Source organism: Nonomuraea sp. NPDC052129 (assembly GCF_040680095.1).
GTDB lineage: Bacteria > Actinomycetota > Actinomycetes > Streptosporangiales > Streptosporangiaceae > Nonomuraea.
Map to the genome: position 1 here is coordinate 1 of NZ_JBFAVX010000015.1, position 57,671 is coordinate 57,671.

Here is a 57,671-nt window from a genome sequence, read left to right on the forward strand (position 1 = left end):
TACACCTCGCAGGCGTGTCCGGAGTGCGGGTGGGTGTCCAGGGCGAACCGGCCGGCGCGGACTTCTTGAAGGCGTCCTTGACCTTCTTGCCGGCGTCCTTGACTTTCTCGCCGGCCTGTCTGAGGCCCCCTTCGGCCTGTTCTGTACGCCCTTCGGCCCTCAGGTCCTCGTCGTCGGTGGCCTTTCCCAGGGTCTCCTTCGCCCGGCCCTTGAGCTCCTGCGCCTTGTTGCGGATCTTGTCATCGGCGCCCATGTCCATGCCTTTCTCATCGGTTCCCGGAAACTCCCACTTTCCGAACAGGCCGACCAGAAACATGGGGACCGGTCAGGGCAAGGCCCCGCCCCGGGTTAGTTGACGCAGTCCTGCTTGTGGAGCCCCAGCGCCATCTCGTACACCTTGCCCTTGTTGAGGAGGAAGGAGTAGTAAGCATGTGACTTGCCGGGGATGTCGACGTACGGGTAGCCGCTGGCGGCCGTCTTCAGCTTGGGATAGGCCTTCTTGATCTGCTTGTACGTGGAGCCCAGTCCGATGCCCTCAGGGGTCTTGGCGCCCTTGGGCGCGAAGATCACCGCGACGCCGTGCTTCTTGGAGATGTAGAGGCTGACGGAGTCGCGGCCTACCGGTACAGGCTTCAGGTTCCAGCCGGTGCAGGCAGGGGAGACGCCGGTCCCGTCGACGGGCGTGATCTTGCCGGTGGCCTCGGCCGCCCTCGCGCTCATCCCCAGCGTGATGCCCCTATATCCGGAAGGGCCGAAAGCGGCGGGCGCGGTCGCGGCGTGCGCCGCTGGCGCGAGGCCGCCCAGCACCAGCCCTGCGGCCAGGGTCGTGCCCAATACGGTACGGGTCATCGTGTGTGTGGTCATGCACGGTTGGATGGACGAATGAGCCGCGAAGTTCGCACGAGACGAGGTTCTGACAACTGCTCCCGCTCGAAGTAGCCTCGAGATCGGGCCGTGGACCGTACGCGACACCGGGACCGAAGACCGCACGGTCTACGTGAGATGATCAGCTTCCTGCACGCCGTCCGGATCCTGAGCGACCATCTGGGCGAGCTCGCGGCCAAGGTGCCGAAGCTGGAGCTCGCCGACGAGCAGGTCAGGGCCGCGGCGCGGACGAATCCCGAGTTACGGGCGATGGTCGACCAGCTGGGCCGCATCCCGGTCGTCCACGCGGACAAGGCTCGTGAGGTCCTCGGCTGGCAGCCGCGCGCCCCGGAGGCCGCCATCGCCGACACCGCGGACAGCCTCATCCGCCTCGGCCTGGTGGCGAGCCGACCCTCGGCCACCGGTCGTTCGGCGACGTTCGGCAACCGATCGAGATCATGAACCCGAGGGCGGGGCGTGCTCGCGATAACAGAGCACTCGCTCCATAATGGTGTATCGTCGTTTCCGGCGCTGTGAGGTGTGCGGCGGCCTGTCGCCAGGCCGATACTCACCCGACCCGATCTTCCGCGGATCTTTGAGGAAGTAGTTCTGGGCTGATAATCAGGAGTTTTGATGTTGGCAAATCTCTCTCGGTCTTGCTCGCTGACCTTGTCGAAAGCTTTCGGCGGGTTGATCGGACAAGACGAGAAGTTCGCTTTGGAAGCGTCGCCGCAGCATGCTCCTGTCCACGGCAGAGGTATCCGAGTCTGGGGTCGCGGTTGCATCATGGGCGCCGAGGCCGAGATTTTAATGGGCGCCCATTGAGCACTGCGTCATGGGCCGATGGAATATTCGTAATCGACGACTCAAGCGCGATTTAGGAGCGTGAGCATGGCGCCAGAATCGATACCACCCAAGGCCCTGGAGGACAACTGGCCGGGTCTGGAAGCGGAACGAGATGGCGTCACCTACAACGAAAAGGCGATCAGGGAAAGTGCCAAAGCGCTGAGAGAGGTGCTGGGGCGCTTCACCGGCGAAGGGGGCAGCGCCAAGGGGAGCAGCCTGGCCGCCGGCCAGGGCTCCATCGATGATCTGACCAAGTACGCCGGGCTCGAGGAACTGAGGACCCAGTTGCAGAGCGTTGCCCGGTGGGAGGGCGGTCGCGCGTTCGCCGAAATGCTGGAGACCTGCCACCAGGAGTTCACCACGATCTATCGAGAGGTCCAGAAGAACTTCGATATCGCGATCGCGCTGCTCGACGCCGGTGCGGGCGAATACAAGGACGTCAGCGACGCGAACACGGACGGAGCCTAGCCACCCATGGCCCAGAAGACCGACAAGAAGACACACTGGCTCAAGCCCTCCCGCGGTGAAGATTGGACAATCTATAACGACGACCGCAGATTTGAGGAGGTCAGGGACTTCATCAAGGGCATCAGCGTCAAGGAGATTCAGGATGCCGGCGCCTCCTACGTGGACGCGTGTTCGGTCGTCGCCAACGCCCAATGGGTGCTCGGGCAGGAAGCCGAGGCTCTCGCCAAGGTCTGGGAGGGCAAGGCCTCCGTAACGGCACAGCGGGCCCTGAGAACTCTTTACATAGCGCTCGGCGAACTCTCTGACAAGCTGCTGGCGATGGGCCGTCCGCTCGAGACCCTGGCCGGAGTGGTACGCCAATACCAGGAGTCCATCGACGACGTACTTCCGGAGGCGGAGCGCGAAACCTCTTTCGGCTTCAGGCCCGATGGTCACGGCGACTACATTTTTAACGGAGTCCTGCAGTCGGGCAAGCATGGCGTGGATTTCTTCGGCAAGAATGTCCTGGGTAAGCTGGCAGGATTGCGGCTGGAAGCGTTCAGCAAGGACCTCGAGGCGATCTACGGCACCCTTCCCAAGACGGTGGAGATGGAACTGCCCGCCATCGCCTATCCGGTGGCGCCGCATGAGAAGCCCGAAACGGTCGACTACAGGTTCGGCGAGAGGCCGTCCGGCGGAGCCTCCGACCGCTCCTCCTCCCATATAAGCCCCATTGACACTGACCGCTCAGGCGGCGGCCCCGCGTTACCTGCCGGCGTGGACTCTTCCGCACCGCATGGCGAGCGCGCCCACTTCCCTGGTGATTCCGAGGACCGGAGCAAGGACCTCGGTCAAGGGCCGGACGGTCCATCGTCCGACGCCGCCCCGGGCGGCACGAACGCACCCCGTTGGCCCGTCCTCGACGCGAACGGCAACGACGCATCGCCTGGCGACCCCACCCGCGGCTCGAACGATCCCACGAGCGATCGGTCCACCGACCCGCATACCAAGCTGGCGGACTTCCAGCGCCCCATCGACTCGGACAGCGGCCCGATCCACTCCACCCCCAAGAGCCCGAACCACTCCGCGGCCACGGACCCCGGCAATCCCGGCACCGGCATGGGCGGCGGATCGGGAGCCCCGCCGACGATCAACGGCATTCGGGCCACCGCCACGAACGGGACAAGCTCCCCCTTCATGCCGATGAGCGGGATGGGCGGTGCGAGCGGCCAGGAGGAAAAGGAACGCGAATCCGCCACCTGGCTCCACGAGGACGACGACGTCTGGGGCGGCGACATGGACGGTGTGGTCCACGACAGAATCGGCTGATCGCCTGCCAAGCGCCACAGCAAGGCCCGTGTCGTGCGTCCGATCGCCATCACCGGCTGAGAACGTGCCGCCTAGGACGGCCGGCGACGACGGCGTGTGGTTCGCCGTCGCCGCCGTTGCTCCGCGGTTATCGGTAGGCGCTGGCTTGGAGGGTGTAGAGGTCGGCGTACAGGCCGTCCAGGGACATGAGGGTGTCGTGGGTGCCCTGCTCGGTCACCTTGCCGTGCTCCAGGACGTAGATGCGGTCGGCGTAGCGGACGCTGGCCAGCCGGTGAGTGATGAGCAGGACGGTGCGGCCGTCGGAGTGGCCGCGGATGCGTTCGAACAGGGCGTGCTCGGCGCGGGCGTCGAGGGCGGCGGTCGGCTCGTCGCAGATGAGCAGCGCCGCGTCGCGGTGGAAGCCCCGGGCCACCGCGATGCGCTGCCACTGGCCGCCGGACAGCTCGTGGCCGTCTTTGAAGCGCCGGTCGAGCAGCGTGCGGTAGCCGTGGGGGAGGTCGCCGATGACCACGTCGGCCCCGGCCACCTCGGCGGCCGAGTGCAGGGCCGCCTCGCCCTTGTCGGTGCCCATGGTGATGTTGTAACGGGCCGTGAGCGGCCAGCGGGTGTGGTCCTGCGCGATGACCGCGGTGCGCAGCCGGAGGTCGTCGGGGTTGACGTCTTTCAGGTCGATCTCGTCCCAGGCGACGGTGCCACTGTCGGGTTCATAGAGGCCGGAGAGGATCTTGGCGAGGGTGGTCTTGCCCGAGCCGTTCTCGCCGACGAAGGCGACGATCTCGCCGCGCTTGATCTCGATGGACACGTCGCAGAGCGCGGGCTCGTCGGCGCCCGGATAGGTGAAGGACACCTTGTCGGCGACGATGCACTGGAAGGACTCGGGCGCCGTGAGCGCGCGGGGGCCGGGCAGCCGGCGTTCGGCGTCGGCGCAGAACTCCAGGAAGTCGGTGAAGTAGAGGCCCTGCTCGTAGAGGCGGTTGGTGGCGTACATGAGGCTGCTCAGGGACTGCTGACCGGATCTGATCGCCAGGACGGCGGTGCCCGCCACGGCGAGCGGGATCGCGGCGATGGCCAGCAGGATGCCCAGCGCGACGTAGACCACGCCGGTGCCCAGGCCGCCGAAGGCCTCGCCCACGAGCCGGGCCACCGTCTGCCGTCTGGCCAGCAGCAGGAGCACCTCCTGCTCGGCCTTGGCCACCGCGTCGTAGAGGCGCAGCAGGAAGCCGCGCATCGTGAACGAGCGGACCTCGGCCGCGGACTCGCGCTCGGCCAGCAGCGAGGCGATGATCCACTTGCGACGGTGGGCCGGGATGAGGGAGTACATGGTCGTGTAGCGCATCCGCGCGCTGCGGACCGCGGCCCAGGCGTCGGGCAGCACCGCCAGCAGGAGCAGCGGCAGCATGAGCGGGTGGAGGACGCCGAGCACCCCGGCCACGGCCGTGATGCCGACCACGGCCGTCACCACGTCGATGGCCGAGGACACCACCGAGTCGGCCACGGCCACGCCCCGCATGCTGGCGCGCTCGAGGGAGTCGTGGAAGTCGGGGTCGTCGTAGGCGACCAGGTCGACGCGGCTGGTCAGGCCGTAGAGCCGCTCCTCGGTGTGCAGGGAGATCTGGGGGGTGAGGCGGGACTGCGCCCAGCCCGCGCCCGCCTGCATGACGGTGCGCAGGGCGGCGGCGGTGGCGACGAGGGCGAGGCTGGGCAGCGCGGCCATCACGCGGTCGGGGGTGGCACCCTGGCTGAACAGGGCGGCGAGCACGCCGGTCGTGGCCAGCAGCCCGAAGGCGGTGAACACCCCGCCGAGCAGGTTGAGCGCGACGGTGGCCAGGGTGTCGCGTGGGCTGGCTCCCCAGGCCATGCGCAGCGCCTGGCGCACGAGGGAAGGGAGCCGGCGGGCGATGGTCAGGAAGCTGACTTCCGCCATCTTGTCGGTGTGGGCATGCCAGTCGGAGATGGAGATCTCGCCGAGTTCGAGAGGCTCATCAGACATACGCTCAGTGTGCACTCGGGCACCGACAGTTTCATCAGGTCATCTTCTCCGGGGCCGCCGCCGATGCTCGGCGCCGTTCCGGACCGCCTGTTCGTCCGCTGTCCGGCCGATTCTGTGACGCCTCGGTGAAGACGTAGACATAGGGGTGGTGCGGCCGTACCGAACCGTCGGCGGCGGCCCGCGCCAGGGCGAGCGCGCCGTCGGCGGAGTTGCCTCGGGGCGGTTCGAAGCGAGCCTCGGGAAGTAGCGTACGGACGGTGCTCTGGAAGGGCTCCATCAGCAGGTCCGCGGCGTCGAACAGCCGGCCGCCCCAGGAGAAGACCGGGTCGAGCCCGGACGCGGCGGCCAGCGCGGTCTGGCCGAGCTGCCGGCCGGCCTCGGTCCAGATCTGCCGGGCCACCGGGTCCCCGTCACGGGCCGCCTCGCCGACGGCCGGTGCGAACGAGGCGAAGTGGTGGGCCGCCGACCCCGCCGCGTACACCAGCGCCACCAGCTCCGATGGGGGCCCGAAGTGAGCCGTCAGGCGCTCGAGAAGCGCGGGCGACCCGCCGGCCCGGCCGTCATGCGCGCGCAGAGCGGCGTGCAGGCCGTGCATCCCGATCCAGGCGCCGCCGCCGTGGTCGCCGAGCAGGTATCCCCACCCGTCGGACTGGTTCCAGACGCCGTCCAGGTCGGTGCCGAGGGTGATGACGCCCGTGCCCGCGGCGACGACGACTCCGGGCCGGAACCCGAGCGCGCCGACGTGCGTGGTCACCATGTCGCCGGTGACCACGAGCGTGCCCAGGCCGAACCGTCCGCGCAGGGCGTGCCAGAGCGTGCTCGGGTCCGGGACCAGGCCCGGCAATCCGGTCGTGCCGATCGCCATGCCGGCGAACCGGTCGAGCTCCCGGCCGCCCACGGCGTTCTGGATGACCCGGATGATTCGCTCCGCGAGCCGATCGAGGTCGACCCTGCCCTGCGCACGCGGCACCGGGGACGCGTCGTCCCCGGACACGATCGACCCGCCCGCCTCGATCCGCACCCTGATCCCGCCACCGCCGACGTCCACGCCCGCCAGGTTCATCTGCCGCCCGTCAGCGCCGACGTTCATGTTCGCCAGATGAGTCTGCCGCCCGTCAGCGCCGACGTCCACGCCCGCCAGTCCGCCACCGCCGGCGTTCACGCCTCCCAGTCTCATCCGGCGTCCGCCAGCGCGGCGACGGCCGCACGGACGCCCGGATGCCGCTCCAGCGCGGTCCGCGCCCGCTCTGCCGAGCAGCCGGTGAGCAGCCGTACCAGCGCCTCCGGGATGTTGCCGCCCGCGTCGGCCAGGACCGCGCGGCAGCTCGCCTCTTCCTCACCCGTCGCCTCCACGAGCAGGCTCACCGCGCGCTCGCCGAGCTTGGCGTTGGTGGCGACCAGCCCGACCATGAGGTTGCCGTACGTCCGGCCCGCCTTGATCATGAGAGCCGTCGAGAACGAGTTGAGTATCACCTTCGTCGCCGTGCCGGCCTTGAGCCGGGTCGAGCCGGTCAGCGCCTCCGGCCCGGTGGCGGCGACGACGCTGATCTCGGCCAGCTCGCGGAGCGGAGCGTCCGGGTTGCAGGTGACCAGCACCGTGAGGGCGCCGGCGGAGCGGGCCGCGCGCAGCGCGCCGGCCACGTACGGGGTCGAGCCGGACGCAGTGATCCCGATCGCCACACTGGCCTCGTCGAGGCCGGCGGCGTCGGCGGCGCCCAGCGCCTCGGCGTCCTCCTGGTCGACGGAGGAGTCGGTGACGGCGGCGAGCCCACCGGCGAAGTGGGCGGTGAACAGGCCACGCGCCGCCCCGAAGGTCGGCGTGATCTCCGTGGCGTCCAGCACCGCCAGCCGTCCGGAGGCGCCGGCGCCGAAGTAGTGCACCGTTCCGCCCCGGTTCAGCCGGAGATGTGCTTCGTCCACCGCGCGGGCGAGCTGATCGCCGGCCGCGCCGACTGCCTCGACCGCCCGGGCGTCCTCCTCTCGCAGCAACCGGAGGACCTCACGGGACTCCAGGGTGTCGATGTCGGCGGTGCGCGGGTTCCGGCGCTCGGTCGGAGGTACCACCTGGGGCATCGTTCTCCTCATCGGTCGTGTCATCGGTCGTGTTCGTGCGGCTGGGCAAGTGAGCCGGTTTGGTCGGCATAGGCGGCGAACAGCCGGCGTGACTCCGTGGCGAGGTCGCCCAGGTCCTGCGGCGGCGCAGCCGGGCCCTCCCGCAGGAAGAGCTCGGCCCGGTCGCGGAGCCGCTCATCCAGGTCCGCATCGGGCCCGTCGCCGGGCGTGGCGAGCGCGTCGTTGAGGCCACGCGCCCACAGCTCCCAGCGATCCCGGTAATAGCCGCCGACGAGCCCGCTCCAGTGCCGCCCCGCGTAATCGTCGAGCAGGGGGCTGGAGGAGGTGCCCCAGACCGTGATGATGCGGCGGGCGTTGTCCCGCAGGACGTCGCGTTCGGCCGGGTCGGTCGCCCACGACAGGGCCTTGGACTCCCAGTGCTGGAAGGTGTACTCGGGGCGAGCGGCCAGCATCCGGTCCAGGTCATCGAAGACGCGCAGGAACCGGTCGACATGGGGCCGGCTGGCCGCACCGAGCGCGGCCGACCGCTCCACGGCGTCGAGGTAGTAGCGGTCGGCGACCCTGACCATGAACGCGATGCCCACCTCGACGAGGTCATGCCCCAGCGGGCCGGCCAGCAGGTCAGGGTGCTGCTCGGCCACCTCGATCATCCGTTCCCAGGCCGCGGCCAGCTCCGCCGGTTCGTACCAGAGGGTGCCGGTGACGTTGGCGCGCGCCTCGGCCATCCCCGCGTAGGAGGGTTTGGCGGTGAGGATGCCGTTGAACTGTGCGGGGTAGATCCGCAGGCCCCGGGTGTCGTAGACGGTGTGCAGGAGGCCGCGCCAGGCGGTACGCAGCGCAGCCGCGCTCCTGTCGTAGCGCTGGGTGACGAAGGCGTCGAGCCAGGCGTCGAGGTCGGTGACCCGGTTCCAGATCTGGTCGGTCACGAGCTCGAAGAAGACGGGGTTGTTGCGGGTGGCCTCCATGGACAGGCCGAGGCCCGTGGGCGGGTTCGGCGCCGCCAGGGCGGTGTCGATCGCGGCCGGCACCGCCCGCAGGTCGGCGACCGGGTCGGTGCGGCCACCGAAGTTGAGCAGCGCGCACCAGAGCCAGGGCTTGCCGGAGAACTCCTCGAAGCGCTCCCACAGCGGGTCGTACTCCGCCCACAAGTCCGCGACGAGCATCCGGTCATTCGGGATCGCGTCGAGGAAGGCGGTGACGCGGTCCTCGGTCCAGAACTCCCGCTGGTAGGAGAAGGGCCAGGCCTGCATGAGCCAGACCGCGTCCGGGTCGGCGGCCCGCAGCCCGGCCAGCGTCGCCGTCGCCACGGCCCCGGGGAAGGAGGGGTCGGCGTCGACCGGGATCATCTCGATGAACGGATCGGCGGCGTACAGGTGATCGGTGCCGAAGAGCTTGATCTGGGCGCGGGCGATCTCGGTGCTCAGCCGCTCGTAGAGCGGGTCGGCCGGGTCGAGGACCCAGGTCTCGAACCCCTGCCAGTTGCGGCGCGCGGCCCGCGACGACGCGGCGATCTGGTGCGGGACGTGTCCGGTGAAGGCCGGAAGGACGGGCGTCATGCCGAAGGCGCGCTCGCGGTCGAGGATGCGCGCCCCGAGCTCGCGATGACTGTCGATCCAGGACGCGGGGAGCGGACCGGCGAAGCCATCCATGCACCCCATGAACTGGAACGGAAGGTAGCCTGGCCCGCCAAGGAAGCTACGGATGGTGTGATCGTCGAGACCGAGGAGGGAGTAGGCGGCGTGCAGCGCGGCCTCGTGGCCGGTGATGGCGAGCGGCATGGTGATGCCGTGCAGCGCCATCCAGTCGATCTCGCGCTCCCAGTCGGCCCAGTCCCAGTACGGCATGGTGTAGCTGAACGTACAGAAGTTGAAGTAGTAGCCGTCCTGGACCCGCGCCGAGCCCTGCCGGGGCGGGCTGTCCGCGAGGGACGTCAGCCGCAACGGCAGCACGGTGTCCCAGCCCACGGACAGCTCGCAGCATTCCCGCAGATAGTGATGGAGAGCGACCGCGGCGCTCACGCCGTCCGTGGCGGCGACGGTGAGCGATCCGTCCCTCGCCTCGTACTCATAGCCCCGCCCCGCGCCTTCGCGCGTGACGAAGCGGATCGACTCGGCCACCGGCCCGAGAACGCGGTGGGCGAGACCGCTGACGGTGTCCGCCCACGGCGGGGGCTGCTCGTCGTCACCGGATGACATCGCAGGTCACGCCCCTCGACGAATTAGTTCCGTACGGTCCATAATTATTATGCTAGCGTACCCGCAAGTCGAGACCAGGGAGAGGTCATGGAGCAGGTGGTCGCTGTTGGCACGCAGTTCATGCGTGAGGTCAACGCGGGTGCCATCCTGCGGCGGCTACGGACCGAGACCAGCATGAGCGTGTCCGCGCTGGCCAAGGCGGTCGGGCTTTCCCGGCAGGCGGTCACCCGTTCGCTCAACGCGCTGGCCGCGGAGGGACTCGTCGAGTTCGGCTCCCTCGATCGGGACTCCAGCAGGGCCGGACGGCCCGCGCAGCTCGTCCGCTTCCGGGCGGAGGCGGGCTACGTGCTCGGCCTGTCGATCAGCCCGCAGGAGCTGCGGGTCGCGGTCTCGGACCTGGCCGGTACGGTCGCCGCCGCCGACGCGGTGCAACTCTGCGGCGGTTCCCATGGTCAGCAGGTGGTGGAGACACTCCTGCCCGCGGTGGCACGCACGCTGGAGGCGGCGGGCATCACGACCGGCGACCTGTGGTTCGCCTCGGTGGGCACGCCCGGCATAGTCGACCCGGCGACCGGGATCATCCGGCTCATCCCGAGCATGCCCGGCCTGACCGGCGATCTCCTCCATCGCCGGATGAAGGACGCCCTCGGCTGCCCGGTCTACCTGGACAACGACGTCAAGCTGGCCACCCAGGGCGAACGGTGGCGGGATTCCGAACGCCGCGAGGACTCGCTGGTGATGGTTCACTGGGGCGAACGCGTCGGCGCCGGCATCGTGCTGAACGGCGAGCTCTACCGCGGTGCCTCCAACGACGCCGGTGACGTCGGCTTTCTCGACCTGTTCGCGGCCACTCCTCCCGAGCCCCGCCATCCGCACGGCCTCGGCCCGTTCGAGGATTGGGTGGGCGGCGAGGAGATCGTCCGGCTGGCGAAGGCGGCGGCCGAGCGCGACGGCGACGACGCCCTCCGAGCCCGGCTCGAAGCGGCGGGGGAGCGGGCGTTCGACGCCGTGCTGGACGCCGTCGTCGACGGCACACCCTCGGCCCTGGACGCGCTTGACGTGGTCGCCCGCCGCTTCGCCAAAGGCGTCGCGGCGATCCGGGCGATCCTCGACCCGCGGCTCGTGGTCATCGGCGGGCCGCTGGCCAGATGCGGCGAGACATTGCTCGCCGCAGTCCGGCGGCACCTGGCCGAGCAGCCCCTGGACCAGCCGGCCCTGGAGGTCTCGACCCTCCAGGACGATGCCGTCGTCCACGGGGCCCTGCGTCACTCGCTGGAGGAGATCGAGCGAACCAGGTTCGACCTGGTGAGAAGCGGCCGCCAGGAGGTCCGTTGAAGAACCCGCTTGGAGATCAGCGACTTGGAGATTGGCGACTTGGAGATTGGCGACTTGGAGATAGGCGAAAGGTCATGCACATGACAGCACCAGGTCGGTGGCAGGCGCTCGTGGCGCTCGGCACCGCGGCGACACTCACCCTGACGGCCTGCGCGGGCACCGGCGGCACCGGCGCCCCGAGCGGGGACGCGGCGAAGAAGATCGACGTATCGACGACCATCCCCAACGACCCGGTCACGCTGACCTTGGCCTACAGCAATGATCCCCCCACCCAGACCCTCATCGACGGCTTCACCAAGAAGCACCCGAACGTCACCATCAAGCCCCAGATGACGCCGTTCAACGACTACGTCAAGTCGATCAAGCTGTCGATGTCGTCGGACGCGGCGCCGGACATCGCGCAGTACAACCCGGGCGCGATGAACTCCCTGGTCCCGGCCGGCCTCATCCTGGACCTGGGCCCGTGGAACAAGGCGTACGGATGGACCGGCAAGTTCCCGCCCTCCAGCCTCGAGGTTCTCAGCTCCGACAAGGCGGCCAAGCAGTTCGGCACCGGCGGCCTGTACGCCGTGCCGGGCGGGCTGTCGGTGGTCGGCGTCTACTACAACAAGAAGATGGTCAAGGAGGCGCCGAAGACGCTGGCCGAGTTCGAGGCCGCGATGCAGAAGGTGAAGGACGCCGGCCAGACCCCGCTGAGCCTCGGCGCGCTGCAGGTCGGCGGCTTCCACCTGTGGAACGCGCTGCTCAACGTCACCGGCGACGTCGACGCCTACCGGAGCTGGGTCTACGGCAAGCCGGGCGGGACGATCAAGACCGACGCCGCGAAGAAGGCCTCCCAGACGCTGATCGACTGGTCGAAGAAGGGCTTCTTCCCCGCGGGCGCGAGCGCCACGGCGGACCCCGACGCGCTGGCGAACTTCTCCAAGGGCAAGAGCGCGTTCCTGGTGACCGGCAACTGGGGCGCCACCGCCGTGGAGAAGGAGCTGGGCGCCGACGCCGGCTTCTTCCTCATGCCCACGGCATCGGGCGAGCCGGCCAAGGTCGCCTCGGGGGCGAGCGTCGCCTACGCCATCTCGGCCAAGACGAAGCACCCGAACGTCGCCGCGGCGTTCCTCGACTACCTGAGCTCGCCGGAAGCGGCGAAGATCGAGTTCGACGGCGGGTTCATGCCGGTCGACACCAAGGCCGAGCTCGGCGCCCAGGGGCTGCGCGGCGAGATCGCCACCGCATTCACACCAGTGGCGCAGGCCAACGGGATCGTCCCCTTCCCCGACTACGCCTCGCCCGGCATGATCGACAAGCTGACCCCCGGTATCCAGGGGCTCCTCAGCGACAAGATGACCGTCGACGACTTCCTGAGCTCCCTGCAGGAGTCGTGGGACGGACACCATGGCTCGTGATGTGAGCACGTCCATCTCCCCGCCGCGGGCCACCTCGGCCCGCGGCGGGGAGCGGGTGGCCGACAGCGTGCGGGCTCGCCCGCCCCGGCGTGGCGGACGGGCCCGCGGCTGGCTGTACGTGCTGCCCGCGCTCGCCGCCTACCTGGGGTTCGCCATCTGGCCGGCGCTGAACACGGTGCGCCTGTCGCTGCTGAACTGGGACGGCATCCTGCCCGCGACCTTCGCCGGCCTGGACAACTACGTCAAGATTTTTCGTGATTCGGCGTTGTACGAGGCCATCCTGCACAGCCTCATACTGATCGTCTTCTTCTCGTTCATCCCCATCGGGGTCGGGCTGTTCATGACGGCCCTGCTGATGGGCAAGGTACGCCGGGGGATGACGTTCTTCCGGACCGTGTTCTTCCTTCCCCAGGTGCTGCCGCTGGTGGCCGTCGGCATCACCTGGCGATGGCTCTACAGCGAGTCCGGCGTCGTCAACCAGGTCCTCGACCTGGTGGGGCTGGGGGCGATCACCCGCGCCTGGCTGGGCGACTACGGCCTGGCACTGGTCGCGCTCGGGCTCATCGGGACCTGGGTGATGAGCGGGCTGTGCATGATGCTCTTCCTGGCCGGCGCGCAGAAGATCGACCCGTCCCTGTACGAGGCGGCCACGCTCGACGGCGCCGGGGCCTACCGGCAGTTCCTGCACGTCACCCTGCCCGGGGTGCGCAAGGAGATCACGATCGCCGGCGTCATCACCACGATCGCCGCGCTGGCCAGCTTCGACCTCGTCTTCACCACGACGAACGGCGGCCCGGCGGGGCAGACCAATGTGCCCGGCCTGCTGGTCTACCGGCTGGCCTTCAACGAGGGCGACATCGGCGGCGCCAGCGCGCTGGCCGTCGTGCTGACCGTGATCGTGATCGCCGTCGTCGGTGCCGTCCGATACTTCACCAGGGATGAGAGTTGAGCATGCGCGGCGGTGTCGGAATCCGGTACGGAGTGCTCGTCCTGATGGCGGCCATGATCCTGGTGCCGTTCGTCGGCATCGTCCTGGCCGCCCTGCATCCTCCGGGCTCGCAGCTCAGCGGGCTGAGCATCCCGGACCGGTGGTCGTGGGAGAACTTCGCCCTGGCCTGGGAACGGGGCAACTTCACCGCCCTCATGCGCTCCAGCCTGCTGATCGCGGTCTTCGTGGTGCCGATCGCGGTGACACTGGCCACGCTCGCCGGCTATGGGCTGACGGTCCTGAAGGTGTGGGGCAACCGGGCGCTGTCGTTCGGGTTCGTGCTGGGGCTCACGCTGCCGATCGAGGTCATCGTGGTGGCGCTCTACTTCAACCTGCGCGAGGTCGGCCTCACCAACTCCTACGTCGGCATCATCCTCGCCGAGGTGGCGCTGTTCATGCCCTTCGGCGTGTACTGGATGCAGACGCACTTCTCCAACATCCCCGACGAACTCGTCGAGGCGGCCCGCATCGACGGCGCCCGGGACTTCATCGTGCTGGCGCGGGTGCTGCTGCCCATCTCGTGGCCGCAGATCACCACGCTGTCGGTCCTGTACTTCATGTGGTCGTGGAACCAGTTCATGCTGGTCCTGGTCATGATGCAGGACCCGGACCGGCGTACCGCGCCGGGCGGCCTGGGGCTCTTCGTCGGCCAGTACACCACCGACATCCCACTGCTGGCGGCGGCGTGCCTGATCGTCGTCGCGCCGATCGTGATCGTGTACCTCATCTTCCAGCGCAGCTTCGTCAACGGCATCACCCAGGGTGCCATCAAGGGTTGACCAGGATCGCCCCGCCGCCGCCCGTGTTCGAGCACCGGGTGGCTCTTGGCGTTTCAGTGCGCGCACGTCTCGGCTCATTTTAAATCAGTCGCTTGACTTAACGTTGCGACCCCGGTTAACTGACCACGAACCGAAGGAGGTTCTCGCGGAGGGCACCTCCACCACCCGTAGAGGCACAGGAGGGACTCTCGATGAAAGTACGCGTGGACGAGGACAAATGCTGCGGCGCGGGCACGTGCGTGATGCTCGCGCCGGAAGTGTTCGATCAGCGAGAAGAAGACGGGATCGTGATCCTGCTCGACGCCGAACCGGCCGAGCAGTTGCACACCACGGTCCGCGAAGCGGCCAGCATGTGCCCGGCGGCCGCGATCGAGCTGAGCGAGAACGCGTGAGCGCTCCCTCCAGCGTTCTGGTGGTCGGCGCCTCGGCCGCCGGGCTCGCCACCGCGGAGGCGTTGCGGCGCAAGGGCTATCAGGGCGGCCTGACCGTCCTCGGCGCCGAGCCGCACCTGCCCTACGATCGGCCGCCCCTGTCCAAGCAGGTCCTCTCCGGCGCCTGGGACCCCGAACGGGCTCAGCTGCGACCGCAGACCGCGCTGTCCAGCCTGGACGCCGAGTTCGTCCTCGCCGATCCAGCCGTCGGCCTGGACGTGGCCGTACGCACCGTGCACACCGCGGCCGGGCGGGCCCTGCGGGCCGACGCCATCGTCGTGGCCACGGGACTGCGCGCCCGGACGCTGCCCGGCCAGAAGGATCTGGCCGGGGTCCACGTACTACGCACGCTGGACGACGCGCTGGCCCTGCGCGCGGATCTGCTGGCCGCCTCGCGGCTCGTGGTCGTGGGGGAGGGCGTGCTCGGCGCTGAGATCGCCGCCACCGCGCGCGGCCTGGGCCTCGAGGTCACCATGGCCGGCCCTCTGGCGGCGCCGCTGGCCGGCCAGATCGGGCCCTCGGTCGCGGGACTGCTGGCCGAACTGCACACCGAGCGCGGGGTCCGCCTGCGGCTCGGTGCCGGTGTCGACCGGCTCACCGGCCAGGACGGCAAGGTCACGGGCGTGCGCCTGGACACCGGCGAAGTGCTGCCGGCCGACGTGGTCGTGGTGGCGATCGGTTCTGACCCGGCGACCGGCTGGCTGGCCGACAGCGGCCTGCGGGTGGAGAACGGACTGGTGTGCGACTCGCGCTGCCGCGCGGCCGAGGGCGTCTACGCGGTCGGTGACGTGGCCCGCTGGCAGCACGACAGGTTCGGCACCCTGCTGCGGCTGGAGAACCGGACCAACGCCACCGAACAGGCCGGCGCCGTCGCGGCCAACATCCTCGGCGATGACCAGCCCTACTGCCCGGTGCCTTACTTCTGGACCGACCAGTTCGACACCAAGATCCAGGTCCATGGCGTGCTGCCCGTCGACGCCGAGGTGACCGTGGTGGAAGGCGACCGTTCGGCCCGCCGGTTCGTCGCGCTCTACCGCAGCGACGGCAGAGTCACCGGCGTACTCGGCTGGAACATGCCCAAGCAGACCCGCCTGCGGCGCCAAGAGGTCGTCGACGCGCTTCCCGACTTCGTCTCCACCCTCTGACTTTCCTTGGAGAACCCGATGACCAGTACGTTGGACACCCCGGACTACCCGATGACGAGGGCGGCCGGCTGCCCGTTCGATCCGCCTCCGGCGCTGCGGGAGAAGCAGAAGGAGGGCCCGCTCACCAAGGTCCGCCTGTGGGACGGCAGCACGCCGTGGCTGGTGACCCGTTACGCCGACCAGCGGGCGCTACTGGCCGACCCGAGGGTCAGCGCCGACGCCTACCAGCCCGGCTATCCGAGCCCGACCGCCCTCGTCGGCTCGGGATCACCCATCAGCTTCATCATGATGGACGACCCCGAGCATGCCCGGCTGCGGCGGATGGTGACGGCGCCGTTCACGATCAAGCGGGTGGAGGCGATGCGGCCGGCCGTACAGAAGATCGTGGACGATCTGATCGACGACCTGCTGGCCGGTCCGAAGCCGGTCGACCTGGTGGAGGCGTTCGCGCTGCCGGTCCCGTCGCTGGTGATCTGCGAACTGCTCGGCGTACCGTACGCCGACCACGACTTCTTCCAGGACAACAGCAAGACCATCATCAACCGGGACGCCGACCCCGAGCAGCGGGCGGCCGCCCTCGGTCGGCTGGCCGGCTACCTGGATACCCTGCTGGGCGAGAAGCTCGCCAACCCCGGCGACGACCTGCTGTCCGGGCTGACCGAGCGGGTCAAGACCGGGGAGCTGTCCCAGCGGGACGCGGCCGGGATCGGGGTGCTGCTGCTGATCGCCGGGCACGAGACGACCGCGAACATGATCGCGCTCGGCACGCTCGCCCTGCTGGAACACCCCGACCAGCTGGCCCTCCTGCGTGACACGGCGGATCAGAAGCTGGTCACCTCAGCGGTGGAGGAACTGCTGCGCTACCTCCACATCACGCACAACGGGCGGCGCCGGGCGGTGCTGGCGGACATCGAGATCGCCGGACAGGTCATCCGCGCCGGCGAGGGGCTGATCATGGCCAACGACATCGGCAACCGCGACCCCGACGCCTTCCCCGACCCCGACCGGCTGGACCTCCAGCGCGACGCCCGCCACCACGTGGCCTTCGGCTTCGGCATCCACCAGTGCCTGGGCCAGCCGCTGGCCCGGATGGAGCTGCAGGTCGTCTACAGCACCCTCTATCGGCGCATCCCCACCCTGCGGCTGGCCGCGGACCTGGACCAGATCCCGTTCAAGCACGACGGGTCCGTGTACGGGGTCTACGAACTCCCCGTGACCTGGTGACCTTCCCCCACAACGACAATCAAGAGGATCTCATGAAGGTCATCATCGACCAGGACAAGTGCGTCGCTTCCGGGCAGTGTGTGGTCGCCGCGGCGGAGGTGTTCGACCAGCGCGACGAGGACGGCATCGTGGTGCTGCTCAACCCGGACCCGCCGGCAGAGCAGGCCGCCGACGTCAGGCATGCCGCGGTGGTCTGCCCGGCGCTGGCCATCCACATCGAGGACTGACACCCGCACCGGCTACCGCGAGCGGCCGACCCGAACGCTGGACCGGCCGCCGTGGTGCCTGTAGTTCGCTGTTACGCGCTTGGCGTGCGGCTGGGCAGGAGTGGCTCCCACCAGGGGCGATTGTCGCGATACCAGGCGACGGTCTCCGCCAGGCCGGTGTCGAAATCCTTGCGTGGCCGGTAGTCCAGCTCGGTGCGGGCCTTGGTGCAGTCGACCGAGTAGCGGAGGTCGTGGCCCTTGCGGTCTTCGACGTAGGAGACCTGGTCCCAGTCGGCGTCACAGGCTTTGAGGAGCAGACCGGTGAGCTCTCTGTTGGTGAGCTCCGTGCCGCCGCCGATGTTGTAGATCTCGCCGGGACGGCCTTCGGAACGGACCAGTTCGATGCCCCGCACATGGTCGTCGATGTGCAGCCAGTCACGGGTGTTGCCCCCGTCGCCGTACAGCGGCACCCGCCGGCCGTCGAGCAGGTTGGTGATGAACAGGGGGATGATCTTCTCTGGGAAGTGATGGTGGCCGTAGTTGTTGGAGCAGCGGGTCACCCGCACGTCGAGACCGTGGGTGCGGTGGTAGGCCAGGGCGAGCAGGTCGGAGGCCGCCTTCGAGGCGGAGTACGGGGAGCTGGGCCGCAGCGCGTCGCTCTCGAGCGAGGAGCCCTCCGCGACCGAGCCGTAGACCTCGTCGGTGGAGACGTGCACGAAAGTCCTGAGGCCGCTGCGGACCGCCGCGTCGAGCAGGGTCTGGGTGCCGGTCACATTGGTGCGCACGAACTCGGTGGCGCCCATGATGGACCGGTCGACATGCGACTCGGCCGCGAAGTGGACCACCTGGTCGTGGCGGGCGACGAGCGGGTCGACGAGTTCGGTGTCGCATATGTCGCCCTGGACGAAGGTGAACCTCTCGTTCGTACGGACCTGCTCAAGATTCGCCGGATTGCCCGCGTAGGTGAGCTTGTCGAGAACGGTGATCTCCGCGTCCCCGTCGGCCTCGTCGAGCAGGGTGCGCACGTAGTGGGAGCCGATGAAGCCGGCGCCGCCCGTCACCAGGATCCTCATCGGGTGATCTCCTCCTCGGTCATGCCAGGCTTCAGCACTGGACGCCGCTTCCCCCGCGGTCACGATCTGTCTTTCACCGTGGAAATCATATCGCCGGTAAACCGGGCGCAACCGTTTAGTGGCCGACATAGGGGGGCGCGGGGGGATGGCTAGGGGGTGAACGAGGGTCGTCTTGGAGTCCATTCCGATGTGCAGCGGTGTGATGCTCGGTGCACGAATATCGACTCCGGCTACCGGTTTTCCCTGACGAAGGGTATTTCGTGAAAGGCATAATTCTGGCCGGCGGGCACGGGACCCGGTTGTATCCTATTACGCTCGCGGTCTCGAAACAGCTCCTGCCGGTGAACGACAAGCCGATGATCTATTATCCCTTGTCCGTCCTCATGCTGGCGAATATCAGAGAGATCCTGGTGATCTCCACCCCGGAGGACCTGCCGAACCTGGCACGCCTGCTCCGAGACGGCTCCCACCTCGGGCTCGACATCAGCTACGCCCGTCAGGACGAGCCCGTCGGCCTGGCCGACGCCTTCATTCTCGGCGCCGACCATATCGGCGACGATTCCGTGGCGCTCGTGCTGGGCGACAACATCTTCCACGGAAATTCGTTCTACGACATCCTCCAGGAGAACACCGCGGACGTCGACGGCTGCGTGTTGTTCGGCCATCCGGTCAGCGATCCCGAGCGCTACGCCATCGCCGAGAGGGACGCGCTCGGCGGGCTTGTCTCCATCGAGGAGAAACCCGCGCACCCGCGTTCCAACTGCGCCGTCGTCGGCCTTTATCTCTACGACAACGACGTCGTCGACATCGCCAAGAACGTCCAGCCGTCCGCTCGCGGAGAGCTCGAGATCACCGATGTCAACCGGGTGTATCTCGACCGGGGCAAGGCGAAGTTCGTCGAACTCGGCCGCGGGTTCGCCTGGCTCGACGCGGGCACGCCCGACTCCATCCTGCAGGCCAGCCAGTACGTTCACATGCTCGAAGCCCGGCAGGGCGTACGCATCGCCTGCATCGAGGAGATCGCGCTGCGGATGGGCTACATCGACGCCGAGCAGTGCCACCGCCTCGGCGCGGAGCTCCTGCCCTCCAGCTACGGCCGGTACGTCTGCGCCCTCGCCACCGAGTTCCGCCATGCCCGTCAACCGGCCGGCTCATTCTCCTAGAACCCCTAGAGATCGCCGATGGCCGGCCACCCCCGGCCACGATCACCGGAGGTACCCGACATGACCATCCCCTCCGCCGCCTCACCCCTGCCCGGCCGTGGACCCGTGGAGGTCGCGCTCGAAGGCGGCCCCGCCGATGTCCCGCGAACGCTCCGCGTCATGCACGACGTGGTCTCGGATGGAAAGATAAAGATTCCACGCAATGGCGGGTACGAACATTTCGAACGGGTCGGCGCAGCGCCGGAGTCCGGCGGCCCGCCGCTCTTTCGGTGGACCACGCGGACCAAAGTGGCCGAATGAGCCGGCCCAGGGCGCACCGCGCTTCTCGCGGACTCGGGGCTCACAGCGCCCTTCACAGCGCCTTGCGCAGGCCCGGTCCGATGTCGGCCGAGCCGGAATTCTCCCGCTCCTCGACGAAGACGGCCACCCCGTCGAGCAGGCGGCGGAGGCTGAACCAGAGCCATTCGTCGATGTGGGCCACTTCCTCCTGTCTCTCCAGCAGGCTCGACAGCATGGGGAACTGCCCGGATTCGAGGATCTCCGACAGCATCGGCATCTTGGCCGCGCGCCACTGCCGCGTGGTGACGCCGGTGCGCCGCTCCGCCTCCCATTCGCTGACGCGAAGCAGGGCGGCGCCTTGTACCTGAGCGCTTACGGCGATGGTCACCCAATGCACCATCACCGGATCGAGGCCAAGGCCGTCCAAGGCGCCCATGGCCCGCTCGAGGTCGGCCAGAATGTTCGGCCCGAGCGGAGGTTGCGGGGTCGCGATGACCTGCAGCACCCAAGGGTGGCGCGAATAGAGTCTCCACTCGCGCAGCGCGGACAGTTCGAGCCGGGCGCGCCAGTCGTCCGGAACGGGCGTCAGATTCTTGTCTTCGCCGTGTACGCGATCGACCATCAATTCGATCAAGGCGTCCTTGCTCGACACGTATCGGTAGAGAGACATCGTGCCGACGCCCAGATCCGCCGCCACCCGGCGCATGGAGAGCGTCTCCAGCCCTTCGGTGTCGGCGATCTCGATGCCGGTGCCCACGATGCGTTCGAGAGTGAGCCCTTCGCGAGGCTCCCGCGGGATCGTCTCGGGCTTGGTGGGCTTGCCGACTTCCATGACCGGTTCCGCGGGGAGCTCTTCAGAGAGTGGCCCTTCGGGACAGGGCCCTTCGGAACAGGGCAGGGCACGTGCCGCCACACGCGCTCTGTACGCCCGACCCTGGCACGACCGCGAGCAGTATCGCGGACGTCGCCCCCGAGGTGCGGCATACAACGGTCTGCCGCATTGTGCGCAGGTGAGCATCTGGCCTCACAGATTTTGTCACGCGCATATTGATATGTAGTGAAATTATATCACACGAAGTCGTGATGAAACTGATCGGCGAGTGTGATGAAATGCCCCCGACCGCCACCGAAATTGCGTGATATATACCCGCTGGTGCCTCTTTGTCGGAATTTATTCCTCGATAAAGATCTTGAAGTCGGTCGAAGGCAAGTCTGAGTACGTCGTATGCACGCGTACACGCTATCCGAGGAGTGTGGGATGGAAACGGCTTCGACGACCGCTGGACGACGGGAGTGGGTGGGACTGGCGGTTCTGGTCCTCCCCGTCCTGCTGATCTCCATCACCGTCACGGTCCTCTACTTCGCGCTGCCGTTCCTCAGCGCGGAGCTGAAGCCGAGCGGGCCCGAACTGCTCTGGATCGTCGACATCTACGCCTTCTGGCTGGCGGGCCTGCTGCTCGTCATGGGCACGCTCGGCGACAGGATCGGCCGACGGCGCCTGCTGCTCCTCGGCGCCGCCGTCTTCGGCGTCACCTCCGCCGTGGCCGCCTACGCGCCCAGCGCCGAGATGCTCATCGTCCTGCGCGCCCTGCAAGGGGCGGCGGCCGCCACGCTCATGCCGTCCACCCTGGCGTTGATCCGCAACATGTTCCACGAGCCGCGCCAGCGCCGGCTGGCCATAGCGATCTGGGCGGCCGGGTTCTCCGGAGGCAGCGTGCTCGGCCCCATCGTGGGCGGGTGGATGCTGGAGAGATTCTGGTGGGGCTCGGTGTTCCTGATCAACGTGCCGATCATGGCCCTGCTGTTGGTGCTCGGTCCCATCCTGCTGCCGGAGTATCGCGATCCGCAGGCGGGCCGGCTCGACGTGTTGAGCACCGTGCTGTCGCTGGTGGCCGTGCTCCCGGTCGTCTACGGGGTGAAGGACATCGCCGAGCAGGGTCTGACCCCGACGGCCGCGCTGGCCATGGCCCTGGGCCTGGCCGCCGGCGCCTCGTTCATCTGGCGGCAGCGCGCGCTGGCCGACCCGATGCTCGACCTGCGCCTGTTCGCGAATCGGGCCTTCGGCATCTCGCTGATCACGAGCACGCTCGCGATCTTCGCCCTCATGGGACTGTTCTACTTCATCGCCCAGTACCTGCAACTGGTGCTGGGGCTGCGCCCGTTCGTCGCGGGGATACTGACGCTGCCCGCCGCGGGGATGGCCCTCGTCGGGTCGATGCTGGCCGTGGCGGTGGTGCGATGGATCCGCCCCGGCTTCGTCATCGGCGGCGGCATGTTCGTCGCCGGTCTGGGGTTCGCGGTGCTCTCGCAGCTCGAAGGCGAGCCGGGCGTGCAGACACTCGTGATCGGACTGGGCCTGCTGGGCCTGGGCCTGGGCGCCGTACAGGCGGTGGCCTCCGACCTGGTGATCGCGGTGGCTCCGCCGGAACGGGCCGGCTCGGCGTCGGCGGTGCTGGAGGCCGGCACCGAGTTCGGCGCCGCGCTCGGCGTCGCCGTCCTGGGCAGCCTGGGGCTGTTGATCTACCGCTGGACGTTCGAGGTGCCCGTCGACCTTCCCGGTGAGGCCGCCCAGACGGCGCGTGAAACGCTCGGCGGGGCGGTCCAGGTGGCGGCCCAGCTGTCGGGCCCCGCGCAGGAGGCCCTTCTCCAGGCGGCACGTACGGCCTTCACCGAGGGCATGCGGGTGGCCGCGCTGTCGGGCACGGCCATCCTGGTGGCCACGGCGATCCTGGCCACGATCCAGCTCCGGCGGGTGTCCATCGAGGAGAAGAGCCCCGATCGGGCGATATGAGGTCGACGGTAAGAGGTCGGCGATATGAGGTCGACGGTAAGAGGTCGGCGATATGAGGTCGACGGTAAGAGGTCGACGGTAAGAGGTCGGCGCTGTGTGGTCAGCGGAGTTCGACGTAGGAGAACTGTGAGGGCAGGTCTCTTCTGCCACGCACGTTGAGCTTGCGGTAGATCCGGGTCAGATGCTGCTCGACGGTGCTGATCGTGATGTAGATCTTCCGGGAGATCTCCCGGTTGGTGTAGCCCAGCGCGGCGAGCGAGGCGACCCGCTGTTCGGCGTCGCTCAGCAGGCCCATGCTCTCCGGGGTCTCCGCCTCCTGCTCGGCCGGATCGTCCTGCCGCACCGCCCAGCGCAGCGGCTCGGCCTGGCACTCGTCGGCGACCCGGTCGGCCCAGTAGCCGATCATCCTGGCCTTGTGGAGTTCGCCGATCTCGTTGAAGGCGTGGGTCAGATCGACGAGCGCGTACGCCATCTCCAGCCGGTCTCCCGCGTCCTGAAGCATGTCCACGGCCTCCCTGAGCAGGGCCGGGCGCTTCTTGAGGTCACCGATGGCGGCCAGCAGCCGCAGCGTGGCCCCTCTCGCCCTGAGAGAGTCGCCGCCGGGCAGATCATAGGGTTCCTGGAGGAAGGCTCTCGCCTGGTTCAGCTGGCCCATCTGCAGGTGCGCGGCGGCCGCACCCTGGCGCCAGGGCACCAGCACGGGAGTGTCGAGGTTCCAGGCCCGCATCAGTCTCCCGCAGCTCAGGAAGTCGCTGAGCGCCGCGTGCGACAGGCCTGTCGCCAGGTGGAAATGGGCCCGTGCCTGGAGATAGTGCAGCCCGAACCGGGTCTGGTAGATCGCGGTGGGTACGGGATGCCTGAGCAGGCGCGCCGCGACGTCGAACTTCCCCATTTCGGTGTTGACCCGGATCAAGGCGGCCAGCGGCAGGGCGATATGAATCCCCAGGCTCCGGCGCGGTAGTACATCCAACGCTATAGAGGCATATTTAACGGCTATCGCTAGATCTCCGTGGCGAATGGCGATGTGCGCCCGGACGCCGGCCAGCACGGCGCGCCAGGTGGGGGAGCGCCGTTGGACGGCTTCTTCGTACAAGACATCACAGAGTGGTGCCGCCCGATCCGCCTGATCGGAGTAGAGCAATGTGAAAAGAGAGGACTCTACGGCTTCAAGGTTCGACTCGTCCAGTGTGGTGGACTGGAGGACGCGTTCGGCGGTATCGATCTTTTGCTCATTCTCCTCCGTTCGCAAGAAGCGTGACAATAGGGCGGCCCCCTGAAGGGGAGGTACGCCGGGTGCCCCCGGCTTGGGGGTGCCGGAAGAGGCGTCCGCCACCTCGAGGAGAAGCGAGGGAAAGGCGGTGGACAACCACTGATGAGTGACTTCCAGCCGCATGGGCGTGTCTTTTTCGCCCGATTCGGCGGCCAGGGCGTTCAGCCGCCGAAGCACCTCTCCGGCTTCTTCAAGTCGTCCGTGCCACAGGAAGAACCTCAGCAGCATGCGAAGGTCGTCGAAGCCCAGGCCGCCCTCTCGCGCGATCGACATCAGATGGTCGAGATGCTGGGTGGTGGCCGCGGGGTTGATCAGCCACTCCGCCCGCGCGAGCGAGGCCCGCAGGGACGCTCGGCGCGCGTCGTCGTGACAGAAGGCGATCGCCAGCTTCAGGCATTGGATGGCGAACTCGTACTCGTCGTTGAGCAGCGTCTGATCGGCGGCTTCACGCAGCTCCACCGTCGCCCATGGCTCCGGGCAGTCGGAGGCGTGGATGAGGTGTTCGGCGACCGCGGTGCTCGCCGCTCCCTCCATGTGGAGCAGCCGGGCGGCGCGCCGGTGCATCTCCCTGCGCTCTTCGGCGTCGAGGTCGTCGAGCACGGCGGAGCGGGTCTCAGGATGGCAGAAGTGCTGTCCATCGGTGATTCCGACGGCGGCGAGATGGTTAAGGGTCTGCTGGACGGTCGCCGGCGGAAGTTCGATTAGTTCGGGCAGTAGGTTGGGAAAGGCTCCCTCCCCGAGTACGGCGAGGCCGCGAGCGGTGCGCAGCGAGGTCGGGTCGGTGCGATGGAGCAGGGCGCGCACCGATCTGGAGAAGGCATCGCCGATGACCAGCGAATTGGATTCGCCGGACTCGTGTAAATAGTCCTCGACCAACGCCTCGACAAGTAAGGGGTTGCCGCCGCCGGCCGCATGGAAATCAGGACCGAGTTTTTCCGCCGTATCCTGGTCCATGGATTTACAGAGCATCTTCGTGACGCCTTCCTGGGAAAGCGTGCCCAATCTCATGTGCTGGCAGTGCGGGTGGCGCATCAGATCCACCTCGATGAGCGGATCCATGCCCTGCGGGTTTTCTGTCGCGGTCACCACGACGAATACGTTCGCATTGTTGAGACGCTGTACGAAATTGAGCAGGAGTTGCCACGACAATGCGTCCGAATATTCGACGTCGTCGACGGTGATGAGCACCGGCGCACTCGTGGAGAGCTCCAGGACTATCGACCACAGCCCCTGGATGGTGTGCAGCCAGTCGGGATTGTGCGCCGGGGTTTCGATGGATTTCGCGCTGAAGGCGGCCTCCTCGATCAGCCGGGCCGCCTCCGAGGCGTGCTCGATCGGCAGCGCCGCGCTGTGAAAGCTCTGGCTGGCCATCCCGAGCGGCAGGTTGCGGTCGGCTCGTGAGCAGGTGGCGCTCAGCCAGGTGACGCCGCCCGCGGCGGCGCGCTGGCTGAAGGTGTAGGCGAGTTCGGTCTTGCCGACTCCTGTGGGTCCGGTGATCACCATGACCCGTCCCTTGCCTTGTAGGCAATCGGTGAGCAGGTTGTCCAGCTCCGTGATTTCGTGGTCACGCTCGATGAGGGTCATCGTGATTCCCGTTCGTCCCCTAACGCGGTATGAGGGATCATGCCTCGTCCCGATCCTTGCACAGACCCTTGAGAATCATTCTCCTACGCCCGCCACGGCACTTGTCAATACATTTGGACAAGCCCGGGAGTGGCGGTGGATTTCATCACATTGCGTCTCGGCTATTTCATCATTTCGTCACGGTGGGGCCTGCGGTTTCGGGCTGGGACGCCGAGGTCGTCTACCCGATGTGGACTATCGAAGCCCCTCAATGGCCCTTACTTGGCGGACGAATCTAGGGGGCTCCTTGTGCGCACGGCGGGACTGAATGAGTTATTCTCCTGTTCATCGCAAAGAGGGTCGGCCGAATGTGGACGGCTACCGAGAGATTTCACCGCGCGGTGCAGCGCGAGGTGAAGTTTCGTAGATAAAGTCCACTGTTTTTCTTGATTTGCGCCAGCCCGAAAAACGAGCCGAGAAAGGGATTGCTGTGAGTGACGCGGTAAACACCGGTGAAGCCTGGATCCGGCGTTACCATCCTTCGCCCGAGGCATCGTCCGTACTCGTCTGCCTGCCGCACGCCGGCGGCTCGGCCAGCTTCTATTTCCCGGTCTCGCGGATGACGCCGGCGTCGATGGAAGTCCTGGCGGTCCAGTTCCCCGGCAGGCAGGACAGGCGCGGTGAGCCGTGCGTCGAGAGCATCGGGGAACTGGCCGATCGCGTCGTGGAGATGCTGCGGCCGTGGACCGGTATGCCCATGGGGCTGTTCGGGCACAGCATGGGCGCGACCGTCGCCTTCGAGGTGGCTCGCAGGCTCGAACGGGAGGGTAGGTACCCTCTGGCGCTGTTCGCGTCGGGGCGACCGGCACCATCGGCGCTGCGCCCGGGCTTCGCCGGGCGGCGCTCGGACGAATGGCTCCTGGGGGAGCTACGGGGTCTGGGCGGCACCGACGCGCAGGTGCTCGGCGACGACGAGTTCGTGCAGGCGATATTGCCGGCGCTCAGAGGCGACTACCGGGCGGTGGACACCTATCGCTACCTGCCCGGGCCGAGGCTGTCCTGTCCTGTCGTCGCTCTCAGGGGCGAGGACGATCCCAAGGTCGACCACGATGAGGCCCGGGCATGGGGCGACCACACGACGGCCGGATTCGAGCTGCGTACGTTCGCCGGTGACCACTTCTATCTCGCGGAGCACGCGGCGGAGGTCATCGCCCTGGTCGTCGACCGGATGAGCGCCGCGCTGAACACGGCCCGCGCGGCACGCTGAACGTGGCCCGAGCGGGATGCCGAACCGCGCCGCGCGCGGCCCGAGCGGGGCGTTGAACGAGGCCCGCGCGGGCCGCTGAGGGCCCGTAAGCCATGCGGTGCGAGACGAGCCTACGAATAGTCGTAGAAGCCGCGACCGGACTTCCTGCCCAGCAGACCGCCCTCCACCATGCGCAGCAGGACCGGCGGTGGTGAGTAGCTCGGCTCCTTGAACTCGGCGTACAGCGCGTCGGCGATGGAGGCCACCGTGTCGAGCCCGATCAGGTCGGCCAGGCTCAGCGGGCCCATCGGATGGGAGCACCCCAGCACCATGCCCCGGTCGACGACCTCCGCGGTGGCGAACCCGGATTCCACCATCCTCATGGCCGCGAGGAGATAGGGGATCAGCAGGGCGTTCACCACGAATCCCGCACGGTCCGCAGAGTGAATCACTTGTTTGCCGAGCGTTCCGGTGACGAACGCCTCGGCGCGGGTCTTGGTCTGATCCGTCGTGAGGAGCGACCCGGTCAGCTCCACCAGCGCCAGCGCGGGAACGGGGTTGAAGAAGTGGACGCCGATGACCTGGCCGGGCCGGCCGGTCGCGCGCGCGAGCCTGATGATCGGAATGGACGACGTGTTCGACGCCAGGATGGCGTCGGGGGATTCCACGATCTTGTCCAGCGCGCCGAACAGGTCGAGCTTGGTCGACTCCGTCTCGGGGACGGTCTCGAAGACGATCTGCCGATCGCCGAGATCGTTGAGATCCGCGGTGAAGACGACGCGGCCCACCGCCGCGTCCCGTTCCTCCTCGGTGATCGTCCCCTTGCGCAGGCCGCGGTCGAGCGACCTGACCAGGCGCCGCCGCCCGTGGGCCACAGACGCCTCCGTGGAGACCGCCACTCGCACATCGAGGCCCGCGCGGGCGCACACGTCGGCGAGGCCGGAGCCCATCACCCCGCATCCCACGATGCCGATCCTGTCGAACTGGGTCATCTCGCCTCCCGTACTGCTCTGTTCGTCAAGCTCTGGCCGTCACATTCCGGTCGTCAATCTCTGGTCGCTAAAGCTCTGGTCGTCAACCTCTGGTCGCTAAGCTCCGGTCGTCCAGCGGAGCAGGCAGGCGCCCACCGACATGCCGCCGCCGAAGCCGGCGAGCAGGACGAGGTCGTCCTGTTTGAGGATTCCCGACCGATTCGCCTCGTCGAGCGCGACGGCCACGGAGGCGCTGCCCAGGTTGCCGTACCTCTCGAGGGTGCGCGGGGTGTGCGAGCCGGTGAGGCCGCAGCGCTCGACCAGCTCCGTCACCAGGCGGCCGTTCGCCTGATGGGGTACGAACGTGTCGATCTCCTCCAGCCCGAACCCGGCGCGGTCCACCAGGCTCTTCATCGCGGGCGGCACGTGCTCCAGCACGAACTCCGTCACCGCGCGGCCGTCCATTCTGAAGTAGTGCTCGCCGTCCGCGACGGTCTGGGGCGAGGCCGGATGCCTGCTGCCGCCCGCCTTGATGCCGATGAGCCGGTGATCGGCACCGTGGCTGGACAGCTCGAAGTCGATGAACCCCGAGGACTCGGGCACCGCGCCGACGATGGCGACGCCGGACCCGTCGCCGAACAGCACGGAGGTGCGGCGGTCGGTGAAGTCGAGCTGTCTGCTGTACAGGTCGGCGCCGATGACCAGGGCGTAGGCGTCCGGGCGGCGCGCGATGAGACTGTCGGCGATGGCGAGCGCGTACACGAATCCGCTGCAGACGACGTTGATGTCGAAACAGGCGGCGGCACGCGCGCCCAGCGCGTCCTGCACGAGGTAGGACGTCGGAGGCTGGGGGAAGTCGCCGGTGGAGGTCGCCACGATGATGTAGCCGATGCGGCCCACGTCGATGTCGGCGCGCCGCAACGCGTCCAGGCTGGCCTGTACGGCGAGGTCCGAGGTCGCCTCGTGCGCCGCGGCGTGCCGGCGGAACCCGATCTGCGTCTTGCGCAGGATCCACTCCGCGTCGACGCCTACCCGCTCCGCCAGGTCCTCGTTGGCGACCTCGTCCCCGGGGAGATACGAACCGGTCGCCAGGATCCCGGTAGTGTGTCCGGCCACTGTCAGCTCCGCCTTCTCCTGGAAGCCACGCCTACGCCAGCGCCGCGGGCGCGGCGTCCGCCAGGCCGCGCAGCGGATTGATCCGCTGCTCGCCGATCTCGGCGCGCCGCGCGGGGTCGGTGACGCCCAGTCCGGGCTCGGGCGCCATGCACAGCACGCCGACCTTGCCGATGTGGCCGTTGGTCTGCACCAGCCGGGTGGCCTCCGCGACCTCGTCCAGCGGATAGACGGTCGACAGGGTCGGCATCACCATCCCGAGGTCGAACAGCCGCACGCACTCCCGCACCTCCTGCAGGTTCGCCGCATGGCTGCCGATGATGCGCTTGAGGTGCATCCAGAGATACCGGTTGTCGTAGTGGTGCTGGAATCCGGTGCTGGAGCCGCAGGTGACGACCGAGCCGCCCCGGCGGGTCACGAACACCGAGGTGGCGAACGTCGCCCGGCCCACGTAGTCCATGACGATGTGCGGGTCCTCGCCGACCGCCGCGCGGATGGCCGCTCCCAGGCGCTTGCCCAGCGCGATCGCCTGTTCGGGCGTGCTGTCGACGTCGTCGGTCATCCCGATGTCGTTGCGGTTGATGATGACGTCGCAGCCGAGACTTCTCAGGATCTGGGCCTTCGAGTCCGAGCCGACGACGCCCACGGGGATGCCGCCGCCGTTCTTCACCATCTGCACGGCGTACGCGCCGAGGCCGCCGGCCGCGCCCCAGATGAGGACGATGTCGCCCTGTTTCATCCGGGCGCCCCGGGCGCTGACCAGCATGCGGTAGACCGTGCCCGCGCACAGCGTGACGCAGGCGGCCTCCTCCCAGGTCAGGTGCGCCGGCTTGGGCGCCAGCTGACTGGCCCGCGCCAGGGTGTAGTGCGCCAGTCCGCCGAAGTTGGTCTCGAAGCCCCAGACCCGCTGCTCGGCGCCGAGCATGCCGTCGTCGTGCGTCGCCGCTTCCTGGTCGTCGGCCTGGATCGGACTGATCACGACGTGGTCGCCGACGCTCCAGCGTCGCACGCCCGTGCCGACCGCGACGATGACCCCGGCTCCGTCGGAACCCAGCACGTGGTACGGCTGGTCGTGCCGCGCCGCGAACCCGCCGGCCCGGCCGAAGCGCTTGAGGAAGCCGAACGTCGGCAGCGGCTCGAAGGTCGCCGACCAGACGGTGTTGTAGTTGATCGAGCTGGCCATCACCGCCACCACGACCTCGTCCGGCGCGAGCTCCGGCATGGGCACCAGGCCGACGCGCAGCGATTTGCGCACGTCCTTGTCCTCCATGCCGGCGAACATCTCGGAGTCCTCGACCCGGAGGTAAGAAGCCGGATACTCCTTCGGCAACGCGATCTTCGCCAGGTCGCCGGGCGCGGCTCCGCCCAGCAGGGCCTCGGCCATGGGATCCATGTCACTCCTCTTGATGTGGTGGTCAGCCGGTCACAGCGGGATGTTGCCGTGACGGCCTCGTGCCGCCGAGGCCGCCGCGAGCGCCATGGCGAGCTTGGGCCGGGTCTGCGCGGGGTCGATCACTTCGTCGACGACGCCCAGCGCGACGGCGCGGGCGACACCTCCCGCGACGAGGGTGTGCTCGGCGACGAGCCGCTGCCGCAGCTCCGCACGCTCGTCGTCGTCGTGCGCGGCGGCCAGGCGCTTGCGGTGCAGGATGCCCACCGCCGCCTCCGCGCTCATCACCGCGATCTTCGCCTCCGGCCAGGCGAACACCGCGGAAGCGCCGAGCGAGCGGGAGTTCATGGCGATGTACGCCCCGCCGTACGACTGGCGCGTGACCAGCGTGACGCGGGGGACCGCCGCCTCGGCGAAGGCGTGCAGCAGCTTGGCGCCCCGCCTGACCACGCCACCCCATTCCTGGGTGACGCCGGGCAGGTAGCCGGGAACGTCGACGAGCACGATCAGCGGAATGCCGAACGCGTTGCACATGCGGACGAATCGCGAGGCCTTCTCGGCGCTCAGCGAGTCGAGGCAGCCGCCCATGCGCAGCGGGTTGTTGGCGATCACGCCGACGCTCCCGCCGGTCAGGCGGCCGAGGCCGACGACGACGTTGGGGGCCCAGCGCGGCTGGAGCTCCATGAACGGGGTGCCCTCGTCGAGGATCTCGCGTACCAGCGGGCGCACGTCATAGGCCCGCCGCGCCCGCTCCGGCAGCAGTGCGCGCAGGTCCTTCCCGGCCGTGGCGAGGTGGGGTTCGATGCGGGCGCGATGGGCCAGCAGCAGGGTCACCTGGCGAGTGGCCTCGTACGCGTCGCTCTCGGAGTCGACCACGATGTGCGCCACGCCCGACTTGCGGCTGTGCGTCTCGGCCCCGCCCAGCGACTCCATGTCGATCTGCTCACCGGTGACGGACCGCACGACGTCGGGACCGGTCACGAACATCCGGCCGGCCTTGGACATGATCACCACGTCGGTGAGCGCGGGACCGTAGGCGGCGGCTCCGGCGGCCGGCCCGAGGATGACCGAGATCTGCGGCACGCGCCCGGAGGCACGGGTCATCGCGGCGAACATCCGCCCGACACCGTCCATCGACTCCACGCCGTCCGCCAGCCGGGCGCCGCCGGAGTGCCACAGGCCGATCACCGGGCAGCCTTCGAGCAGCGCCGCGTCGATGGCCGACACGATCTTGTCGCAGCCCGCGGCGCCGAGCGCGCCGCCCATGTTGGCCGGATCGGTGCAGAAGGTGATCACCTTGTGGCCTCCGATGCGGCCACTGGCCGCGGACACTCCGCTGGCGTCCGGGTCATGCAGGGGCACCACTGAGTCGGCGTCGAGCAGCCGGGCCAGCCGTACGGCCGGCGCACGCTGATCGAGCGGGAAGTGTTCCTGCGTGATCGGTGTGGCGGTCAACGCCGTCTCCCGTTCTCATGCAGGGTTGAATTTATTGTTTCCCGCATGTTTCCTACCTCCAGCGCCAACGCTGAGGACTTTTCTGATGGATTCCAGCAGACTGCTGAAAATAGGCTTATCTACGCGCTATCCCCACACAACCCTTACCAGTCCCCCTAAGCGCCCTGTAGCGTTGCTGAGTGAGGGCGAACGGCCTCGTCTCGGGGCTGATCCGCGGCGATGTTTCGTGGGCGAAGCCACCACCGCTGCGATCATGTCCGCACGTCAGGCCCGATGCCGATCCGCATCCGGGTCGTCCGGCCGACGACGCAGGCCCTGCGGAGTGGGAACGTTCCGAAAAATAATGTCTTTATCTCATATTGCGCCATAGTTGCCGCTAGGGGGGGCGGTAGGGGTTGTTCCGTGCGTCTCCGGCAGCCAATCATGGTGCCGTCATTTCGACGTACGGCCAGATTTCCTATGTCTGAAAGGCATGCGCATGGAGATAGCCGAGCTTGGCGTGGAGAAAGCTTTCCTGATCACTCCGGACGTCCACTCCGACCACCGGGGAGTTTTCCTCGAAGTGTTCAGCCAGCCGGCGTTCGAGCGGGCGGTGGGCCATCGGTTGTCGGTCGCCCAGCTCAACTGCTCGCTGTCCCGGCGCGGGACCATCCGCGGTATGCATGCCATCGCGCTGCCGGGCCAGGCCCGTTATGTCAGCTGTGCGCAGGGGGGCATCGTCGACATCGTGCTCGACATCCGCGTCGGCTCGCCCACGTACGGCGAGCATGTCGCGGTCGAGCTGACCGCCGCGAACCGGCACGCCCTGTACCTGGCGGAAGGGCTGGCGCACGGGTTCGCGCCGCTGACCGACGAGGCGACCGTCGTGTACATGTGTTCGAGCACCTGGTCGCCGGGCTCTGAGGTCATCATCAACTCGCTCGACCCGGAACTCGGCCTGCCCTGGCCCACCGAGCCCGAGCCCGTGCGCTCCGACAAGGACGCGGCAGCGCCGTCCCTGCGTGAGGCCGCGAAGCGCGGGCTGCTGCCCACCATGGCCGAGTGCCGGGCGTTGTACGCCGAACTCGACGATCTCACGCTCACGAGGTGACGGCATGATCCCACTGTTCCGGGTGGCGATGTCTCCCGAGGCGCCGGCCATGGCCGCCCAGGTCATCGGCAGCGGCATGATCGGCCAGGGCGCCAAGGTCCAGGAGTTCGAGCGAGCGCTCGCCGGGCGGATCGGCCGGGACGAGGTGGTCACGGTCAACAGCGCCACGGCGGGCCTGCACCTCGCCCTGCACATGGTCGCCCGAGAGGATGCCGACGACGGCGGCGAGGTGCTGTCCACGCCGTTGACCATGGAGGCCACCAACTGGGCGATCATGGCCAACCGGCTGCGCGTCAAGTGGGTGGACATCGACCCGGCCACCCTCAACGTCGATCTGGACGACCTGGCCCGCAAGATCTCGCCGAAGACACGGGCGATCATGATCGTGCACTTCGGCGGCTACCCCCTTGACCTCGACCGCCTCCGCGAGATCCTCGACCAGGCCGAGGCCAGATTCGGCTTCCGCCCGCCGGTGATCGAGGACTGCGCGCACGCGTGGGGCGCGACCTACCGCGGCGCGCCCATCGGCAGCCATGGCAACCTGTGCGTGTTCAGCTTCCAGGCCATCAAGCACCTGACCTGCGGCGACGGGGGCGCTCTCGTCCTGCCGAGCGAGGAGCTGCGCCAGCGCGCCGAGCGGCTGCGCTGGTTCGGCATCGACCGTACGGCCGACCGGCTGCGCAACCCGCCGGACGTCACGGAGTGGGGCTTCAAGTTCCACATGAACGACATCAACGCCTCCATCGGCCTGGCCAATCTGGCGTGGGCGGAGGAGGTGGTGGCCCGGCACCGTGCCAACGCCGCCTTCTACGACAGAGAGCTGGCCGGCGTCCCCGGCGTCGAGCTGACCGAGCGGGCCGCCGACCGCCAGTCCTCCTTCTGGATCTATCCGATGAAGGTGGAGGACCGCGAGGGCTTCATGAAGCGCATGGACGAGGCCGGGATCATGGTCAGCAACGTGCACGAGCGCAACGACCTGCACACGGTCATGCGCCCGTACGCGTCGCTGCTGCCCGGCCTCGACCACGTGGCCCCGCGCGTGGTGTGCGTGCCCGTCGGCTGGTGGGTCACCGAGGAGCAGCGCGCGCACATCGCGGACACCGTCAGGCGGGGCTGGTGAGCGCGCCCGCCGCCGTACACAACGCAGGGCGGGCGGCGAAGGGCACGGTGCCGTTCGGGGAGCACCGGACCTGGTACCGGATCACCGGCGAGCCGGGCGGCGCGGGCCGTCCGGCCGTCGTCGTCCTGCACGGCGGCCCCGGCAGCACGCATGACTACCTGGTCGGCTTGGCCGTCCTCGCCCAGCACGGCTGGCCCGTCGTGCACTACGACCAGCTCGGCAACGGCGGCTCCACCCATCTGCCGGACAAAGGGGCCGAGTTCTGGACGCCGCAGCTGTTCCTCGACGAGCTGGACAACCTGCTGCGCCGGCTCGACGTGCGCGACGACTACGTGCTGGTCGGACAGTCGTGGGGCGGCATGCTGGCCGCCCTGCACGCCTCGGCCAGACCGGAGGGCCTGCGCGGCCTGGTGATCGCCGACGCCCCCGCCTCCTACCGGCTCTGGCTGAGTGAGATGCGGGTGCTGCGCGACCGGCTGCCCGACGGCGTCGACGAGACGCTGCGCCGGCACGAGGCCGCGGGCACGACCGACTCCCAGGAGTACTTCGACGCGATGATGGTCTTCTACAACCGGCACGTCTGCACCCTGGACCCCTGGCCGCGCGAGTTCGTCGCCACGTTCATGGAGATCTACAACGACCCGACGGTCTACTACGCGATGAACGGCCCCAGCGAGTTCCACGTGATCGGCTCGCTGCGTGACTGGGGCGTGGAGGACCGCGTCGCGGACATCGACGTGCCCACGCTGCTCATCTCCGGGCGGCACGACGAGGCCACGCCCGCCACCGTGCGACCGTACTTCGACCTCATCCCCGACGTGCGGTGGGAGGTCTTCGAGGAGTCCAGCCACACGCCGCACCTGGAGGAGCCAGAACGGTTCACCCAGGTGCTGATCGACTTTCTGAAGGGCCTGGGTGAGTGAAGTGGACATGCGGACCGCGATCGTCTTCCCCGGGATGGGACCCACCCGGTTCACCGACGTCGACGCGTTCATGCTCGGCGACCCCGTCGCGCGGCGGCTGGTCGCGCGCGCCGACGAGGTGCTGGGCTACTCGCTGGCCGACCGCTTCCGCGACTCCGAGGACGACTACTCGGAGGCGGCCCAGGTGGCGTTCCTGGTGAACAGCCTGGCCCTGGCCGAATGGGCCGAGCGGACGCTGGACATCGCCCCGCACGTGTGCGCGGGCCCGAGCTTCGGCGGCAAGGCGGCCGCCGCCTACTCGGGCGCGCTGTCCTTCCCCGACGCCGTGCGCATGACCGCCGAGCTGGCCCGCTGTACGGCGGACTACTTCGCGCACGAGCACCGTGACCTCGTCACCTGCTCCTTCGTCCGCGTTCCCGAGGACAAGCTGAGCGAGCTGCTGGCCGAACTGCGCGAGCAGGGCGAATGGCACGACATCTCCTGCTACATCGATCACGACTTTTACATGGTCTCGCTGCGGGAGCGGCGGGCGGCGTGGCTGGAAGGCAGGATCCGGGCGCTCGGCGGGCTGCCGCTGTACAGGATGCGGCCGCCCATGCACGCGGCCGTCCTGGAGCCGCTGCGCAAGAGGGCCGAGGAGGAGGTGTTCGGCGCTCTGCGCTTCACCGACCCGCGGCTGCCGGTCGTCGACGATCACGACGGGACGCTGCTCACCGGCGTGGCGGGCGTGCGGGCCATGGTGCTCGACGGCTTCGTTCGGCCGCTGCGCTGGCCCGAGGTGGTGGCCACGCTGCGGCGGCTCAACGTCACGAAGGTCGTCGTCAGCGGCCAGGACGCCATGTTCGGCCGGGTGCCGGTCACCACGCGGAGCTTCACCGTGGTCCCGGTGAACCCGAGGATGGCGGTACTGCCGCGGCCGTCGGTCCCGTCGGCCTGACGAGGCCCCGTGGACCTCGTCAGGCGCCGGTCGATCAGGCGGGCGGCCGGTCGGGCGGCGGTCGGTCAGGTCGCGGGAATCCCGGACAGGACTTTCCAGAGTGTGCCCGGAGTCGCGAACGTCTCCTTCGTCAGCGCCTCGTCCCTGAATCGCACGCCGTACGTCTCCTCGAGCGCGGCCAGCAGCTCGACGATGCCGAGCGAATCGAGGCCGAGACCGGGAAGATCAGCATTTTCGGCGAGCTTGTCATCAGGCGGCAGAAACGGCAGAAGTGGCCGCAGGAGTTCTTCGAATCGGGCATCCCACATGACAGCTGATTTCCTTTCTCCTTGTCGCGAATCTCCTTGTCGCGAATCTTCGGTTATCGCGAAAGAGCCCACGGCGCCGACGTTATCCGGCGGCAAGGCGAATGTCCATAATGGGTGGTTCAGATGAGCGCAGATTATTCGCGGCCCCTCTACGCGCATTTCCTGCGCGGCCTCGGTATGGCGCCCGAGCGGCCGGCCTTCCGGGCCGGGCCGGACACGGCGAGTTACGCCGAGCTCCATCGGTCGGCGCTGCGCTGGGCCGGCGCGCTGCTGCGGGCCTCGCCCCGCCCGCTCGGCGCCGTAGGGGTTCTGGCCGACAAAGGGGGCACGGCCTACGCCGGTCTGCTCGCCGGCCTGTACGCGGGCGCGGCCGTGGTGCCGCTCCAGCCCGACTTTCCGGCCGCCCGGACCCGCCAGATGATCGAGGCCGCCGGGGTGTCGGCGCTGATCGTCGATGACCGCGGCCGGAAGCGGGCGGCCGAGCTCCGCGCCCAGGGGGTGGACGTGCTCGTCCTCACCCCCGACGCGCTCGGCGGCGGGCGGGCTCTGGCCGCGCCGCGGCCGGTCGACCCCGACGACACCGCGTACGTGCTGTTCACCTCGGGGTCGACGGGCCGTCCCAAGGGGGTGCCCATCACCCACGGGAACACCGCGCACTACTTCGAGCTGCTGGCCGGACGCTACGACTTCACCCCTGACGACGTGTTCTCGCAGACCTTCGACCTGACCTTCGACTGCGCCATGTTCGACCTGTTCTGCGCCTGGGCCGCCGGCGGGACCGCGGTGGCCGTGCCGCCGCACGCGTACGGAGACCTGCCCCGCTACCTGGCCGAGCAGGGGATCACCGTGTGGTTCTCCACCCCCAGCGCGATCTCCCTGGTGCGCAGGACGGGCGGGCTCGATGCGGGCGCGATGCCGACCCTGCGCTGGAGCTTCTTCGCCGGAGAGGCGCTGAAGTGCGCGGACGCCGCCGACTGGCAGCGGGCCGCGAGCGCCTCCATCGTGGAGAACCTCTACGGCCCGACCGAGCTGACGATCACGATCACCGGCCACCGCTGGTCGGGGGAGACCTCGCCCGGTCGCTGCGTCAACGGCCTGTCCCCGATCGGCACGGTGCATCCCGGCCACGGCCACCTCCTGGTGGACGAGGACGGCCGGACCGTCCACGACGAGGGGGAGCTGTGGATCACCGGGCCGCAGTTGACGCCGGGATACCTCGATCCGGCCGACGACAAGGGCCGATTCGTCGAGCGGGACGGCCGCACCTGGTACAACACCGGCGACCGCGTCCGGGTCGCGGACAACGGTGAACTCGTCTACCTCGGCAGAGCCGACGCCCAGATACAGGTGCACGGCTGGCGGGTCGAGCTGGCCGAGATCGATCACGCCGTACGCGGCGTCGCCGGAGTGGCGGACGCGGTCACCGTGAGTGCCGAAAAGGACGGCACCGCCGTGCCCATCGTGTTCTACACCGGCGTTCGGCTGCCCCCTACCGATTTCACCACGCGGCTCGTCGAGACGCTGCCGGCCGGTCTCATTCCGCGGCACTATCGGTATCTCGACGAGCTGCCGCTGAATCCCAACAGAAAAGTCGACAGAGCGGGTCTGCGGGAGCTGGCCGCGGGCCTGGTGGGTAAACGTGAGCGGGTCGCGGAAGAGGGGAGGGGCGCTTTAGGGGGGCGGTAGGGGTCTATTGGAAATCAGGGTTCGGGATAACTTTTCAGTGATTTGCTTTTTCATTGATCGACATTCCTGGAAATACCTTTTCCCACCTGGGCGGGAGGACGATATTGGACGGGACGCGGTTTCTTCGATCTGGCCTCATCCACGATCTGCTCGATGAGGCCATGGACGCGAGACCCGAGGGCGACGCGGTCCGCGACGCGCGCGGCGCGTGGAGCTACCAGCGGGTCGGCGAGCTCAGCCACGCCGTCGCCCGCCGGCTGGCGGCCAGTGGCGTGGGCCCGGGGGACCGGGTCATCGTCCAGCTGGCCAACCGGCGGGAGACGGTGCCCATCGTCTACGGCCTCTCGCGGCTCGGCGCGGTCTTCGTGCCGCTGCACCCCGAGATGAAGGCCTTCCATCTGCGCTCCGTCCTTCAGGACGCGGAGCCCACGCTGGTCATCGGGGGCGGCGAGGCCATGCGCGAGGTCGCCACCATGCCGGTGCGCGACATCGACGACTTCTGGCCCGAGGTCGAGGAGCTGGCGGGGCAACCGGCCGCGCATGAGCCGGCCGCGTACAAGTCGGCCGGACGTGAGCCGGCCGCGCGTGAGCCGGTCAAGGTCCTGCCCTCGGACGTCGCCATCCTGATCTACACCTCGGGCAGCACCGCCGCGCCCAAGGGGGTGATCTGCCCGCACGCGCAGGTGACCTTCGCCGCCTCGGCGATCAACGCGGTGCTCGGCTACGGGCCGGACGACGTGGTCTTCTGCCGGCTGCCCATGTCCTTCGACTACGGCCTCTACCAGATCTTCCTCGCCGCGCTCGGCGGCGCCGAGCTGGTCCTGGCCGAGGACGGATCCGACCTGACCCTGCTCGGCCAGATCAGCGACGCCGGCGCGACCGTCGTACCCGTCGTCCCGTCCCTGGGCGGCATGATCGCGACCCTGGCCCGGCGGGCGACCGGCTCGTTGTCGAAGGTGCGGATGTTCACCAACACCGGGGCCACGCTGCCGGAGGCGACCATCCGAAGCCTGCGCGCCTGCGCCCCCGGCGCTCGGGTGGTGCGCATGTACGGCATCACCGAGTGCAAGCGCGTCACGATCATGGAGCCGGAGCTCGACCGGGACCGGCCCGGCGCGGTCGGCCGTCCGCTGCCCGGCACCCGGGTGGAGATCCTCGACGGCGCGGGCCGCTCGTTGCCGGCCGGGGAGACCGGGGAGATCGTGGTCGCCGGTCCCAACGTGATGGCCGGTTACTGGCGCGACCCCGAGCTCACCGCGCGCGCCTACCGCCGCGACCCGGTCACCGGCGAGGTCCGCCTGCACACCGGCGACTACGGCCGGCTCGACCGGGACGGCTACCTGTACTTCGAAGGCCGCAGAGACGACATGTTCAAACGCCGGGGCGCCCGGATGAGCACGACCGAGATCGAGGCGGCCGCCATGGACGTCCCCGGCGTGCGCGCGGCCGTGGTGCTGCCCCCGGCCGACGGCCGTGACCTCGTGGTCTTCGTCGAGGCCGATCTGACGCCCAGCAGCGTGCTGAACGCGCTGAAACAGCGGCTCGAACCCGCGAAGGTGCCGGCCGCCTGTCATGTCCTGCCCCGCTTCCCGCTGACGCTCAACGGCAAGAACGAGCGCAAACAGCTGGCCCTGCTGCTCGACGGAGGTCACGCGTGAACTGGTACGCCGAGCTCGCCGCTCGCTACGGCTCCCCGCTGTACGTCTACGACCTGGACCGCGTCGCCACCGCGCAGAAGGACCTGCGTCAGGTCCTGCCCGGCGGGTTCTCGCTGTTCTACTCCTTCAAGGCCAACCCGCACCCGGAGATCGCGCGAGCGCTGCGCGACGGCGGCGCGCTCGCCGAGATCAGCTCGACCGGCGAGCTGAACGCGGCGTTCGCCGCGGGCTTCGACGGCTCCGAGGTGCTCCTCACCGGACCGGGCAAGACCACCGAGGAACTGGAGGTCGCCGTCGACGGCGGCGTCCGCCTGTTCTCCGTCGAATCGCCCACCGACCTGTGGCATGTCGGGCAGGTCGCCTCCCGGCGCGGCGTGCTCGTGGACTGCCTGCTGCGCGTCAACAGCGCCGAGCCCGGTGCCGCCACCAGCATCCGGATGACCGGTGCGCCCTCCCAGTTCGGCTTCGACGAGGAGACGATCCCCGCGCTGATGCCGGAGCTCCGGGCGGTGCCCGGCACGCGGCTGGCGGGGGCGCACCTCTTCTCCCTGAGCAACTCCAAGGACGAGGAGAGCCTCGTCGCCGAGTTCGACCACACCATCTCGGTGGCCGCGCGCCTGGAGCGGGAGACGGGCCTGCCGATCCGCCTGCTGGACATCGGCGGCGGATTCGCCGCGCCGTACCTCACAGGGGGAGATCGGCCCGTGTACGGCGGCCTGCGCGCCGGGCTGGAGACCGTCCTCGACGCGAAGTTCGCCGGCTGGCGGGCGGGCACACCCCAGATCGCCTGCGAGTCCGGCCGCTACCTGGCCGGCGACTGCGGAACGCTGGTCTGCACCGTGGTCAACGTCAAGGAGAGCCGCGGCCGCAGATTCGTCATCCTGGACGCCGGCATCAACACTCTCGGCGGCATGTCCGGCCTGGGCAGGCTCCTGCCGGTCTCGGTGGAGCTCAACGGTGCCACCCACGACGGCGAACGGTCGCCCGCGACCCTGGTCGGCCCGCTCTGCACCCCCGGCGACATCCTCGCCAGGAACGTCTCGCTGCCCCCGCTGGCCCCCGGCGACGTTGTGACCATCCCCAACGCGGGCGCCTACGGCATGACCGCGAGCCTCGTGATGTTCCTGGGCCACCCCGCGCCCATCGAGGTCGTCGCGCACGGCCACCAGGTGGTGTCCGTCTCCCGGATCGAATTCAACCGCAAGTACGAGTGACACCCCCCGGATCGACTTCAGCCGCGAGTACGAGTGTCACCCCCCCCGGATTGACGTCAACCGCAAGTACGAAATGACATGAGTGAGCGGAGTGTGTGTCTTGAGCGAGCAGCGTCGCTTCCTCGCCGACCTGGTGCACGACCTGACCGTCGAGATCCTGCGGACCGTGCTCCCAGACGCCCCCGACGCGGTGGATCCCCAGCGCGGCTTCAGGGAGCTGGGACTCGACTCGCTGGCCGCCGTCGAGTTGCACGACCGCCTGGCCCAGGCGGTCGGCGCCGAACTGCCGGTCACGATCGCCTTCGACCACCCCACCCCCGAGGCGGTCGTCGAGTACCTGTTCACCGAGGTGCTCGGGCTGGCCGACACGGAGGCGGCCGAAGTCGATCCGGTCACCGCCGGGGCACGGGCGGACGAGCCGCTCGCCATCATCGGCGTCGGCTGCCGCTATCCGGGCGGGATCACCACTCCCGAAGAGTTGTGGCGGCTGGTCGCCGAGAGCGGGGAGACCCTGACCGGGTTCCCCGTCGACCGGGGCTGGGACCTTGACCGGCTGTTCGACGACGACCCGGACGCGCCCAACACCACCTATGTCCGGTCGGGTCACTTCCTGCACGACGCCGGTGAGTTCGACGCCGACTTCTTCGGCATCAACCCGCGTGAGGCCGTCGCCATGGACCCCCAGCAGCGGCTGGTGCTCGAAGCGTCCTGGGAGGCGTTCGAGCGGGCGGGCATCGACCCGCGCTCGCTGCGCGGCAGCCAGGCCGGCGTGTTCATCGGCGCCGAGCCGCAGGACTACGGCCCCCGGCTGGACAAGGCGCCGGAAGAGGTCGAGGGCTATCTCGTGACGGGCAACGCCCCGAGCGTGGTGTCCGGCCGGATCGCCTACGCCCTCGGTCTCGAAGGGCCCACGCTCACCGTCGACACCGCCTGCTCCGCCTCCCTGGTCGCCCTGCACCTGGCCTGTCAGGCATTGCGCAACGGCGAGACCGACCTCGCGCTGGCCGGTGGCGTGACCGTGATGTCCACCCCCGGCACCTACACCGCGTTCAGCCGGCAGCGGGTGCTCGCCGCCGACGGCCGGTGCAAGGCGTTCGCCGCCTCCGCCGACGGCACCGGCTTCTCCGAGGGCGTCGGCATCCTCGCGATCGAGCGGCTGTCGGACGCGCGCCGCCGGGGCCACCCCGTGCTCGCGGTCATCCGGGGCTCGGCGATCAACCAGGACGGCGCGAGCAGCGGCCTGACCGCGCCGAACGGTCCCTCCCAGGAACGCGTGATCCGGCGGGCGCTGGGCAACGCGGGCCTGTCTCCGGCAGACGTCGACGTGGTCGAGGCGCACGGCACCGGCACCAAGTTGGGCGACCCGATCGAGGCGCACGCTTTGATGGCCACATACGGCCGCGACCGGGGCGAACGCGGGCCGCTGCATATCGGCTCCCTCAAGTCGAACATCGGGCACACCCAGGCGGCGGCCGGCGTCGCCGGTGTGATCAAGATGGCCATGGCCATGCGCCACGAGACGCTGCCGCGCACCCTGCACGTGGACGAGCCGTCGCCGTACGTCAACTGGTCCCTCGGCGCGGTCGAACTGCTCACCGAGAGCCGCCCCTGGCCCGCGGGCGGTGCCCCGCGGCGAGCCGGCGTCTCCTCCTTCGGCGTGAGCGGCACCAACGCGCACCTGATCCTGGAGGAGCCGCCTGTAGCAGCCACCCCGGATGGGGACGGCGGTTCGCCCCCGGCCGTCGTCCCCCTGGTGTTGTCGGGCAAGGCACCCGAGGCGCTGCGCGCGCAGGCCGCCCGGCTGGCGGCCCATCTGGCGGAACACGAGGACCTCCGCCTGGCCGACGTCGCCCACTCGCTGGTGACCTCGCGCTCGACCTGGCAGCACCGCGCGGTGGTCGCCGCCGGTGACCGGACCGACCTGCTCGCCGGGCTGACCGCTCTGTCCGAAGGCGAGCCCGCCGCCGAGGTGACCGAGGGCGAGGCCACCGCAGAGCGCCGCGTCGTCTTCATCTTCCCCGGCCAGGGCTCGCAGTGGGCCGGCATGGCGGTGGACCTCCTGGACACCTCGCCCGTCTTCGCCCGGAGCATGGCGGAGTGCGCGGCGGAGATCGAGACCCACGTCGACTGGCGGCTGCTCGACGTGCTGCGCGGCGAGCCGGGCGCGCCCTCACTGGACCGGCTCGAGGTCGTCCAGCCAGTGCTGTTCGCGGTGATGGTGTCGGTGGCCGCACTCTGGAAGTCGCTGGGCGTGCGGCCCGCCGCCGTCGTCGGCCACTCCCAGGGCGAGGTCGCCGCCGCGTACGTGGCCGGCGGGCTGTCCCTGGCCGACGCCGTACGCGTGATCGTGCTGCGCAGCCGCCTGTTCGCCGAGCGCCTGGTGGGCAAGGGCGCGATCGCGGCCATCGCCGCGGCGGCCGGTGAGGTGGAGAAACGGCTGGCCCGCTGGGACGGACGGCTGTCCATCGGCGCGAAGAACGGCCCTTCGTCGTGCACCGCGGTGGGTGACGAGCAGGCGCTCGCCGAGCTCGTCGCCGAGTATGAGGCGGAGGGCGTCCGCGCCCGCCTCCTGGCCAGCACCGTCGCCTCGCACTGCGACCAGGTCGACCCGCTGCGCGAGGAGCTGACCCGGCTGCTCGAAACCGTGTCCCCGACCCCGGGAGAGGTGCCGTTCCACTCCACCGTCACGGGGCAGGTCCTGGACACCGGCGAGCTGACCGCCGACTACTGGTTCCACAACGCCCGCCAGCCGATCGAGTTCCAGGCCGTGATCGAGGAGCTGCTCGCCGGGGGACACGACGCGTTCCTCGAAATGAGCGCCCATCCGGTGCTCGTGATGAGCGTGCAGGACACGATCGACGAGGCCGGGGCCGACGCGTTCGCCGGCGGCACCCTGCGCCGTGGGGAAGGCGATCTGCGCCGCGCGCTGACCTCGGTCGCGGAGGCGTACGTGCGTGGCGTGGCCGTCGACTGGGCCGCCCTCCTCCCCGGCGCGAACCTGGTCGAGCTGCCCACGTACGCCTTCCAGCACCGCCACTACTGGCTGGAGACCCGCACCTCGGCCGGTGACGTCGCCTCGGCGGGGCTGACCGACGCCGGCCACCCGCTGCTGGGCGCGGCCGTGACGCTCGCCGAATCCGGTGGCGCCCTCCTGACCGGACGCCTCTCGCTCCAGCTGCACCCCTGGCTGGCCGACCACGCCGCCGCCGGCACGCCGCTCCTGCCCGGCACCGCCTTCGTCGAGCTCGCCATCCGCGCGGGCGACCAGGTCGGCTGCGGCCTGCTGGAGGAGCTGACGCTGGAGGCCCCGCTGGTCGTACCCGAGCGCGGCGGGGTGTGGCTGCAGGTGTCCGTCGGAGCGCCCGAGGACGCGGGACGGCGCGGCATCACCGTGCACTCACGGGCGGAGGACGCCCCGGCCGACGCGCCGTGGATCCGCCACGCGAGCGGATACGTCGCCCCCGATGACGCCCCCGAGGTCTTCGACCTGGCCCAGTGGCCGCCGGAGGGAGCGACTCCCGCGGACCTCGACGGCCTCTACGACCGGCTCGCCGACGCCGGCTACGGCTACGGCCCGCTGTTCCAAGGGCTCAAGGCGGCGTGGCTGCGCGGTGACGAGGTCTTCGCCGAGGTCAGGCTGCCCGAGCAGGCGACCCGCGACGCCGAGCTGTACGGCCTGCACCCGGCGCTGCTCGACGCGGCGCTGCACGCGGGGTCGCTGCTGGACCCCGCCGACGATCGCCTGAGCCTGCCGTTCGCCTGGACCGGCGTGTCCTTGCGCGCCACGGGTGCGGCGGCCGTGCGCGTCCGGCTGTCGCCATCGGGCCCCGACACCCTGTCGCTGTGGCTGGCCGACGCCTCGGGCGCGCCCGTCGCCACGGTGGGCTCGCTGGTCTCGCGGGCGGCCTCGGCGCAGCAGCTCTCCGCTGCCTCGGTGGCCCATGGGGATTCGCTGTTCCGCGTCGAGTGGACGGCGGCGCCTGCCGCGCAGCCGACGCCGGCTCCGGCTGGGGGCGCCGCCGTGCTCGGGCCGGACCCGTACGGGTTGCGCCGGGCGGGCGTCGCGCGTGCCGAGTACGCGGACCTGGCGGCGCTGACCTCGTCGGATCCGCTCCCCGACACCGTGTTCGTGAGCTTCCGGTCGGACGACTCTGAACCGTTCGTGAAGCTCTCGCCGGACGGCTCCGCACCGGGAGAAGTGGTGGGTGGCGCGCGGTCGGCCACGCATCGGGCACTGGGGCTTGTACAGGCATGGCTGGCCGACGATCGGCTGACCTCGGTGCGGCTCGTCGTGGTGACCCATGGCGCGGTGGCGGCGGGGCCTGACGCGGAGGTACGTGACCTGGCGAGCGCGCCGATCTGGGGCCTGCTGCGGTCCGCGCAGTCGGAGCACCCCGGCCGGTTCGTACTGCTGGACCTCGACGACTCCGAGGTGCCGGTGCCCGCCGTGCCGGCGGCGCTCGCCGAGCCGCAGCTGGCCGTGCGATCCGGCGAGGTGCTGGTGCCCAGGCTGGCCCGCGCGGCCACCAAGGACACGCTGGCACTGCCCGTGGGCGTCGCGGAGTGGCGCCTGGACGCGGCGGTCAAGGGCAGCCTGGACGGCCTGTCCCTGGTTCCGTGCCCGGAGGCGGCCCGCCCGCTGGGGCCGGACGAGGTACGAGTGTCGGTGCGGGCGGCCGGTCTCAACTTCCGCGACCTGGTCGTCACCCTCGGCATGGTGCCCGAACACGGCGAGCCCATCGGTGGCGAGGTCGCGGGCGTGGTGCTGGAGGCCGGGTCGGCCGTGGCCGATCTGGTGCCCGGTGATCGGGTGCTGGGGCTGCTCGATGGCGCGTTCGGTCCCGTGGGAGTGACGGATCGGCGGTTGCTGGCTCCCATGCCCGCCGGTTGGTCGTTCGCGCAGGCGGCATCGGTGCCGGTGGCGTTCCTGACCGCCTACTACGGGCTGGCCGATCTGGCCGGTGTCCGGGCGGGTGACCGGGTGCTGGTGCACGCGGCCGCCGGTGGGGTCGGCATGGCGGCGGTACAGCTCGCCCGGTCGTTCGGCGCGGAGGTGTTCGGTACGGCGAGCCCCGGCAAGTGGGCGTCGACGACCCTGGACGACGCGCATGTGGCCTCGTCGCGGACGTTGGCGTTCGCGGCGAAGTTCGGCCAGGTCGACGTGGTGCTCAACTCGCTGGCCGGGGAGTTCACCGACGCCTCCCTGGACATGGTGTCCTCGGGCGGCCGGTTCCTGGAGATCGGCAAGACCGACCTGCGCGAACCCGGCCAGGTCGCCGACACTCACCCCGGCCTGCGTTACCTCCCCTACTCCCTGATGGAGGCCGGTCCCGACCGCCTGGGCGAGCTGCTGGCCGAGGTGATGGCCCTGTTCGAGCGGGGCGCGCTGGAGCTGCCGCCGGTCCGGGTCTGGGACGTGCGGCGGGCCGGCGAGGCGCTGCGGTTCATGTCGCTCGCCCGGCACACCGGCAAGATCGTGCTGTCGATGCCGCCCACGTTCGGCGGCGGCGGGACGGTGCTGGTCACCGGTGGCACGGGCGGCCTGGGCGCGCTGGTGGCGCGCCATCTGGTGTCTGTGCACGGCGTACGGGATCTGCTGCTCGTGAGCCGGTCCGGGATCTCGGCCGCCGGCGCGCCGGAACTGCTGGAAGAGCTGTCCGGGGCGGGCGCGCGGGTGCGCGTCGTGGCCTGCGACGTGGCGGATCGGGCAGCCCTGGCCGAGGTGCTGGCCGAGGTGCTGGCCGAGGTACAGGCCCCGCTGCGCGGGGTGGTGCACACCGCCGGGGCGCTGGACGACGGCGTGGTGGCCGCGCTGACGCCGGAGCGCGTGGACGCGGTGCTGCGGCCCAAGGTCGCCGGGGCGTGGAACCTGCACGAGCTGACGCGAGAGCTCGACGTGTCGGCGTTCGTGCTGTTCTCCTCTGCGGCCGGTGTCCTGGGCGATGCCGGACAGGGCAACTACGCGGCGGCGAACGTGTTCATGGACGCGCTGGCCGCGCACCGGCGCGCGCACGGCCTCGCCGCGGTATCGCTGGCCTGGGGCTTCTGGGAACAGCGCAGCAACATGAGCGCCCATCTGCAGGACGCCGACATAGCGCGGATGGAGCGGTCGGGTGCCCGCGGCCTGTCCTCCGAGGACGGGCTGGCGCTCTTCGACGCCGCTCTGACGGTGGACGAGGCCCTGCTGGCGCCGATCCGCCTTGACCTCGCCGCGATGCGCCGCGACCCCGCCGGGGTCCAGCCGATGCTGCGCGGCCTGGTCCACGCGCCCGCGCAGCGCAACGTCGCGGCGGGCGCCGTACCCGGCGGTGTCGCCTCCGCGCTGGAGCAGCAGCTGGCCGGGCTGCCCGAGAGCGACCGCGACCAGGTGCTGGTCTCCCTTATCCGGGCGCAGGCCGCCACCGTGCTCGGCCATGCCGACGCCGGCTCGGTGGACGCCGGCCGGGCGTTCAAGGAGCTCGGCTTCGACTCGCTGACCGCCATCGAGCTGCGCAATAGGCTCAACGCCGCCACCGGGCTGCGGCTGCCCGCGACGCTGGTCTTCGACTATCCGACGCCCGCCGCGCTCGCCCAGCACATCAAGGGCAGGCTGCTCGGCGCGGTAGCTCCCGTCGCGCCGGTCGCCGCCCCCGCCGCCTCGCTCGACGACGATCCGATCGTCATCGTCGGGATGGGCTGCCGCTATCCCGGCGGCGTCGACTCGCCGGAGGCGCTGTGGCGCATGCTCGCCGAAGGCCGGGACGCGATGTCGGAGTTCCCCGCCGACCGCGGCTGGGACCTGGAGCGGCTCTACGACCCCGACACCGACAGCGCCGGCAGCAGCTATGTGCGGGTGGGCGGCTTCGTGTACGAGGCCGGGGACTTCGACGCGGCCTTCTTCGGGATCTCGCCGCGTGAGGCCCTGGCCACCGACCCGCAGCAGCGGCTGCTGCTCGAAGCCGCCTGGGAGACCCTCGAACGCGCGGGCATCGACCCCGGCGACCTCAGGGGCAGCTCGACGGGCGTGTTCGTCGGCGCCTCCGCCACCGGCTACGGCACCGGGCCCGGGCCCCTGCCTGAGGAGGTGGAGGGATACCTGATCACCGGCAACTCCAGTTCGGTGATGTCCGGCCGCGTCGCCTACGCGCTCGGCCTGGAGGGTCCGGCCGTCACCTTGGACACGGCGTGCTCGTCGTCCCTGGTCGCGCTGCATCTGGCCTGCGAGTCGCTGCGCCGCGGCGAGAGCACGCTCGCGCTCGCCGGTGGTGTGACCGTGCTGTCCACGCCGGAGATCTTCGTGGAGTTCAGCAGGCAGCGGGGTCTGGCGCGGGACGGGCGTTGTAAGGCGTTCGCGGAGGCGGCGGATGGTACGGCGTTCGCCGAGGGCGTGGGTCTGCTGCTGCTGGAGCGGCTGTCGGACGCGCGTCGCAACGGCCACCAGGTGATGGCGGTCGTGCGGGGGAGCGCGGTCAACCAGGACGGCGCCAGCAACGGGCTCACTGCGCCGAACGGGCCGTCCCAGCAGCGGGTGATCCGCCAGGCGGTGGCCAACGCCGGGCTCGGCCTGGCCGACATCGACGCGGTCGAGGCCCACGGCACCGGCACCACGCTCGGGGACCCGATCGAGGCGCAGGCGCTGCTGGCCACGTACGGACAAGACCGTCCGGAGGATCGGCCGCTGTGGCTGGGCACGGTCAAGTCCAACATCGGGCACACCCAGTGCGCGGCCGGCGTCGCCGGTGTGATCAAGATGGTCCTGGCGATGCGGCACGGCGTACTGCCGAAGACGCTGCACGTCGACGCCCCGTCCTCGCACGTGGACTGGTCGGCGGGCGCGGTGTCGCTGGTGACCGAGGCGACCCCCTGGGAGGACCGCGACGGGCGGCCACGCCGGGCGGGCGTGTCGTCGTTCGGCATCAGCGGGACCAACGCGCACGTGGTGATCGAGGGTGTTCCCGCCGAGGAGCCGGTCCCCGCTGAGGTGCCGGTTGCCGATGTACCGGTGCCGGTGGTGGTCTCCGCGCGTGGCGCGGACGCGGTGCGGGCGCAGGCGGAGCGGCTGCGGGACTTCGTGGCGGCTGCCGAGGACGTGGGCCCCGCGCAGGTGGGGTACTCGCTGGTCAGAACGCGGTCGCTGCTGAGCCATCGGGCCGTCGTGGTGGCGGCCGATCGGGCGCAGCTGGTCGCGGGTCTGGCGCGGGTCGCCGAAGGGGCCGAGCCGGTCGACGTCGTGAGCGGTCCCGGGGACACCGAGGGCGCCGGGCTGGGCTTCATGTTCACCGGCCAGGGGAGCCAGCGGGTGGGGATGGGCCTGGAGCTGACCAGGGCGTTCCCCACGTTCAAGGAGCACCTGGAGGCGGTCGCGGCGGGCTTGGACCGCCATCTGGACGTGCCCCTGACCGAGGTGATGTGGGGCAGGCCGGAGCTTCTGGACCAGACGCTGTACGCCCAGACGGGGCTGTTCGCCGTGGAAGTGGCCCTCTATCGGCTCCTGGAGTCGTGGGGGATGGTGCCGGACTACCTGATGGGCCATTCGGTGGGCGAGCTCGCGGCGGCGCACGTCGCGGGAGTGCTGTCACTGGAGGACGCGTGCGCGCTCGTGGCGGCGCGGGGCCGGCTGATGCAGGGGCTCCCGCAAGGCGGGGCGATGCTCGCGGTCGCGACGGGAGAGGCAACGGTCGCCAAGCTGCTGGCCGAGCTCTCCGACGTGGCGGGCCAGGTGGAGATCGCCTCGGTGAACGGACCGGCCTCGATCGTGGTCTCGGGCGACGAGCCCGCGGTGGAGCGGGTGGCGGCGGAGTGCGGCCGGCGCGGGTTGAGGAGCCGGCGACTGCGGGTCAGCGACGCGTTCCACTCCCACCGCATGGAGCCGATCCTCGGCGCCTTCGGTGAGGTGGCCGCCGGACTGGAGTACCAGGACGCGGCGATCCCGGTGGTGTCGAACCTGACCGGTGAGCCGGTGTCACGGTTCTCGGCCGAGTACTGGGTGCGGCACGTACGGGAGCCCGTACGGTTCGCCGACGGCGTCGCCTTCCTGCGCGAGCGGGGCGTACGGACCCTCCTGGAGCTGGGTCCCGACGCCGTGCTGTCGGGGCTGGTACAGGAAGGCGCCTCGGAGCGGGAACTCGCGCCGGTCGCGGTGCCGCTGCTGCGGCGAGACCGGGACGAGGCCGGGCAACTGGTCACGGCCATCGGCCGGGCGTATGTGCGCGGCGCGGAGATGGACTGGGACACCTTCTTCGCCGGAGCCCGGCAGGTGGATCTGCCCACCTACGCCTTCCAGCGCCGGCACTACTGGCTGAAGCTCGCCCACCACGGCGGCGATCCCGCCTCGCTCGGGCTCGAAGCCGCGGCTCACCCGCTGCTGGGCGCCGCGGTCGAGCTGCCCGACACCGGTGGGTCGCTGTACACCGGCAGGCTCTCGCTCGCCGGCCACCCCTGGCTGGCCGATCACCGGATCCTCGGCACCGTGCTGGTTCCGGGCACGGCCTTCGTCGAGCTCGCCGTCGCGGCCGGTCACCAGGCCGGGTGCGACCTCGTCGAAGAGCTGACCCTGGAGGCACCCCTCGTGCTGGGGGAGCGGGACGCCATCACGATCGAGGTGATCGTCTCCGGAGCGGACGACTCGGGCCGCCGCACGGTGACCGTCTACTCGCGGGCCACCACGGGCGAACGGCCCTGGACCCGGCACGCGACCGGGACGCTCGCCGTCGCGGACCAACGCCCCGCCTTCGACCTGGCCGAATGGCCGCCGCCCGGCGCCACGCCCATCGACGTCGGCGACCTTTACGCGCGGCTGGCCGTCGAAGGCACCGAATACGGGCCCGCCTTCCGCGGACTGCGCGCGGCCTGGCGGCGCGACGGCGCGGTGTTCGCCGACATTGAGCTGCCCGACGGCGTGGTGGCGGACGCAGGCAGCTTCGGCCTGCATCCCGCGCTGTTCGACGCCGTGCTGCACGCCATCGGGCTGGCGACCGAGGATCCCCGGGACGGCAGGGCGATGGCGCCCGGGGATCCTCGGGTCGGCACGACTGCGGTGGCCGGGGATCCGCAGGGCGGCTCGGCGACGGTGGCCGAGCGTCCGGGGGGCGAGCGTCCGGGGGTTGAGCTGCCCTTCAGCTGGACCGACGTCAGCCTGTACGCGACCGGCGCCACCGCCGCCCGCGTCCAGGTGTCCGCCGACGGCTCGGGCGCGCCGCTGCTGACCGTGGCGGACGCGACGGGCGCGCCGCTGGCCAGCGTGGGCTCGCTGGCCATGCGGCCCATCTCCGGCGCCGGGCTCGGCGCCGGCCGGGGCGGGGCGGGCGCCTCGCCGTACCAGGTGAAGTGGACACGGGTGGCCGTCGGCGGCTCGCGCGACGACTGGGCGGTGCTCGGCGCCGACGACGGCGAACTGCTCACGGGCCTGCGCACCGCGGGACACTCCGCACGCGCCGTCCCGGACCTGGACGCGCTGGCCGCACTGACCCCGCCGCCGACAGCGGTGCTGGTCCGCGCCGGGCACGAGTCCGCGTCGGAGGATCCCTCGGCGGACGCGCGCGAGCTGACCGGCCGGACGCTCGGTCTGCTGCAGGGCTGGCTGGCCGATGAGCGCTTCGGCGCCGCCAGGCTGGTGCTGGTGACCGGTGACTCGGTGCGCACCGGTGCCGACGACAACACCCCCGACCTGGCCCACGCCCCCGTCTGGGGTCTGGTACGTGCGGCGCAGGCTGAGAACCCCGGCCGGTTCCTCCTCGTCGACGTGGACGGCACGGATGCCTCCTTCCGGGCGCTGCCCACCGTACTGGCTGGTCAGGAGCCTGAGCTGGCCCTTCGCGACGGCGACGCGCTCGCGCCACGGCTGGCCAGGACCGGCGAGGACGGCCTGCTGAAGCCGCCGGCCGGTGCGGAGTCCTGGCATCTGGAGATCACCGAGCCGGGGACGATCGACGCCCTGGCGGCGACCGCCGGCGACGCGGCCCGGCGGCCCTTGGAGGAGTTCGAGGTACGCGTGTCCATGCGGGCCTGCGGACTCAACTTCCGCGACGTCCTGATGGCCCTTGGCATGTACCCGGGCGAGGCGTCCATCGGCGGCGAGGGTGCCGGCGTGGTCGTCGAGGTCGGCTCCGGCGTCACCCGGTTCGCTCCAGGAGACAGAGTGTTCGGGCTGTTCGAGGGTGGTTTCGGGCCCTTTACGGTGACCGATCACCGGATGGTGGCGCACATGCCGGACGGCTGGTCCTTCGTGGACGCGGCCGCCGTGCCGGCCGTGTTCGCGACCGCCTACTACGGGCTGGTCGATCTGGCCGACCTTCGGGCGGGGGACCGGGTGCTGGTGCACGCGGCCGCCGGTGGGGTCGGTATGGCGGCGGTGCAGCTCGCGCGGTGGCTGGGCGCGGAGGTGTTCGGTACGGCGAGTCCCGGCAAGTGGGCGTCGCTGCCGCTGGATGAGGAGCATGTGGCCTCGTCGCGGACGCTGGAGTTCGCGGAGAAGTTCGGCCAGGTCGATGTGGTGCTCAACTCGCTCGCGGGTGAGTTCACCGACGCCTCCCTGGGCATGCTGGCGCCCGGTGGCCGGTTCGTGGAGATGGGCAAGACTGACATCCGGGACGTGGAGACGATCGCGCCCGGCGTCCGCTACGCGCCCTTCGATCTCTCCGACGCGGGGCCGGACCGGACCCAGGAGATCCTGACCGAGCTGGTGAAGCTGTTCGAGGAAGGCACCTTCGCACCCCTGCCGACCCGCGTCTGGGACGTGCGACGCGCGCCCGAGGCGTTCCGGTACATGGCGCAGGCCCGGCACACCGGCAAGATCGTGCTGACCGTGCCCGCGCCGATCGGCGGCGCCGGCACCGTGCTCGTCACCGGCGGTACGGGCGGGCTCGGCGCGCTGGTGGCCCGGCATCTGGTGGCCGCGCACGGCGTACGCGACCTGCTGCTGGTCGGCCGCAGGGGGCTCGACGCGCCGGGCGCCGATCGGCTGCGCGCGGAGCTCACTGAGCAGGGGGCCCGCGTCGAGGTCGCGGCGTGCGACGTCGCCGACCGCGACGCGCTCGCGGAGCTGCTCGCGGGCCGTTCGCTGACCGCGGTCGTGCACACGGCGGGCGTCGTGGCCGACGGCGTCATCGGCTCGCTCACGGCCGAGCAGATGGACACGGTCTGGCAGCCCAAAGCCCACGCAGCCTGGCATCTTCACCAACTCACGAAAAATCTGGACCTGTCGGCGTTCGTGCTCTTCTCCTCCTCGGCCGGCACGCTCGACGCCGCCGGGCAGGGCAACTACGCGGCGGCCAACGCCTTCCTCGACGCGCTGGCCGCGCACCGCAGGGCGGCCGGTCTGCCGGGCCTCTCGCTGGCCTGGGGCATGTGGGCGCCGGAGGTGGGCGGCATGACCGCCCAGCTCGGCGAGGCCGATCTGCGCCGGCTGCGTCACTCGGGCCTGCTGCCGCTGTCGGCCGAGGCGGGGCTGGCGCTGTTCGACGAGTCGCTCGCGCTCGACGAGGCCGCGCTGGTGCCGATCCGGCTGGATCTCGCGGCCGTGCGGTCGCGGGAGGAAGGGCCACCGCCGATGCTCCGTGGCCTGGTCACCGCCCCTGTCGGGCGGGCGCCCGCCACGGCCTCGGTCACGGCCCCCGCCGCCGCGCCCGTCTCGTTGACGGACCGGCTGACCCCGCTGTCCAGGGTGGCGCGTGACCGCATGCTGCTGAGCCTGGTACGCACACACGTCGCCGCCGTTCTCGGCCACGACACCGAGGACCCGGTCGATCCGGTGCGGGGGTTCAAGGAGCTGGGGTTCGACTCGCTGACCGCGGTCGAGCTGCGCAACCGGCTGAGCGCGGCGGCGGATGTACGCCTGCCCGCCACGCTCGTCTTCGACTACCCGACGCCGGAAGCCGTGGCCGCCTTCATCAAGACCGAACTGCTCGGCGGCGACGACACGGCCGCCGAACCGCTGGAGGCCGAGCTGGCCGAGCTCGAACAGGCGCTGGACAGGCTCGTACCGGATCCCGACGGGCACGCGCGGATCACCGCCCGGCTCAAGTCGCTCACGGCGAAGTGGGCCGAGGCGCACGGCCGGACGGAGGATCCGGCGGAGCCGACGCTCGAATCGGCCAGCGCCGAAGAACTTTTCAACATTCTCGACAAAGAATTCTGATGCCATGTCATGGCCGCCGACAAAGAGTCCGATTTTCCGTCCCGAGTACCGTTCATGCCACCGAACCATCCCTGAAGAGGAGGGCACGGATGGCCCTTCAGGCCGATGCGCGGAATATGAATCGGTGATTAACATCCGTTCTATGAGCAGACCTGCGGACAATCCAAGGAGCGAAGAGGACGACATCGTTCGGTTGAATTCCGTACGACAGACGTACCACACGAGGAAGGGCAGCTTCGAGGCGCTGAGCGGCGTCACGATCGGCTGCCGGAAACGGGCGCTCACCGCGGTCATCGGGCCGTCGCGGTCCGGCAAGAGCACGCTGCTGCGCTGCGCGTCAGGACTGGAGCGGCCGACGTCAGGGTCGGTGCTCCTCGACGGCGAGGAGCTGACCGACCTCGACGACGCGTCGCTGACCAGGCTGCGGCGTGACCGGCTCGGTTTCGTCTTCCAAGGGTCCAATCTGCTGCCCGCGCTCAACGTGGCGGAGAACATCGCGCTGCCCGGCTACCTGGCCGACCGGAGCGTCGACACCGTCCTGCTGGACCGGGTGATCGCCCAGATCGGCCTGAGCGACCACCTGCACGACCTGCCGCACCGGCTGTCCTTCGCCGAGCAGCAGCGGGTGGCGGTCGCGCGGGCCCTGGTCGGCCGGGCACCGGTGATCTTCGCCGACGAGCCCACCTGCGCGCAGGACAACGAGGGCGTCGGCCAGGTGCTCGGCCTGCTGCGCGAAGCGGCGCGGGCGGGACAGACAGTGGTGGTGGCCACGCACGACTCGCGGATCGCGGCCTACGCCGACCACGTCTTCTTCATGGCCGGCGGCCGGGTCGTGGAGGAGCTGGAGCTCCCGCCCGGCAAGGCGGCGGCGGAGCGGATGGCCCACCTGGCGATGTGGGACCGGGGAGAGCCGTCCTGATGTGGCGCCTGGCCCTGCGCACTCTGTCCCACCGCAGGGGCGCGTTCTCGGCGGTGCTCGCCACGGTCTTCGCCGCCACCGCCATCGTGGCGGCGTGCGCGGGGCTGATGGCGGCCGGGATCCAGGCCGCGTTCCCGCCCGAGCGGCTGGCCGGCGCGGCGGTGGTGGTCGCGGGCGACCCGTCCTACCGGCTGCCGGACGCCGACCCCCGCGACGACGACGTCGAATGGGCGAGCCTGTCCGAGACCGTACGCCTGAGCCGGTCCCTGCTGGAGACCGTGCGGGCGGTGCCCGGCGTCGCCGACGTCATCGGCGACGTCTCCATCCCCGTCACCATGCTCGGCGGGGACGCGCCCCGGGCCACAGGGCACGAATGGACCTCAGCGGGGCTGCTGCCGTACGAGCTGCGGGCCGGCACCGGGCCCGCGACGGCCGGAGACGTCGTGCTGGACGCGGCACTCGCCGCGCGATCGGGCGGCCACGTGGGCGACCGGATCCAGGTCGTGGCCCGCGGCGCCGTCGCGACCTTCCGGGTGAGCGGTGTGGTCGCCCCGGCGGCGGGGCGTACGGCCACGGCGGCCGCGATGTTCTTCACGCCCTACGACGCGCGGTGGCTGTCCGGCCATCCAGACTCGGTGGACGCGATAGCCGTGATCCCCGTGCCCGGGACGGGCGAGCAGGCGCTCGCCGATCGGGTGCGCGCCACCCTGCGCGGCCAGCCTGTGGTGACGCTCACCGGGGACGACCGCGGGCTCGCCGAGTTCGCGCAGGCGCGCGCCGGCCGCGAGAACCTGATCACCATCGCCGGACTGATCGGCGGCACGACGCTCCTGGTCGGCATGCTCGTCCTGGTCAGCACCATGAAACTCCTGGTCGAGCACCGGGCGCCGGAGCTGACGCTGCTGCAGGCGATGGGCACGCCGCCGCGCCGCGTCCGCCTGATGATGCTCGGCGAGGTGACGACGATCGCGGTGGTCGCCACGGCGGCGGGCACGGTGCTCGGTGGCCACCTCGGCGGTCAGTTGTTCGGGCACCTGGTGCGCGACGGAGTCGTACCGGCGGCGCTGCGGTTCGACCCGGGCTGGCTCCCGGCCGCGCTCGCGGCCGCGGTGTGCCTGTGCACCGGGCTGGCGGCCGCCTTCTTCCCGATCTGGCGGGCCGCGCGACCTCGCCCGGCCACGGCGCTCAGCTCGGTGCCGCAGGACCACGGGCTCGACCGGGCACGCGCGGCGCTCGCCCTGATCTGCCTCGGCGTTGTGGGCACGACGATCTGCTCGGCCATGGTGATGATCCGCTCGGCCGCGGTGAGCGTCGCCTGCCTCGCCGCGATCGTGGTGATCCTCGGCGTGGCCGTAGTGGCGTCCAGGATGACCAAGGCGATGAGCGGGCTGGTCGGCCGGGCCGTACGCGCCCGGCCCAGGACGATCGGCCGCCTCGCCCTGCTCAACAGCTGCGCCCGGCCGTTCGGCATGGCCACCGCGATCCTGCCCATCATGCTCGCGACCGGGATCAGCACCGCGAACATCTATCTGCAGATGACGCAGGCCGACCAGGTCCGGCAGGTCCGCCTGGAGGACCTGCGGGCCGACCACGTGATCACCGGCGGCCTCGGTCCCGGCCTGCTCGGCCGCGTACGGTCCGTCCCAGGGGTCATGGCCGCGTCGGAGCTGGCGACGAGCAGCGGGTTCGTCGAGAGCCCGTACGACCCATCGCAGAGCGAGCACGGCTGGCCGCTCCTGGGCCTCACGGCGGACGGCGCGGCGGGGGTCACGGACATCTCCCTCACGGCGGGCACGCTCACCGGGCTGCGTGGCGACTCCGTCGCCCTCACCCGGCAGCACGCCCGCGAGCTCGGCAAGGGGATCGGCGACGCGATCACCCTGCGGCTGGGCGACGGCGCCAAGGTGGACCTGAGGGTGGTCGCGCTGCTCGCGGACCGGCCCGGCGGCGAGATGATCCTCATGCCCGCCACACTGCTCGCCGCCCACACGACCATCGGCTCGCCGACCCAGATCCTGGTCCGGGCGGCGCCCGGCGGCGACCCGCGCAAACTGCGCGCCGACCTCGTCGAGGCGACGGGCCGCCTGCCCACGCTGCGGGTCAGCGACGGCATCGGGCCGTCCATGACCGCCGTCGAGCAGGGGCGGACCCGGGCCTGGATCAACTATCTGTTCACCGGAGTGATCATCATCTTCGCCGGCATCTCGGTGATCAGCGCCCAGGCGATGGGAGCCGGCTCGCGGCGCAGAGAGTTCCGTCTGCAACGCCTGATCGGGTTCACCCGTGGCCAGATCCTGCGCATGGTGGGGATCGAGGCGGTGGTGGTCGCCATGGTCGGCGTCGTGCTCGGCACGGCGGCGGTCGCCCCCATCCTGATTCCGTTCGCCATGGCGGTCAACGGCTCACCGATGCCCCCGGGGCCGGCGTGGGTCTATCTGGCCGTGATCTGCTCCGCCACGCTGTCCGCCCTGGTGGCGACGCTGTCCCCCGTGTGGGCGATCATCCGGCCGCGCACAGGGGAGCGTGAGGGGTCCCCTAGGGGTCGGGCGGTCATCCGCGCATAGGTAGCGTCCCATTCGACGCGATAAATAATTTGGAGGAATTGTTCATGCGTGTTCTGTTCACTCAACACGCGGCAAACGCGCACCTCTTTCTCATGGTCCCCATCGCCTGGGCGATGAAAGCCGCGGGCCACGAAGTAATCGTCGCCGGCCAGCCGGACATCGTCGACGCCATTACCCGGACCGGCTTGACCGCTTTATCGGTCGGCGGAAAGTCCGATGTGGCCGAGCGGCTGCTGGAAACCCCGCTTGACCGGCAGATCTACGGCTCCGGATACGACATCGCGGAGGAGCGCCCCGAAATGCTCACGTACGAGTACGTCCGCGACTGCCTGGACGCCTTCTGCTCCCCGATGGCCCTGGACTTCATCACCGACGAGTCCATGTACGCCGACCTGGTCGCCTTCTGCCGGAGCTGGCGGCCCGACCTGGTGGTCTGGGACTCCATCACCTTCCCGGGCCCCGTGGCCGCCCGGGCCTGTGGCGCGGCGCAGGTACGGACGACCTTCGGCCGCGATCACTGGGCGCGGATGCGCTCGTTGTACCTCCGGCTGCGCGCGGAGCAACCGGACGAC

At 70.1% G+C, this 57,671-nt stretch carries 40 protein-coding genes (1 of these 40 running past the window's edge); 26 read left to right on the forward strand and 14 right to left on the reverse strand.

The features are described 5' to 3' along the window. Together AB0L53_RS29580 and AB0L53_RS29585 are read right to left on the reverse strand one after the other, a co-directional pair. Positions 1–316, reverse strand: a 316-nt coding sequence (locus AB0L53_RS29580; protein WP_364000480.1) for a CsbD family protein, incomplete at its 3' end; no start/stop codon positions are given. 32 nt (positions 317–348) lie between these two features. Further along, the gene (locus tag AB0L53_RS29585; RefSeq protein WP_364000483.1) at positions 349–864 is read right to left on the reverse strand and encodes a hypothetical protein; all 516 of its coding nucleotides are present in this window, start codon (positions 862–864) and stop codon (positions 349–351) included. A gap of 138 nt (positions 865–1,002) precedes the next feature. Here AB0L53_RS29585 and AB0L53_RS29590 point away from each other — a divergent pair, with 138 nt between their 5' ends. From AB0L53_RS29590 to AB0L53_RS29600, 3 genes are all read left to right on the forward strand, one after another. Next, complete coding sequence (locus AB0L53_RS29590) at positions 1,003–1,326, forward strand: hypothetical protein (protein ID WP_364000486.1); 324 nt, start codon at positions 1,003–1,005, stop codon at positions 1,324–1,326. Between the two features lie 429 nt (positions 1,327–1,755). Beyond that, positions 1,756–2,178 carry a hypothetical protein gene (locus AB0L53_RS29595; protein WP_364000489.1) on the forward strand — a complete coding sequence of 141 codons (423 nt, stop codon included), beginning with the start codon at positions 1,756–1,758 and terminating at the stop codon, positions 2,176–2,178. A gap of 6 nt (positions 2,179–2,184) precedes the next feature. After that, a complete protein-coding gene (locus AB0L53_RS29600; RefSeq protein WP_364000491.1) occupies positions 2,185–3,486 on the forward strand; it encodes a hypothetical protein in 1,302 nt (433 codons plus the stop codon). A 127-nt stretch (positions 3,487–3,613) separates the two neighbouring features. On the opposite strand, the gene AB0L53_RS29605 is transcribed toward AB0L53_RS29600, so the two are convergent. Genes AB0L53_RS29605 through AB0L53_RS29620 form a run of 4 tightly spaced genes read right to left on the reverse strand, consistent with a single transcriptional unit; the run spans position 3,614 to position 9,744 of the window. Next, on the reverse strand, positions 3,614–5,476 hold the full coding sequence (locus AB0L53_RS29605; RefSeq protein ID WP_364000494.1) for an ABC transporter ATP-binding protein: 1,863 nt from the start codon (positions 5,474–5,476) through the stop codon (positions 3,614–3,616). Positions 5,477–5,510: 34 nt separating this feature from the next. Then, positions 5,511–6,638, reverse strand: coding sequence for a BadF/BadG/BcrA/BcrD ATPase family protein (locus AB0L53_RS29610; RefSeq protein ID WP_364000497.1), 1,128 nt, complete (start codon positions 6,636–6,638; stop codon positions 5,511–5,513). Positions 6,639–6,649: 11 nt separating this feature from the next. Beyond that, entirely contained in the window at positions 6,650–7,549 is a 900-nt protein-coding gene (locus AB0L53_RS29615; RefSeq protein ID WP_364000500.1) for an N-acetylmuramic acid 6-phosphate etherase, read from the reverse strand. A gap of 20 nt (positions 7,550–7,569) precedes the next feature. Beyond that, entirely contained in the window at positions 7,570–9,744 is a 2,175-nt protein-coding gene (locus tag AB0L53_RS29620; RefSeq protein WP_364000503.1) for an alpha-N-acetylglucosaminidase TIM-barrel domain-containing protein, read from the reverse strand. 87 nt (positions 9,745–9,831) lie between these two features. Here AB0L53_RS29620 and AB0L53_RS29625 point away from each other — a divergent pair, with 87 nt between their 5' ends. The 8 genes from AB0L53_RS29625 (at position 9,832) to AB0L53_RS29660 (ending at position 17,273) form a co-directional block, all read left to right on the forward strand. Continuing rightward, a complete protein-coding gene (locus tag AB0L53_RS29625; RefSeq protein WP_364000505.1) occupies positions 9,832–11,079 on the forward strand; it encodes an ROK family transcriptional regulator in 1,248 nt (415 codons plus the stop codon). Between the two features lie 80 nt (positions 11,080–11,159). Beyond that, positions 11,160–12,479 (forward strand): extracellular solute-binding protein, encoded by a 1,320-nt coding sequence (locus tag AB0L53_RS29630; RefSeq protein WP_364000508.1) that lies wholly within the window; start codon positions 11,160–11,162, stop codon positions 12,477–12,479. Positions 12,480–12,534: 55 nt separating this feature from the next. Then, entirely contained in the window at positions 12,535–13,428 is an 894-nt protein-coding gene (locus AB0L53_RS29635) for a sugar ABC transporter permease (RefSeq protein ID WP_364001035.1), read from the forward strand. A gap of 2 nt (positions 13,429–13,430) precedes the next feature. Beyond that, positions 13,431–14,246, forward strand: a complete 816-nt coding sequence (locus AB0L53_RS29640; protein ID WP_364000511.1) for a carbohydrate ABC transporter permease — start codon at positions 13,431–13,433, stop codon at positions 14,244–14,246. A gap of 191 nt (positions 14,247–14,437) precedes the next feature. Then, positions 14,438–14,638: a ferredoxin gene (locus tag AB0L53_RS29645; RefSeq protein WP_357951416.1), complete on the forward strand. Its 201-nt coding sequence runs from the start codon at positions 14,438–14,440 to the stop codon at positions 14,636–14,638. Further along, a complete protein-coding gene (locus AB0L53_RS29650; RefSeq protein ID WP_364000514.1) occupies positions 14,635–15,822 on the forward strand; it encodes an FAD-dependent oxidoreductase in 1,188 nt (395 codons plus the stop codon). The genes AB0L53_RS29645 and AB0L53_RS29650 overlap by 4 nt, the downstream gene beginning before the upstream one ends. Before the next feature lie 18 nt (positions 15,823–15,840). Beyond that, positions 15,841–17,046 carry a cytochrome P450 gene (locus AB0L53_RS29655; RefSeq protein WP_364000517.1) on the forward strand — a complete coding sequence of 402 codons (1,206 nt, stop codon included), beginning with the start codon at positions 15,841–15,843 and terminating at the stop codon, positions 17,044–17,046. A gap of 32 nt (positions 17,047–17,078) precedes the next feature. Beyond that, positions 17,079–17,273, forward strand: coding sequence for a ferredoxin (locus AB0L53_RS29660; protein WP_357951422.1), 195 nt, complete (start codon positions 17,079–17,081; stop codon positions 17,271–17,273). Positions 17,274–17,344: 71 nt separating this feature from the next. On the opposite strand, the gene rfbB is transcribed toward AB0L53_RS29660, so the two are convergent. Continuing rightward, positions 17,345–18,325 carry a dTDP-glucose 4,6-dehydratase gene (gene rfbB / locus AB0L53_RS29665; protein WP_364000521.1) on the reverse strand — a complete coding sequence of 327 codons (981 nt, stop codon included), beginning with the start codon at positions 18,323–18,325 and terminating at the stop codon, positions 17,345–17,347. A 260-nt stretch (positions 18,326–18,585) separates the two neighbouring features. On the opposite strand from rfbB, the gene rfbA reads away from it, so the two are divergent. Together rfbA and AB0L53_RS29675 are read left to right on the forward strand one after the other, a co-directional pair. Then, positions 18,586–19,488: a glucose-1-phosphate thymidylyltransferase RfbA gene (gene rfbA, locus AB0L53_RS29670; protein ID WP_364000524.1), complete on the forward strand. Its 903-nt coding sequence runs from the start codon at positions 18,586–18,588 to the stop codon at positions 19,486–19,488. A 60-nt stretch (positions 19,489–19,548) separates the two neighbouring features. Then, the gene (locus tag AB0L53_RS29675; RefSeq protein WP_357951430.1) at positions 19,549–19,788 is read left to right on the forward strand and encodes a DUF5988 family protein; all 240 of its coding nucleotides are present in this window, start codon (positions 19,549–19,551) and stop codon (positions 19,786–19,788) included. A 52-nt stretch (positions 19,789–19,840) separates the two neighbouring features. Here the strand turns inward: AB0L53_RS29675 and AB0L53_RS29680 are convergent, their stop codons facing one another. Beyond that, positions 19,841–20,524, reverse strand: a complete 684-nt coding sequence (locus AB0L53_RS29680; RefSeq protein ID WP_364000527.1) for a TetR/AcrR family transcriptional regulator — start codon at positions 20,522–20,524, stop codon at positions 19,841–19,843. 501 nt (positions 20,525–21,025) lie between these two features. Between AB0L53_RS29680 and AB0L53_RS29685 the strand changes: the two genes are divergently transcribed. Continuing rightward, positions 21,026–22,558, forward strand: coding sequence for an MFS transporter (locus AB0L53_RS29685; protein WP_364000530.1), 1,533 nt, complete (start codon positions 21,026–21,028; stop codon positions 22,556–22,558). A 100-nt stretch (positions 22,559–22,658) separates the two neighbouring features. Here the strand turns inward: AB0L53_RS29685 and AB0L53_RS29690 are convergent, their stop codons facing one another. Then, complete coding sequence (locus AB0L53_RS29690) at positions 22,659–25,412, reverse strand: AAA family ATPase (RefSeq protein WP_364000532.1); 2,754 nt, start codon at positions 25,410–25,412, stop codon at positions 22,659–22,661. Positions 25,413–25,881: 469 nt separating this feature from the next. On the opposite strand from AB0L53_RS29690, the gene AB0L53_RS29695 reads away from it, so the two are divergent. Continuing rightward, positions 25,882–26,658: an alpha/beta fold hydrolase gene (locus AB0L53_RS29695; protein WP_364000535.1), complete on the forward strand. Its 777-nt coding sequence runs from the start codon at positions 25,882–25,884 to the stop codon at positions 26,656–26,658. 110 nt (positions 26,659–26,768) lie between these two features. On the opposite strand, the gene AB0L53_RS29700 is transcribed toward AB0L53_RS29695, so the two are convergent. From AB0L53_RS29700 to AB0L53_RS29715, 4 genes are all read right to left on the reverse strand, one after another. Beyond that, positions 26,769–27,629, reverse strand: a complete 861-nt coding sequence (locus AB0L53_RS29700) for a 3-hydroxybutyryl-CoA dehydrogenase (RefSeq protein WP_357951440.1) — start codon at positions 27,627–27,629, stop codon at positions 26,769–26,771. A 96-nt stretch (positions 27,630–27,725) separates the two neighbouring features. Continuing rightward, entirely contained in the window at positions 27,726–28,724 is a 999-nt protein-coding gene (locus tag AB0L53_RS29705) for a ketoacyl-ACP synthase III (protein ID WP_364000537.1), read from the reverse strand. 31 nt (positions 28,725–28,755) lie between these two features. Then, on the reverse strand, positions 28,756–30,114 hold the full coding sequence (ccrA, locus tag AB0L53_RS29710; protein ID WP_364000540.1) for a crotonyl-CoA carboxylase/reductase: 1,359 nt from the start codon (positions 30,112–30,114) through the stop codon (positions 28,756–28,758). Positions 30,115–30,144: 30 nt separating this feature from the next. Further along, positions 30,145–31,566 carry a carboxyl transferase domain-containing protein gene (locus tag AB0L53_RS29715; protein WP_364000543.1) on the reverse strand — a complete coding sequence of 474 codons (1,422 nt, stop codon included), beginning with the start codon at positions 31,564–31,566 and terminating at the stop codon, positions 30,145–30,147. A 478-nt stretch (positions 31,567–32,044) separates the two neighbouring features. Between AB0L53_RS29715 and rfbC the strand changes: the two genes are divergently transcribed. Genes rfbC through AB0L53_RS29735 form a run of 4 tightly spaced genes read left to right on the forward strand, consistent with a single transcriptional unit; the run spans position 32,045 to position 35,636 of the window. Beyond that, positions 32,045–32,656 (forward strand): dTDP-4-dehydrorhamnose 3,5-epimerase, encoded by a 612-nt coding sequence (gene rfbC, locus AB0L53_RS29720; protein WP_358549867.1) that lies wholly within the window; start codon positions 32,045–32,047, stop codon positions 32,654–32,656. A 4-nt stretch (positions 32,657–32,660) separates the two neighbouring features. After that, positions 32,661–33,776 (forward strand): DegT/DnrJ/EryC1/StrS family aminotransferase, encoded by a 1,116-nt coding sequence (locus AB0L53_RS29725; protein ID WP_364000546.1) that lies wholly within the window; start codon positions 32,661–32,663, stop codon positions 33,774–33,776. Next, the gene (locus AB0L53_RS29730; RefSeq protein WP_364000549.1) at positions 33,773–34,699 is read left to right on the forward strand and encodes a proline iminopeptidase-family hydrolase; all 927 of its coding nucleotides are present in this window, start codon (positions 33,773–33,775) and stop codon (positions 34,697–34,699) included. Before AB0L53_RS29725 ends, AB0L53_RS29730 begins: the two co-directional genes overlap by 4 nt. Next, a complete protein-coding gene (locus AB0L53_RS29735) occupies positions 34,692–35,636 on the forward strand; it encodes an ACP S-malonyltransferase (RefSeq protein ID WP_364000552.1) in 945 nt (314 codons plus the stop codon). The genes AB0L53_RS29730 and AB0L53_RS29735 overlap by 8 nt, the downstream gene beginning before the upstream one ends. Before the next feature lie 65 nt (positions 35,637–35,701). On the opposite strand, the gene AB0L53_RS29740 is transcribed toward AB0L53_RS29735, so the two are convergent. After that, on the reverse strand, positions 35,702–35,944 hold the full coding sequence (locus tag AB0L53_RS29740) for a phosphopantetheine-binding protein (protein ID WP_357951452.1): 243 nt from the start codon (positions 35,942–35,944) through the stop codon (positions 35,702–35,704). Positions 35,945–36,067: 123 nt separating this feature from the next. On the opposite strand from AB0L53_RS29740, the gene AB0L53_RS29745 reads away from it, so the two are divergent. The 7 genes from AB0L53_RS29745 to AB0L53_RS29775 all read left to right on the forward strand — a co-directional run. Then, positions 36,068–37,630: an AMP-binding protein gene (locus AB0L53_RS29745; protein ID WP_364000555.1), complete on the forward strand. Its 1,563-nt coding sequence runs from the start codon at positions 36,068–36,070 to the stop codon at positions 37,628–37,630. Positions 37,631–37,791: 161 nt separating this feature from the next. Continuing rightward, a complete protein-coding gene (locus tag AB0L53_RS29750; RefSeq protein WP_364000557.1) occupies positions 37,792–39,288 on the forward strand; it encodes an AMP-binding protein in 1,497 nt (498 codons plus the stop codon). Continuing rightward, entirely contained in the window at positions 39,285–40,502 is a 1,218-nt protein-coding gene (locus AB0L53_RS29755) for a type III PLP-dependent enzyme (protein ID WP_364000560.1), read from the forward strand. Before AB0L53_RS29750 ends, AB0L53_RS29755 begins: the two co-directional genes overlap by 4 nt. A 100-nt stretch (positions 40,503–40,602) precedes the next feature. Further along, positions 40,603–53,616: an SDR family NAD(P)-dependent oxidoreductase gene (locus AB0L53_RS29760; RefSeq protein WP_364000563.1), complete on the forward strand. Its 13,014-nt coding sequence runs from the start codon at positions 40,603–40,605 to the stop codon at positions 53,614–53,616. A gap of 142 nt (positions 53,617–53,758) precedes the next feature. Next, positions 53,759–54,535, forward strand: coding sequence for an ABC transporter ATP-binding protein (locus tag AB0L53_RS29765; protein ID WP_364000566.1), 777 nt, complete (start codon positions 53,759–53,761; stop codon positions 54,533–54,535). Continuing rightward, positions 54,535–57,099 carry an ABC transporter permease gene (locus AB0L53_RS29770; protein ID WP_364000569.1) on the forward strand — a complete coding sequence of 855 codons (2,565 nt, stop codon included), beginning with the start codon at positions 54,535–54,537 and terminating at the stop codon, positions 57,097–57,099. Before AB0L53_RS29765 ends, AB0L53_RS29770 begins: the two co-directional genes overlap by 1 nt. 44 nt (positions 57,100–57,143) lie before the next feature. Further along, positions 57,144–57,671, forward strand: partial view of an activator-dependent family glycosyltransferase gene (locus AB0L53_RS29775; protein ID WP_364000572.1) — the beginning only. Its footprint extends 756 nt past the window's final position; only the first 528 of its 1,284 coding nucleotides appear in the window; it begins with the start codon at positions 57,144–57,146; its stop codon lies beyond the right edge, outside the window.

Excerpts from the sequence above, each read along its gene's own strand:
- AB0L53_RS29585 (WP_364000483.1), bottom strand. The coding sequence starts at position 864 with ATGACCACACACACGATGACCCGTACCGTATTGGGCACGACCCTGGCC.
- AB0L53_RS29590 (WP_364000486.1), top strand. The coding sequence starts at position 1,003 with ATGATCAGCTTCCTGCACGCCGTCCGGATCCTGAGCGACCATCTGGGC.
- AB0L53_RS29595 (WP_364000489.1), top strand. The coding sequence starts at position 1,756 with ATGGCGCCAGAATCGATACCACCCAAGGCCCTGGAGGACAACTGGCCG.
- AB0L53_RS29600 (WP_364000491.1), top strand. The coding sequence starts at position 2,185 with ATGGCCCAGAAGACCGACAAGAAGACACACTGGCTCAAGCCCTCCCGC.
- AB0L53_RS29605 (WP_364000494.1), bottom strand. The coding sequence starts at position 5,476 with ATGTCTGATGAGCCTCTCGAACTCGGCGAGATCTCCATCTCCGACTGG.
- AB0L53_RS29615 (WP_364000500.1), bottom strand. The coding sequence starts at position 7,549 with ATGCCCCAGGTGGTACCTCCGACCGAGCGCCGGAACCCGCGCACCGCC.
- AB0L53_RS29620 (WP_364000503.1), bottom strand. The coding sequence starts at position 9,744 with ATGTCATCCGGTGACGACGAGCAGCCCCCGCCGTGGGCGGACACCGTC.
- AB0L53_RS29625 (WP_364000505.1), top strand. The coding sequence starts at position 9,832 with ATGGAGCAGGTGGTCGCTGTTGGCACGCAGTTCATGCGTGAGGTCAAC.
- AB0L53_RS29630 (WP_364000508.1), top strand. The coding sequence starts at position 11,160 with ATGACAGCACCAGGTCGGTGGCAGGCGCTCGTGGCGCTCGGCACCGCG.
- AB0L53_RS29640 (WP_364000511.1), top strand. The coding sequence starts at position 13,431 with ATGCGCGGCGGTGTCGGAATCCGGTACGGAGTGCTCGTCCTGATGGCG.
- AB0L53_RS29645 (WP_357951416.1), top strand. The coding sequence starts at position 14,438 with ATGAAAGTACGCGTGGACGAGGACAAATGCTGCGGCGCGGGCACGTGC.
- AB0L53_RS29655 (WP_364000517.1), top strand. The coding sequence starts at position 15,841 with ATGACCAGTACGTTGGACACCCCGGACTACCCGATGACGAGGGCGGCC.
- AB0L53_RS29660 (WP_357951422.1), top strand. The coding sequence starts at position 17,079 with ATGAAGGTCATCATCGACCAGGACAAGTGCGTCGCTTCCGGGCAGTGT.
- rfbB (WP_364000521.1), bottom strand. The coding sequence starts at position 18,325 with ATGAGGATCCTGGTGACGGGCGGCGCCGGCTTCATCGGCTCCCACTAC.
- AB0L53_RS29675 (WP_357951430.1), top strand. The coding sequence starts at position 19,549 with ATGACCATCCCCTCCGCCGCCTCACCCCTGCCCGGCCGTGGACCCGTG.
- AB0L53_RS29685 (WP_364000530.1), top strand. The coding sequence starts at position 21,026 with ATGGAAACGGCTTCGACGACCGCTGGACGACGGGAGTGGGTGGGACTG.
- AB0L53_RS29690 (WP_364000532.1), bottom strand. The coding sequence starts at position 25,412 with ATGACCCTCATCGAGCGTGACCACGAAATCACGGAGCTGGACAACCTG.
- AB0L53_RS29700 (WP_357951440.1), bottom strand. The coding sequence starts at position 27,629 with ATGACCCAGTTCGACAGGATCGGCATCGTGGGATGCGGGGTGATGGGC.
- ccrA (WP_364000540.1), bottom strand. The coding sequence starts at position 30,114 with ATGGATCCCATGGCCGAGGCCCTGCTGGGCGGAGCCGCGCCCGGCGAC.
- rfbC (WP_358549867.1), top strand. The coding sequence starts at position 32,045 with ATGGAGATAGCCGAGCTTGGCGTGGAGAAAGCTTTCCTGATCACTCCG.
- AB0L53_RS29725 (WP_364000546.1), top strand. The coding sequence starts at position 32,661 with ATGATCCCACTGTTCCGGGTGGCGATGTCTCCCGAGGCGCCGGCCATG.
- AB0L53_RS29740 (WP_357951452.1), bottom strand. The coding sequence starts at position 35,944 with ATGTGGGATGCCCGATTCGAAGAACTCCTGCGGCCACTTCTGCCGTTT.
- AB0L53_RS29745 (WP_364000555.1), top strand. The coding sequence starts at position 36,068 with ATGAGCGCAGATTATTCGCGGCCCCTCTACGCGCATTTCCTGCGCGGC.
- AB0L53_RS29750 (WP_364000557.1), top strand. The coding sequence starts at position 37,792 with ATGGACGCGAGACCCGAGGGCGACGCGGTCCGCGACGCGCGCGGCGCG.
- AB0L53_RS29765 (WP_364000566.1), top strand. The coding sequence starts at position 53,759 with ATGAGCAGACCTGCGGACAATCCAAGGAGCGAAGAGGACGACATCGTT.
- AB0L53_RS29770 (WP_364000569.1), top strand. The coding sequence starts at position 54,535 with ATGTGGCGCCTGGCCCTGCGCACTCTGTCCCACCGCAGGGGCGCGTTC.